This window comes from Pseudomonas sp. ANT_J28 (genome assembly GCF_008370005.1).
Classification (GTDB): Bacteria; Pseudomonadota; Gammaproteobacteria; order Pseudomonadales; family Pseudomonadaceae; genus Aquipseudomonas; species Aquipseudomonas frigoris.
This window is the reverse complement of sequence record NZ_VOBM01000028.1, coordinates 1-57,671: the sequence shown is the minus strand read 5'-3', so window position 1 is coordinate 57,671 and position 57,671 is coordinate 1. Positions and strand designations below refer to the sequence as shown.

The 57,671-nt window shown below is 57.1% G+C and carries 43 protein-coding genes and 4 pseudogenes (1 of these 47 running past the window's edge); 22 read left to right on the top strand and 25 right to left on the bottom strand.

Going from position 1 to position 57,671, the window contains the following annotated elements; translation table 11 throughout:
* From FQ187_RS19635 to FQ187_RS19615, 5 genes are all read right to left on the bottom strand, one after another.
* On the bottom strand, positions 1-100 hold the start of the coding sequence (locus FQ187_RS19635; protein WP_007933468.1) for a hypothetical protein. It extends 206 nt beyond the left edge of the window; only the first 100 of its 306 coding nucleotides appear in the window; it begins with the start codon at positions 98-100; the stop codon falls past the left edge of the window.
* 21 nt (positions 101-121) lie between these two features.
* Positions 122-922: an AfsA-related hotdog domain-containing protein gene (locus FQ187_RS19630; RefSeq protein WP_149630748.1), complete on the bottom strand. Its 801-nt coding sequence runs from the start codon at positions 920-922 to the stop codon at positions 122-124.
* A 10-nt stretch (positions 923-932) separates the two neighbouring features.
* Positions 933-1,691 (bottom strand): thioesterase II family protein, encoded by a 759-nt coding sequence (locus tag FQ187_RS19625; RefSeq protein ID WP_149630747.1) that lies wholly within the window; start codon positions 1,689-1,691, stop codon positions 933-935.
* 372 nt (positions 1,692-2,063) lie between these two features.
* A complete protein-coding gene (locus FQ187_RS19620; RefSeq protein WP_149630746.1) occupies positions 2,064-3,257 on the bottom strand; it encodes an MFS transporter in 1,194 nt (397 codons plus the stop codon).
* A 23-nt stretch (positions 3,258-3,280) separates the two neighbouring features.
* Positions 3,281-4,840 carry an MFS transporter gene (locus tag FQ187_RS19615; protein WP_149630745.1) on the bottom strand — a complete coding sequence of 520 codons (1,560 nt, stop codon included), beginning with the start codon at positions 4,838-4,840 and terminating at the stop codon, positions 3,281-3,283.
* Between the two features lie 143 nt (positions 4,841-4,983).
* Between FQ187_RS19615 and FQ187_RS19610 the strand changes: the two genes are divergently transcribed.
* The gene (locus FQ187_RS19610) at positions 4,984-5,907 is read left to right on the top strand and encodes a LysR family transcriptional regulator (protein ID WP_149630744.1); all 924 of its coding nucleotides are present in this window, start codon (positions 4,984-4,986) and stop codon (positions 5,905-5,907) included.
* 450 nt (positions 5,908-6,357) lie between these two features.
* Here FQ187_RS19610 and FQ187_RS19605 read toward each other — a convergent pair.
* Positions 6,358-7,173: pseudogene (locus FQ187_RS19605) on the bottom strand (IS3 family transposase); the annotation flags it as partial.
* 8 nt (positions 7,174-7,181) lie between these two features.
* Here FQ187_RS19605 and FQ187_RS19600 point away from each other — a divergent pair.
* Positions 7,182-8,046: pseudogene (locus FQ187_RS19600) on the top strand (tyrosine-type recombinase/integrase); the annotation flags it as partial.
* A gap of 223 nt (positions 8,047-8,269) precedes the next feature.
* Here the strand turns inward: FQ187_RS19600 and FQ187_RS19595 are convergent.
* Positions 8,270-8,539, bottom strand: a complete 270-nt coding sequence (locus FQ187_RS19595; protein WP_256667362.1) for an NUDIX domain-containing protein — start codon at positions 8,537-8,539, stop codon at positions 8,270-8,272.
* 98 nt (positions 8,540-8,637) lie between these two features.
* Entirely contained in the window at positions 8,638-9,507 is an 870-nt protein-coding gene (locus FQ187_RS19590; protein ID WP_149630743.1) for a LysR family transcriptional regulator, read from the bottom strand.
* Between the two features lie 143 nt (positions 9,508-9,650).
* Between FQ187_RS19590 and FQ187_RS19585 the strand changes: the two genes are divergently transcribed.
* From FQ187_RS19585 to rimJ, 7 genes are all read left to right on the top strand, one after another.
* Positions 9,651-10,628 (top strand): hypothetical protein, encoded by a 978-nt coding sequence (locus FQ187_RS19585; RefSeq protein WP_149630742.1) that lies wholly within the window; start codon positions 9,651-9,653, stop codon positions 10,626-10,628.
* Between the two features lie 150 nt (positions 10,629-10,778).
* Positions 10,779-11,546: a TSUP family transporter gene (locus tag FQ187_RS19580; protein ID WP_149630741.1), complete on the top strand. Its 768-nt coding sequence runs from the start codon at positions 10,779-10,781 to the stop codon at positions 11,544-11,546.
* A gap of 168 nt (positions 11,547-11,714) precedes the next feature.
* The gene (locus FQ187_RS19575; protein ID WP_149630740.1) at positions 11,715-13,121 is read left to right on the top strand and encodes a DUF2252 domain-containing protein; all 1,407 of its coding nucleotides are present in this window, start codon (positions 11,715-11,717) and stop codon (positions 13,119-13,121) included.
* Between the two features lie 252 nt (positions 13,122-13,373).
* A complete protein-coding gene (locus tag FQ187_RS19570; RefSeq protein ID WP_256667361.1) occupies positions 13,374-13,808 on the top strand; it encodes a hypothetical protein in 435 nt (144 codons plus the stop codon).
* Complete coding sequence (locus FQ187_RS19565) at positions 13,805-15,265, top strand: ATPase domain-containing protein (RefSeq protein ID WP_149630739.1); 1,461 nt, start codon at positions 13,805-13,807, stop codon at positions 15,263-15,265. Before FQ187_RS19570 ends, FQ187_RS19565 begins: the two co-directional genes overlap by 4 nt.
* Positions 15,266-15,274: 9 nt before the next feature.
* Complete coding sequence (locus tag FQ187_RS19560) at positions 15,275-16,297, top strand: HAMP domain-containing sensor histidine kinase (protein ID WP_149630738.1); 1,023 nt, start codon at positions 15,275-15,277, stop codon at positions 16,295-16,297.
* A 57-nt stretch (positions 16,298-16,354) separates the two neighbouring features.
* Positions 16,355-16,921, top strand: coding sequence for a ribosomal protein S5-alanine N-acetyltransferase (gene rimJ / locus FQ187_RS19555; protein WP_149630737.1), 567 nt, complete (start codon positions 16,355-16,357; stop codon positions 16,919-16,921).
* A gap of 12 nt (positions 16,922-16,933) precedes the next feature.
* Here rimJ and FQ187_RS19550 read toward each other — a convergent pair whose 3' ends face one another.
* The 3 genes from FQ187_RS19550 to FQ187_RS19540 all read right to left on the bottom strand — a co-directional run bounded on the left by FQ187_RS19550 (position 16,934) and on the right by FQ187_RS19540 (position 19,763).
* Complete coding sequence (locus tag FQ187_RS19550) at positions 16,934-17,806, bottom strand: metallophosphoesterase (RefSeq protein ID WP_256667367.1); 873 nt, start codon at positions 17,804-17,806, stop codon at positions 16,934-16,936.
* Between the two features lie 425 nt (positions 17,807-18,231).
* A complete protein-coding gene (locus FQ187_RS19545; RefSeq protein WP_149630736.1) occupies positions 18,232-19,065 on the bottom strand; it encodes a phosphatase PAP2 family protein in 834 nt (277 codons plus the stop codon).
* Between the two features lie 26 nt (positions 19,066-19,091).
* Positions 19,092-19,763: a histidine phosphatase family protein gene (locus tag FQ187_RS19540; protein ID WP_149630735.1), complete on the bottom strand. Its 672-nt coding sequence runs from the start codon at positions 19,761-19,763 to the stop codon at positions 19,092-19,094.
* 259 nt (positions 19,764-20,022) lie between these two features.
* Here FQ187_RS19540 and FQ187_RS19535 point away from each other — a divergent pair, with 259 nt between their 5' ends.
* From FQ187_RS19535 to FQ187_RS19510, 7 genes are all read left to right on the top strand, one after another.
* The gene (locus tag FQ187_RS19535) at positions 20,023-21,942 is read left to right on the top strand and encodes a methyl-accepting chemotaxis protein (protein WP_149630734.1); all 1,920 of its coding nucleotides are present in this window, start codon (positions 20,023-20,025) and stop codon (positions 21,940-21,942) included.
* Positions 21,943-22,177: 235 nt separating this feature from the next.
* Positions 22,178-25,096, top strand: a complete 2,919-nt coding sequence (locus FQ187_RS19530) for a Tc toxin subunit A (RefSeq protein ID WP_149630733.1) — start codon at positions 22,178-22,180, stop codon at positions 25,094-25,096.
* A 26-nt stretch (positions 25,097-25,122) separates the two neighbouring features.
* Positions 25,123-26,925 (top strand): neuraminidase-like domain-containing protein, encoded by a 1,803-nt coding sequence (locus FQ187_RS19525; RefSeq protein WP_149630732.1) that lies wholly within the window; start codon positions 25,123-25,125, stop codon positions 26,923-26,925.
* 35 nt (positions 26,926-26,960) lie between these two features.
* Positions 26,961-28,517 carry a toxin TcdB middle/N-terminal domain-containing protein gene (locus FQ187_RS19520; protein ID WP_149630731.1) on the top strand — a complete coding sequence of 519 codons (1,557 nt, stop codon included), beginning with the start codon at positions 26,961-26,963 and terminating at the stop codon, positions 28,515-28,517.
* Entirely contained in the window at positions 28,492-30,312 is a 1,821-nt protein-coding gene (locus tag FQ187_RS19515; RefSeq protein WP_149630730.1) for a toxin TcdB middle/C-terminal domain-containing protein, read from the top strand. The genes FQ187_RS19520 and FQ187_RS19515 overlap by 26 nt, the downstream gene beginning before the upstream one ends.
* Positions 30,309-31,715: a hypothetical protein gene (locus FQ187_RS30455; RefSeq protein ID WP_256667360.1), complete on the top strand. Its 1,407-nt coding sequence runs from the start codon at positions 30,309-30,311 to the stop codon at positions 31,713-31,715. The genes FQ187_RS19515 and FQ187_RS30455 overlap by 4 nt, the downstream gene beginning before the upstream one ends.
* 268 nt (positions 31,716-31,983) lie before the next feature.
* The gene (locus FQ187_RS19510; protein WP_256667366.1) at positions 31,984-33,162 is read left to right on the top strand and encodes an RHS repeat-associated core domain-containing protein; all 1,179 of its coding nucleotides are present in this window, start codon (positions 31,984-31,986) and stop codon (positions 33,160-33,162) included.
* Between the two features lie 3 nt (positions 33,163-33,165).
* Here FQ187_RS19510 and FQ187_RS19505 read toward each other — a convergent pair whose 3' ends face one another.
* The 8 genes and pseudogenes from FQ187_RS19505 to FQ187_RS30450 all read right to left on the bottom strand — a co-directional run.
* Positions 33,166-33,534, bottom strand: a complete 369-nt coding sequence (locus FQ187_RS19505; RefSeq protein ID WP_149630728.1) for a glyoxalase superfamily protein — start codon at positions 33,532-33,534, stop codon at positions 33,166-33,168.
* A gap of 120 nt (positions 33,535-33,654) precedes the next feature.
* Positions 33,655-35,112, bottom strand: coding sequence for an amidohydrolase family protein (locus FQ187_RS19500; protein WP_149630727.1), 1,458 nt, complete (start codon positions 35,110-35,112; stop codon positions 33,655-33,657).
* A 1-nt stretch (position 35,113) separates the two neighbouring features.
* A complete protein-coding gene (locus FQ187_RS19495) occupies positions 35,114-35,974 on the bottom strand; it encodes a MurR/RpiR family transcriptional regulator (protein WP_149630726.1) in 861 nt (286 codons plus the stop codon).
* Positions 35,975-35,989: 15 nt separating this feature from the next.
* A complete protein-coding gene (locus FQ187_RS19490) occupies positions 35,990-37,339 on the bottom strand; it encodes a GntP family permease (protein WP_111450494.1) in 1,350 nt (449 codons plus the stop codon).
* 203 nt (positions 37,340-37,542) lie between these two features.
* Positions 37,543-38,988, bottom strand: coding sequence for a SulP family inorganic anion transporter (locus FQ187_RS19485; protein WP_149630725.1), 1,446 nt, complete (start codon positions 38,986-38,988; stop codon positions 37,543-37,545).
* Between the two features lie 117 nt (positions 38,989-39,105).
* On the bottom strand, positions 39,106-39,999 hold the full coding sequence (locus FQ187_RS19480) for an NAD-dependent epimerase/dehydratase family protein (RefSeq protein ID WP_149630724.1): 894 nt from the start codon (positions 39,997-39,999) through the stop codon (positions 39,106-39,108).
* A 103-nt stretch (positions 40,000-40,102) separates the two neighbouring features.
* The gene (locus tag FQ187_RS19475; protein WP_149630723.1) at positions 40,103-41,014 is read right to left on the bottom strand and encodes a LysR family transcriptional regulator; all 912 of its coding nucleotides are present in this window, start codon (positions 41,012-41,014) and stop codon (positions 40,103-40,105) included.
* Positions 41,015-41,151: 137 nt separating this feature from the next.
* Positions 41,152-41,256: pseudogene (locus tag FQ187_RS30450) on the bottom strand (NADPH quinone reductase MdaB); the annotation flags it as partial.
* Positions 41,257-41,258: 2 nt separating this feature from the next.
* Here FQ187_RS30450 and FQ187_RS19465 point away from each other — a divergent pair.
* Positions 41,259-41,399: pseudogene (locus tag FQ187_RS19465) on the top strand (putative quinol monooxygenase); the annotation flags it as partial.
* Between the two features lies 1 nt (position 41,400).
* Here FQ187_RS19465 and FQ187_RS19460 read toward each other — a convergent pair.
* Positions 41,401-42,165: a sulfite exporter TauE/SafE family protein gene (locus tag FQ187_RS19460; RefSeq protein WP_149630722.1), complete on the bottom strand. Its 765-nt coding sequence runs from the start codon at positions 42,163-42,165 to the stop codon at positions 41,401-41,403.
* A gap of 94 nt (positions 42,166-42,259) precedes the next feature.
* Here FQ187_RS19460 and FQ187_RS19455 point away from each other — a divergent pair, with 94 nt between their 5' ends.
* The 4 genes from FQ187_RS19455 to FQ187_RS19440 all read left to right on the top strand — a co-directional run bounded on the left by FQ187_RS19455 (position 42,260) and on the right by FQ187_RS19440 (position 44,637).
* Positions 42,260-43,144, top strand: a complete 885-nt coding sequence (locus FQ187_RS19455) for a LysR substrate-binding domain-containing protein (RefSeq protein WP_149630721.1) — start codon at positions 42,260-42,262, stop codon at positions 43,142-43,144.
* 45 nt (positions 43,145-43,189) lie between these two features.
* Complete coding sequence (locus FQ187_RS19450) at positions 43,190-43,765, top strand: NAD(P)H-dependent oxidoreductase (protein WP_149630720.1); 576 nt, start codon at positions 43,190-43,192, stop codon at positions 43,763-43,765.
* Between the two features lie 47 nt (positions 43,766-43,812).
* Entirely contained in the window at positions 43,813-44,184 is a 372-nt protein-coding gene (locus tag FQ187_RS19445) for a MerR family transcriptional regulator (RefSeq protein WP_149630719.1), read from the top strand.
* A gap of 108 nt (positions 44,185-44,292) precedes the next feature.
* Positions 44,293-44,637 (top strand): cupin domain-containing protein, encoded by a 345-nt coding sequence (locus tag FQ187_RS19440; protein WP_007946320.1) that lies wholly within the window; start codon positions 44,293-44,295, stop codon positions 44,635-44,637.
* A gap of 47 nt (positions 44,638-44,684) precedes the next feature.
* Here FQ187_RS19440 and mmsB read toward each other — a convergent pair whose 3' ends face one another.
* Together mmsB and FQ187_RS19430 are read right to left on the bottom strand one after the other, a co-directional pair.
* Positions 44,685-45,572, bottom strand: coding sequence for a 3-hydroxyisobutyrate dehydrogenase (mmsB, locus tag FQ187_RS19435; protein WP_149630718.1), 888 nt, complete (start codon positions 45,570-45,572; stop codon positions 44,685-44,687).
* Between the two features lie 10 nt (positions 45,573-45,582).
* Positions 45,583-47,109: a CoA-acylating methylmalonate-semialdehyde dehydrogenase gene (locus FQ187_RS19430; RefSeq protein ID WP_149630717.1), complete on the bottom strand. Its 1,527-nt coding sequence runs from the start codon at positions 47,107-47,109 to the stop codon at positions 45,583-45,585.
* 163 nt (positions 47,110-47,272) lie between these two features.
* Here FQ187_RS19430 and FQ187_RS19425 point away from each other — a divergent pair, with 163 nt between their 5' ends.
* A complete protein-coding gene (locus FQ187_RS19425) occupies positions 47,273-48,220 on the top strand; it encodes a LysR family transcriptional regulator (RefSeq protein ID WP_149630716.1) in 948 nt (315 codons plus the stop codon).
* Between the two features lie 7 nt (positions 48,221-48,227).
* Here the strand turns inward: FQ187_RS19425 and recD are convergent, their stop codons facing one another.
* Genes recD through recC form a run of 3 tightly spaced genes read right to left on the bottom strand, consistent with a single transcriptional unit; the run spans position 48,228 to position 57,450 of the window.
* A complete protein-coding gene (gene recD, locus FQ187_RS19420; protein ID WP_149630715.1) occupies positions 48,228-50,318 on the bottom strand; it encodes an exodeoxyribonuclease V subunit alpha in 2,091 nt (696 codons plus the stop codon).
* A complete protein-coding gene (recB, locus tag FQ187_RS19415) occupies positions 50,315-54,001 on the bottom strand; it encodes an exodeoxyribonuclease V subunit beta (RefSeq protein WP_149630714.1) in 3,687 nt (1,228 codons plus the stop codon). Before recB ends, recD begins: the two co-directional genes overlap by 4 nt.
* On the bottom strand, positions 54,001-57,450 hold the full coding sequence (recC, locus tag FQ187_RS19410; RefSeq protein WP_149630713.1) for an exodeoxyribonuclease V subunit gamma: 3,450 nt from the start codon (positions 57,448-57,450) through the stop codon (positions 54,001-54,003). Before recC ends, recB begins: the two co-directional genes overlap by 1 nt.
* Positions 57,451-57,671: the final 221 nt, after the last annotated feature.

Sequence of the window (57,671 nt, the reverse complement as noted above, 5' to 3'; positions counted from 1 at the left end):
GGGCGGTGTTTTCGCCTTTTTCCAGGCTGATGGGCTGGGCGAGACTGTGGTTTTCATTTTCAATCGCGTTATAAATGATGCCGAGAATTTGCTCTTTCATAGGGATTCCTCTCAAAGTGGATCAGGCGAGACGCTTGACGAATTGGTGAAGAAGTTGCGCTTCCTTGAGTTGAAAGTAGCGCGAGTCGATCACCGATAGTTCAAAGCCGAGTACCACCAGGCACTGGCCTTGTTGCTTAAACTCAAGGCGGCAGCTAAAACGAAAATTCGAGGCACCAGAGCGGCGTAATTCAATGGGAATGCACAGAATTTCCGTGTGTATCGGCAACAGGAAGTCCATATAAGTAACGTCCATCTTGTTGGTGACAAAGTTGACTTTGCCTTTGGCTGCCGGTGTCACGTAATAGGCTTCTGCAACGGCGATGGTCATTTGGCGGGCGGCTTCGATGACCATCATTCCGGAAACGTGCTGGCCGGTCAGATGATCGCTTAGTTCGGCATTGGCATCATCTATCATCAGCGAGGCAGAGTAAGTACCGTTGCCGTTTTCGCAGGGCGCGGAGATGGCAATGTTATGGTTCTTCAACTTGTGAGTGGCTGTTGAAGAAGCACGAGGGCGGCGATCCACTGGAAGGATATTCAATGTCGGCGACAGGGCCGCCTTGAATCCATACAGGGTATTGAGTTGCTCGTCGGTAATGCCTTGGCCGACATGCAAGGTCAACTTTTCGCCCCTATCAAGTTGGGTCACCATTTCTTCTGCGGCAGTCACCGAAATAAACATATTGTCACTGCACTGACTTTTGATTCGATCCCCCACCACAATGTAATGCCTGGGCGATTCCTGCTGTTCTGCGTTGAGCGAGGAAAATCCAGAAAACGGGCACGAAGAAACGCTATTTGAAACACTGAGCTCTTCCATTTTTTCACCTTTATATGCGTGCTGATGTATCCAGGTATCGGGATGAAACAGGCAGGAGTGCTGCCGGGCTGACAGGCTCGGTAATCATTTTGGTGATGGCAGGAATATGCTGGGTGAGGAAAAAATGGTTTCCCTCAAAAAACTCCAGACGGACAAAATTGTGGCTATGCTCCTTCCAGGCAATAACATCCTGGACCGGTGCAAATGGGTCTTCACTGCCGCCCAGAACCATCATGGGAACGTCCAGCGGGTCACCGGGAACGTGGCGATACAAGGCGGCGGCCTGGAAGTCTTTGATAAGGGAAGGCAGCATGCGGTTCTTCGCCGCCGAGTGCTTGAACATGAAATCCGGAATGGCACCAAACTTGGAAACCGTTTGAATAAACACTTCTTCAGAATCGTCGAGTGTTACCTGCGCGCAATTAAAAATGCGCGGAGCACGACAGGCTGCAACCACCAGATTGATCAGTCGCGGGCCAAACTCATGTTGGCGACGAGCAACTTCGTAAGCAACGATGGCACCAAGGCTATAGCCAAAAATAATGACCTCGCGCGCCGCCAGGTTGTCGATAAGTGCAATGACTTCGTTCGCCATTGCGTCGACAGTACCTGGTGCCTGCGTCACATTCTTTTGATAGCTGCCTTTGTAAGTGACGCCCATCACGGGCATGTAAGTACCTACGGCACGCCGCAGTGTTTCAAAGGACAAACCGCTGCCCCCGGCGAAGGGTATGAAAACACACACTTTTTCAGAGTCGATGACAGTCATCGAAGACTCCTTGTTTGAGAGATTAAAAGAAGCCCAGGGAACTAACGAACGCCCTGACTTTTCTGCCAAGTTAGAGTCTGTCTGATTTTTCCGAAAAATCTGTTTGCTGCGGGCAATTGTATTTCAGAGTATTTCAAAGCGGTTGAGCGTTTTAGGCTCAACTGTCTGAACTATAAGTCCAAGATCCGATCATGCTAAATACGTCATTGCGCGAAAGGCCAATGAGTCGATAGAGACACGAGTGGGCGACTTGAACGAAGGGAGGAATCAGGAAGGGCGAGGATAGTTGTATTGGTGTGGCTAACCAATACAACTAGTCAGTGCAGGAAGGGAATAACAAGTTACGAATGTGGACGCTCAGTCATTCAATGGTTAAATGGCGGGAAGTTGTTTGGGGCGCGGTCTAAGAATCGCCAACAAGGCAACCATCGCCAATACGGCGCACAGCAATCCCAATAAGGCGCATCCGGTCCATCCGAAACGCTGCCAGAGATACCCTCCCATGGCACTACCGAACGCTCCACCACAAAAATTGCAGACCATATACACCGTGTTCAAACGGCTGCGACTTTCCGGCCTCAGGGAAAAAATACGCGTCTGGTTGGCCACCTGACCCAGTTGCAAGGCGAAGCTGAGCAGGTTGGCGCACGCCAGCAACACCATAAAGGTGTTGGCCCACGCGATCGACAAGGCGAAGCTCAGGCCACAGAGCAAGATAGAGGCGAGGCTGATAGCGACTGTGCCGAAACGTTCACACAGTTTACCGGCCGCAGGAGTCAGCAGGGTGGCGAGGGCGCCCCACAAGCTGAACAACCCGACATCGGCGGCGTTCATGCTGTAGGGCGGCGCCATCAGTTTAAAAGCGATTACCGACCAGAACGCACTGAACGCGGCAAAGACTGCTGCGCCCAGGACGCAGGACAGGCGAAGCAGCGGCTCATGCCAGAACAGATGCAACATCGAGCTCAATAATCTGCCGTAGGCAACGGACACCCCAGGCGTATGGCGCCGGGGCAGAATGCTCGGCAGCGCCAGTGCACACAGGACCATGGCAGAAGCCGCCACCCAATAGACCGACTGCCAGCCGAGGTGATCGGCCAACCATCCGGCAATGGCCCGGGACAGCAGGATTCCGGTGACCAACCCCGTTTGTACCCAGGCAATGACTCGACTGCGTTCGCCGGCAGTGGCCAGCCCGGCCAGGTAGGGGAGTAGCACCTGCGGGATACATGTGCCCATGCAGAGCAGGAAGCTGGCGCCTGCCAGGAATGAGAGCTGGGTGGCCTGGCTTGCCAGCAATAACAGGATGGAGGTCCACACCAGCAGTACGCGACAGAGTCGCAAGGGCGCCACTCTGTCGCCCAACGGGACGATCAGCAACATCCCCAAGGCATAGCCCATCTGCGATGCAGTGGCGATCCAGCTGGTTTGCCCGGCATCGGCGTGCAGGGCATCGGCGAAGACCGGCAGCAGTGCCTGGTTGAAGTAGACATTGGCCACCGACAAGCCGCACAGTAAGGCAATGCCCGCCAGAATCAGCGGCGTAAAGTGTGTGTTGGGCGACATCAGGCATGGCTCCAAAGCGGCTTTCAGGTATCCGATGAGAGACGGGCGACATCGGGCGTGGATTCGGCACCGACGCAGACTTCGCTTTGGCGTCCCAGGAATAGAAAGACCACGGCGGCAGTGAGCAGCGTGAACATCGCCAGCAGTTGCAACAAGGTGTTGAACCCGGCGGTATAGGCCGAGCGCAGTATCGTCAGTGGGATTTGGCTGGCGTCGGTGCTCGCGTGCTGGATATCGCCCATCACCAGGCGTTGCGCGATAGTTGAATAGTCAACGGCGGACAGTTTGACCAAGGTACTGATGCTCAGATGGTGTGCGACCAGAGCCGTCAGCACCGCAACAGTGATCGCCAGGGCGACACCCTCGCTGGCCACCCGCGTCGTGTTGAAAATACCGGCGGCCATCCCCGCCCGTTCCTTGGGGATCACGCTGATCGACAAACCATCCATCAAGCCCCAGGGCAGGCCTGTACCGATACCGGTCAGCAGCATGGCCGCGATGATCTGCGCGTGCATGCCGACCGGGATCGTACTCAGCCAGTAGAGCCCGGCCGCTGCGATCACGAAGCCGATTGCGCAGAGTACGCCCGCCGACAACCAGCGAGTTAGCGACGCGGCAATGATCGGGACAATCAGCATCGGGGCAGAGAGTGCCAACATCATCAGCCCCGCTTCAAAGGCACTGGCCCCTTCTACGCCGATAAACCTAAACGGCAGCAATACGATCAAGACGATGTAGCAATAGCAGGTGCCGATCGGCAGGATCTGTACACCGACAAAGCGCGGAAACAAAAATAGCCCCAGTTCCAGCATCGGATGTTTTGCCCGATTCTCAACAATGATAAACAGCAGCAAAAAGACCGCCGACGTTCCAAGCAGTACATGGATGACCGGCGAGCCCCAGCCTTGCTCAGGTGCCAGGATCACCGCCGTGGTAAACATGATCAGCAGGCCGGAAAACGTCAGCACGCCGGGCGTATCCAGTCGTTGTGCTTGCGGGTCGCGGCTTTCGCGCATTTTCGGCAGGGCAAATATCAAGGAAAGGATGGCGAGCAGGGCCGTGAAAAGGAAAATTGCGCGCCAGCCCAAGTACTCGATCAGCAACCCCGATAACAACGGACCGAAGGCCAGGCCAACCCCGAAAGTGGTGCCCAGAAGGCTGAAAGCACGAGTTCTGGCATGCCCATCAAATTCCTGCGCCAGTGCCGCCGAACCGCTGGCCAGGGCTGCCGCCGCGGCAATGCCTTGCACGCCACGCAACAGGTCCAGCCAGAAAATATCGGGGACCGCCGCCAACAGGATCGACACCAGTGCAAACAACGCCATGCCGCACATGAACAGTCGCTTGCGTCCGTAGAGGTCAGCGAGGGTGCCGGCGGCCATCAGCAGGCTGCCGAAGCTAAGCATGAAGGCATTGGTGATCCAGGCCAGTTCCGTGGGATGGGCATCAAAGGTTTGACCAATGAACGGCGTGGCCACTGCCCCGCCGGTAAAGCTCATGGGCAATACCAAGGCGGCGAGGCAAATTGCAGCCAATATGGAGTGCCGGCCATGGGCCGGCAGCGGTTCGGTAGCTGAGTTCATTAGGTGATTCCCTGCATATCTATGAAGTATCCGTGCTGTCCAGGCCGAGGCGCGCGATCGTTCGTACACTCTAGTTAGGATACAATCGAAGATAAACGGGCTTTTATTCCACTTATAGTGAACCAAAAGGATGTAATCGAGTTGTGGACAGTCTTAGTGGGGTGATCTCATTCGTAAAAACCGCCGAGGCGCTCAGTTTCATCAGCGCCGCCAGGGCGCTGGGGATTTCTGCCTCGGCCGTGGGCAAAAACGTCGCCAAACTTGAGGCTTCGCTGAATGTGCGGTTATTGCACCGCAGCACCCGCAAAGTCAGCCTGACTGCGGAGGGACAGTTGTTCTATGAACGCTGCCGCAAGATCCTCGACGATCTTCAAGATGCCCGGGCGATGCTTTCCCATGCCACACAGGAACCCCGTGGAAAGTTACGCGTCAGCTTGCCCACCATCGGTTATCGCTTTCTCTTGCCCCATATGGCGCGGTTCCGCAAAACCTATCCGGAGATTGAGCTGGAACTGGACTTCAACGACCAGTTGGTGGATGTGATCGATGAAGGCTTTGACGTAGTGATTCGCAGCGGCGGCCAGACCGACTCCAAGCTGATGGCCCGAAAATTGGGGCCTTTTAAGTTTGTCCTGTGCGCATCGCCTGACTATCTGCGGCGTAAGGGACGGCCCGTCACTATCAGTGACCTCGAGCATCACGAGTGCTTGCGTTACCGATTTGTCACGACGGGTAAAATAATGGACTGGAGTATGTCTTCGGCCCCCCAGTTCACGCAGTTGCGCCTGCCAACCGCTCTGACATTGAACAATATGGAAGCCATGCTGATGGCCGTGGTGGATGGGCACGGTATCGCATTTGTCCCGGACTTCCTGGCGCGCGAAGCTATCGCCCAGGGGCGCCTGGAAACGGTGCTCGACGGTCACAGCGAAGATCAAGGGCAGTTCTGGGCATTGTGGCCGTCCAGTCGCCATCTTTCACCGAAAATCCGCGTATTCGTGGACTTTGCCGCCGAGCATCTATTTGCCATTCCTTCCGTAGACAGCCCAGATGCAACGCGCTCATGAAGCACTGTCGCGACCGCGCCGTCCTTATAGGTTGCGGCGGCTGTGCCGGTAATCGCTGACCGTCCGCTGTGGCCAGTTCACTGCCAATCATAGTTACGAAGCGTGCTGGTCAGATCGAATGCAAACGGGTGGTCAAGTGGAGTGCAGTATTCCAATTGGTATTCCAACGAAAAATTAAAATCATTATTAATGTTATAAATCAATAAGTTACCTAGCCAATTCAAATTACCCCGGCCCACCACTTCATCATCTAAAGACGTCCACGGACGTCTTTTTTTGTGCCTAAAATCTAGTGAATACAGGGGTTTCAGCTCCATCGACGTCCACTAGCGTCCAGGACCAGCCTCCCCATCTGGCATTCCAAATGGCATTCCAAGCCTGGGAACCTTTCCTGAAGTCTCGTTGGCACAAGCGGCGTTTTTCAAGGTAGTTGTCGCGTCAACCGTTCAACTATGCCGCTCTTTTCTCGACCTGCTGTTCCCGGTCCGGGTTCAGCAGGACCGTACCTATAGGCTCCCAGTTTCGCGTCTGACCTGACCAGCGTTCCGGGCTTTGCTCCCGGGCTCGCTCGTACAGCTCATGCCGCCGGGCCAGGATCTGATGATCCAGTCCTCGATGCCGCTCAGCCGGCGTGACGAAGCGGATCTGGCTATGCCGATGCTCGTTGTTGTACCAGCGCATGAAGTCCCTCACCCAAGCACGTGCGGCGTCCAAACTGGCAAAGCCATCCACCGGCCATTGCGGGCAGTATTTCAGCGTTCTAAACAGCGACTCCGAGTATGGATTGTCGTTGCTCACTCGCGGTCGGCCACGGGACGGCGTGATGCCCAGCTCGTACATCTTGCTTAACAGCGTTATCGACTTCATCGGCGCTCGGTTGTCCGAGTGCAGTACCAGCAGCTCGTGTAAACACTGCTCGCCGATCACGCTACGTTGCAGCAGCGCCGCCACTTTTTCGCCGCTTTCTTCTTCGTAAACCTCCCAGCCCACCGCCTTGCGGCTGTAAATATCTTCGATCAAATACAGGTAGTAATACTTGCCACGTATCGGCGACGGCAGATACGTGATTTCCCACGACCACACCTGGTTGGGCGCTTGCGCGGCGTGCGTTGTCGGTGCGGCATAGCGCCGGGGTCGCCGGCTCCGGCCTCGATGCTGTTGCTGGCCCGTCGCACGCAGGACGCGATAAAACGTGGCCTCCGACGCCAGATAACGCTGTTGGTCAGCCAGGCGCGGCACGATCTGGCTCGGTGGCAAATGGGCGAACGGTGTTGCAAGCCAAACAGGCTGCGACCGAACACACATTCCAGAATGTGGCGACATCCTGGTACGAGCTGAAGAAAGATGCCGTAACGCCGGCCTTTGCTGAGGACATCTGGCGTTCGTTGACACTGCACGTCTTTCCAGATTTAGCCACCACACCGATTTCAGCCATCAGCGCACCACAAGTCATCGACCTTCTTCGAGCTTAGCGGGATTCGCTCCGTCTTCAAAAAACCGAAAAAGAAGAACATGGCGGCACTTCCTCCCGAAGAGCTGAAAGAACTCATGGTGGCAATTGCCAATGCCAGCATAAAAAGAACTACGCGCTGCCTTATCGAATGGCAGCTCAACACCATGACCCGACCAGCTGAAGCTGCCACCTCCCGCTGGGCTAATATCGACTTCGAAAAGAAGATCCGGACGATACCAGCGGAACGCATGAAGAAACGTCGGATACACATTGTTCCGCTCACGGAGCAGGCTTTGGCGCTGCTAGAAGGGATCAAGCCCTACAGCGGACACCGAGAGTACGTTTTCCCGGCAGACCGAGATCCTCGCACCCACTGCAACAGCCAGACCGCTAACATGGCGCTAAAGCGAATGGGCTTTGAAGGGCGCTTGGTAAGTCATGGCATGCGATCAATGGCTAGTACAGTCCTCAACGAACACGGCTGGGATCCGGAGCTGATCGAGGTAGCGCTTGCCCACGTCGATAAAGATGAGGTGCGCAGTGCTTATAACCGAGCGGATTACATCGAACGCAGACGCCCGATTATGGCCTGGTGGAGCAACCACATCCAGGAAGCTGCTACCGGCAACCTGTCTGTATCACCTATCAGAGAAAATCGAGATAAAAAAGTCGTTTCGATACGATGACCCAAGGGCGACTTCCGGCCGAGGCTGTGTAAAAACGTTTTTGAGCGCGACAGGTACTTAAAACCGGACGGGAAATCGCGCTTCTACGCGAGATCCACATCTGCTGACGTGCCGATAAATTTCAGATTTAACGTAGACGCGCAAACTTCAATTTTGGCCAAGTGTTTTTACACACTCTGGGCCAGAAGCAGTCGTTCGACAGTTGATCAAGGGTGCTTATCCATCAAGTGCCCAGGGGCTTCCAAGTCCTTGCATAAAAAGACCAGCGCTCGACGGAAAACTCATCGAGCGTTTGATGTGACCATTGTTCAGGCAGTGGTCCACCTGCCTGGCACAAATGAAACGACCAGAACTGGCCGTGATGACTGGACTCCCAACATCCTAGATCGTCTTCGATTGCAGCGGTGGTAATACTAGACTCTTCCGCCAGTTCACGCAGGCATGCCTGACCCGCTGTTTCTCCCTTTGCAATGGTTCCCTTCACCAGTTGCATCCCAAGCCTGAGGATGAATGGACAAAAGGATCCTGGGGTGCTGAGTAAAACAAAGAACTACTGAGCAGGCCTTGTCAGGGCCATTTTTAGAAACAGCATCACAGGTGTTTAAATTCTTCTTTCAGTAGCTCGGCAAACTTATCTTTTGCACGATGAAATTCAACGTTTTTGTTCGATATAAAATAATTTTGCACAGGCAGTAAATCTTCAAACGTATATTCACTTATACTTCCGATCCGCCCGAACTGTTCAAACAAACCTTTCGGAACTAACGACACGCCAGCCCCGGAACTTACGCAGCCAAGGATGGTGCCATAACTGGCTATGCTTGTTATGGGGATTGATACTTCATGCCTCTCCAGCCAACTTACCAACGTCTTCCTGTAAGGGCATCCTTCAGGCCACATGAATATATCGGTGCCACTCAAATCCTGCGGCTCATGTATCCGCCCCGCAGCCGGAGAGGCGATCAATACCAGCTCCTCCTTGTAAATCTCAATGCTCTCAAGATCCGGGTGCTCAGGCCTGACAGCGATGATTGCTCCATCCAGTTCATGGCTGACCACATCGTTTGATAATTGCGACCAATCCCCCGTACTAAACTGCAATTGCACAGAAGGATAGAGCTGATGGAACTTTGATAACAGCTTGGGCAACCTGCCTGTGGCGGATGACTCTATAGCGCCAATTTTCAAGTTTCCCGACGGCGCTGCGGCGGGATCGAGGGCTCTTTGTGATTCCTCACACAAAGACAAGATCTTGTTAACGTAGCCAAGAAACAACCGCCCGGAAGGGCTGATTACAAGCCCCCTGCCTTTCCTTATAAATAACGAGACCCCGAGTTCTCTTTCTAAATGCTTGATTCTGTTTGTGATGTTTGACGGAACACAGTGTAACAGTTCAGAGGCGCGGATAATGCTCCCTTGATCGGCCACTGTTTTGAACATCGCTAACTGAGACAACTCCATGTCATTGCTCACTAAAAGTGAATAGTGAGATCACTATAAGTCACTTGTAGCAAGTATTCAACTCGTTTAATTTGTAGATTCTGATTTCATTTAGTGCATTTCAACTAAACAATCCGGTCAGTCTTTATGGAAAAAGGCAAATCATGAACTCAGTATCGCCGCAAACTCGTTACGAGACGTTTAAGTACAAGTCCATGCAAGAGTTTGGTGAGATTTTTATTGAAGCTCTACCAAAACATATACGGAATTTAAAAATCCCCGGTCGGGTTATATTTAAAAATGACCGGAGGCAGCCTGTATTAGCGCATATCACGCAAATATCCGAACTTCAGGATGCGATGTTTGAGGTGCTTAATCATCCGATTACGCAAGAAGCTCAGTTCCATAGTGAAAACGCCTTTCGAGTTCTTCTGGAAAAACGAACGGTAGACTCGGCTGTTCTGATGTTTTTTTTTAATGGGTGGAATGAAACCCATAAAACTACCAGCTTGGTCTCGGCTAAAATTATCATGCGGCTATCAGCAGATGCGATCTCTGTGCCTGCCGAAAAATTAGTTGGCTATCACCACGTCATGGCGCATATGCATGAAGTCGCGAAGGATGATTTTGGGCTTGGCCATCCAGACCACGACGGTATGTACAGCTACATGACCGCAGCGTTTGGCGCCACGGCCTGGGTTGAAGATAAATATAAAATACGCGAATGTAACGAATTTTCAGAGTTTCTGTACAACACCGGCGTAGCAGAACATAAGGCGGCTTTGAAGTCAGCCGAGCATAACGACTCAATCATGGAGGCGATGATGGTTTCTATCGCTTCAGAGCTTTGGAATGGTCGGGAGTACAACTTCATTGCCCAACACATAGAGGACAAGTTACTTAACCTTAATCCTTCTCTGAGAACGAACGCTCAGAGTTTGCGTAACGCTAAAGGATATGTCATGGGACATTCTGGCGAAGTGGAAAACAAGCATGGCTTGCATGCTTTAGCCGCGGCACAAGCATTTGGTCTAACGGCCGATATAACTTTCAAGTTGGGGAGGCTTAAAGGGATTATGCTCAATTACAATGAAAGAGTAGGAAACGCTTTTGCGGCTATGCGCCAAGCCCTGACCTCATAGAGCCAGGTTCTATAGCCAGAGGAATATACCGATTATCTTTCTTCAAACGAGCCGTAGGCTAATCGGTATATCTCGAAAAACGTAGAACTAAAACCAAGAGGAATGTCATGGTTTTTTGTGGGAAATTTAAGTTCCAAAAGGATCCATTATATGTATTTTGAACAAGCTTTGATCGCGGTAGGTTTTTTTGCCTTTTGCGGCGGCTTGATAGATGCTGCAGTCGGCGGTGGCGGGCTTGTACAACTGCCGGCACTTTTACACGTCCTCCCTCAGCAAAGTCTGGCTACTGTTTTTGGGACTAATAAACTGGCTGTTTTGGCGGGCAATTTATCTTCCATATTCAGCTATTTAAAGCGAATAAAAATCATGTGGAGGTTAATGCTTCCCACCATGCTTTCCGCATTTGTATTTGCCTTTCTTGGTGCCTTCTCAGTATCTATCGTGCCAAAAAAGCTGATGGAGTTTGTTGTTTTTTTCATCCTGATAGCCATGGCCATTTATACTTTCACGGAAAAAAAATTAGGCTTGGTGGCTTCTAATAAACATTGCGGATCAAAGGATATTATATTAGGGGTTTTTTTTGGTGGCCTCATTGGTTTCTATGATGGTGTCTTTGGCCCTGGTAGCGGCAGCCTTCTGCTTTTTATATTTGTCAAATTTTTTGGCTTCGATTTTTTAAACGCATCAGCCTCTGCAAAACTGGTCAATTTGGGTACGTTTAGCGCAGCGCTTATGTTTTTTGTTCCGTCTGGCAACGTCTTATGGACTGTCGGCGGTGTAGTTGCTCTGTGCAATATGGCAGGTTCTCTCACCGGTGTTTTCTTGGCACTCCGTTACGGAAGTGGCTTTATCAGGATATTTTTCCTGGTTCTGCTTATATTTTTGATAGGCAGAATGGGGTTATCTCTATTTTCGTAGGGGATAAGCTCAAGCTTTAGTCCCTGCGGCCAGCCACTCGCTTCGAGTGATCTCCCATACTGCTATCAATACTCCCACCAGCATATACCCCGTCTCATCCATTCATAGGATGAAGACGCGAAGCCCTTCTACACTCAATCCGCATGCCTCTCCACAAAAAGAACCCACATGACCACCCTCAAAGACCGTTTGAAGCAAGGCAAGGACGCTCGCAAGAACTGCTCCCGCAGTTCGCAGGCGGCCACGGGGAAAGTAAATCGCGACCCGCTGCCGCTGATCAAAACGTCTAGTGAAGGCCGCATCAAGTCGCTGGTCGAGTTGCGCTACGGCCGCATGCTGGTCTCGCCGTTCACCTTCTATCGCGGCAACGCGCTGCTGCAAGCCCACGACTTGGCCGGAACAGCCAACATGGGGCTGGTATCGCCCATCTGCGGCGACAGTCATCTGATGAACTTCGGCGGTTTTGCAACGCCGGAACGCAATCTGCTGTTCAGCGTCAACGATTTCGACGAAGCCCATCCCGGCCCTTGGGAGTGGGACTTGAAACGGCTGGTGGCAAGTTTCGTGGTGGCAGCGCGCGACCTGCGCCATGGCGAAACGGTCGAAGAAACTGTCTGCCGCCAGGTGGTCGGCGCCTACCAACAGACCATGCTCGAGTGCGCCGAACAAAGCGCCATGGAAACCTGGTACGAGTCCATCACTTATAACGATCTGCGGCAACAGGCAAGCAAAGCGACCCTGGAGCATGTGGAGCGCGCCATCGAAAAAGCCGAACGTCGCACCCATGCTGAACTGCTGCCGAAGATCAGTGAACGTGACGCACATGGCCGACTGATCATTCGCGATGACCTACCGGAAATTTTCCACTTACACAACAACACCACGCTGCTGGATGCCGATGACGACTGGCTGCGCCTGTCGGACTGGCGGCCGCTTTACGACACGTTCATGCGCGACTATCCCGACACCCTGCAAGCCGACCGTCGCGAGCTGTTGTCGCGTTTTCATGCCCACGACATGGCGTTCAAAGTGGTCGGTGTGGGCAGCGTCGGGACTCGTTGCCTGGTGGCCCTGCTGACCGACGATCAGGAGTTCCCGCTGTTCCTGCAGTTCAAGGAGGCACGTCGTTCGGTGCTTGCCGATTATGTGAAGACTAAATTGCGGGTGCGGCATAACGGTCAGCGCGTGGTCGATGGCCAACGGTTGATGCAATCGGCCAGTGACCTGTTCCTCGGCTGGACCACCGGCCCCAGTGGTCGACACTTCTACGTGCGCCAGTTGCGCGACATGAAAGTCTCGGCTGAACTCGAGACGTTCGATGCGGACACCTTCGCCGCCTACGGACGCATTTGTGGCCGCGCCTTGGCCCGCGCCCACGCCAAATCGTCCGGGAACGCCGCACACATCAGCGGCTACATCGGCAAGAGCGATGCGCTGGCCGACGCGTTGCTCAAGTATGCGCAAAGCTACACCGAGCAGAATGAGCGCGACTTCGAACAATTCCAGCAGGCCTGCCGCAAGGGCCGTTTGCGGGCGCGCTCGGAAGCGGACTTTGCGGCGGATCATTTGCCGTAGGCGTGTCTCAGGGCGTGAAACGGCGGGCACTCATCGACATGAATTTTTCTTCACCCCACAACCTCTCACCAACGGGTACATTGCGCTCGCTCATTCAAGAAACTATGGTTTGCCCGCCCTCCCGCGGGCTTTTTTTTGCCTGCTGCTTTGTTTCATCGGGGTTCAGGCCCTCCCGCAATCCTCTGACGCAAATCACTCGCAACGCCCCATAGGGTGTACCATCAAGCCCTGTCCATCAGATATCAGTTAGCCATGTCCACGCTAAGCGAAGAGAGCCGCCAGATCGTAGCTTCTCTGGCGCACCGTGTTGGCCCCAACGCTGACATTGCAAGGATCGCCCAAGCGATCATTTCAACCTTGCGGGATATGGATATAGCCCTCACGCCCATAATCGGCCACCAAGGGGTTGCAGCGCTTTATCGCCGCAGCCTCCACCTGTGCGCCTCCACTCATCCGCGTCTGGCCCGCACCTATGACAGAGTGCCGTCCGGCATGGATCTGACTGCCCTAAAGTCCGTAATCGTTGAGCAAAGCGACGTCGATGCGCTGTTTTTCGGTGAAGTGTTGCTGACTACCTTTTACGAGCTGCTGACCACGCTCATCGGGCCCTCGCTCACCGAACGTTTGCTTCGTGACATGTGGGAACCTTCTTTGAGCGACACCCCTTCGCAGGAAATTTCGCCATGAGCACCAAAGTGACTATCAACCGTCTGGCCACCGGCGTGCCAGGACTGGACGAGGTGCTGGGCGGTGGATTGCCGGAGTTTTCGTTCAACCTGATCGCCGGCCCGCCTGGCTGTGGCAAAACCACCCTGGCGCATCAGATGATGTTCGCCCTGGCGACACCTGAGCGCCCGGCGCTGTTCTTTACCGTACTGGGCGAGCCGCCGCTGAAGATGCTGCGTTATCAGCAGCAATTCGATTTTTTCGACAGCGAAGCGATCAACCAGTCGATCCGCTACATCAACCTGGCTGACGACACCCTCGCCGGGAATCTGGACGAAGTGCTGCGGCGCATCGTCAGCGAGGTGGAGGCTCACTCTCCGTCACTGGTGTTCGTCGACTCGTTCCGGTCGGTGGTGCTGGCCAGCCAGACCCAGGACAACCCGAACAACAACCTGCCGCAGTTCGTTCAGCAACTGGGCATGTTGATGACCACCTGGCAGGCGACGACCTTCCTGATTGGCGAATACTTCACCGAAACCGACACCAACCCGATCTTCACCGTGGCCGATGGCCTGATCTGGCTGCGCCAGAGCGTTCAGCGCAACTCCATGGTGCGAAAGATGGAAATCATGAAGATGCGCGGCCAGCCGACGCTGCCAGGGCTGCACACCTTCCGCATCGCGACGTCGGGGATCAAGGTCTTTGCACCCGCAGCGACAAATCTGACCGAAGCACCTCTGGAATTCCCTATCAAACGCCTGAAAATGGGCGTGCCACAGCTCGACGAGATGCTTGGCGGCGGCCTGCCCCGTGGTTACTCCTTGCTGGTGGCCGGGCCGTCGGGCTCGGGCAAAAGTATTCTGGCGTCCACCTTCCTGGCCGAGGGCGCGCGCAATGGTGAAACCGGTGTGATCGCGGTGTTTGAACAACGGCCTAATCACTCCCAGAACGCCACCCTTTCGAGCCTGATCGAGAGCGGACAGGTCGGTCTGGTGGACAGCCGCGCCGCGGACCTGTCCATCGACGAAATCGTGCATTTGCTGTTGAGCGAAATCACCCGATTAAAAGCGACCCGCGTGGTCATCGATTCGCTGTCAGGTTTCGAACTGGCGCTCGCACCGACCTTCCGAGAAGACTTTCGCGAGTCGCTGTCGCGCATGGTCACTGCTTTGACGAGCGCCGGGGTCAGCGTGTTGATGACCTCGGAGCTGGAAGACCGCTACACCGACCTGCGCTTCAGCCCTTACGGCACGGCATTTCTCACCGACGCAATCATTGTTCAGCGCTACATCGAAGTGCAGAGCCGTTTGCTGCGCATCATGGCCGTGGTCAAGGTGCGGGCCAGCGCCCATTCCGATGAGTTGCGCCAGTACCACATCGACAATAACGGTTTGCAGATCGGCGAGATGTTACCGGAGCAGGAAGGTTTGCTCGGGGGTCGGCCAACCCAACGGTCCCTTGGAAACGACAATGCGTGAGTCAAGGTCATGAGCACGGCCGATAGCAAGAACGAAGAAGCGAAGGCCACTGCCGCTCGCGAACTTTTCCTGCTGGGCCAGAAAACTGTTGAGGCACGGGCGGTGCTGGCGGCGCTGCAAAAAGAATTGAGCGAAGCCAACACCCGGCTGGTCGATAGCCAGCAGGTCGAGCAACTGATCGAGGCCAATCAGCAATTGGTGCTGGCCATTTTGCTGGCGCAGTCCGATGCAGAAAAACCAAAACGCACGCAGGAAGAACAACGACTGTTCCTGGAAATGCGCGAAGCCAACGCGCAATTGGTCATCGCGGCCCTCAGCGCGCAAGACCTGCAAGCCTCAGCCGAACGAACCCTGGAACAACAACGCAACATCCTCACCCTGGTGGCCCACGAACTGCGCAACCCGCTGACGCCCATCAGCATGATCGCCGGCCGACTGGTGCGTGTGCCCAGCGAAGAGCTGCCGCGCATGCAGGCGTTGATCGAAAGCCAGGTGCAGCACATGTCGCGGCTGGTGGACGATTTGCTCGACGTCTCCCGCGCCAGCACCGGCAAGCTGCGCCTCGATTGCCGCATCGTGGACATGGTGCAGATCATCCATCAGGCCATCGACGTGTGCAGCCCGGTGATGACGGCTCACCATTTGCACTTCACCGCCGAGCTGCCCGAGTGCGCGTTGGCAGTGAATGGTGACCCAGTGCGCCTTACGCAGATTCTCGGCAACCTGCTGGGCAACGCGGCCAAGTACACACCGGAGGGAGGCGATGTCACGCTTTCGGTCACGACCAAGGACGACGTGCTGGAGATGAGCATTTGCGATGACGGCATCGGTATTTCCGCCCAGGCCCTGCCGTTTATCTTCGAGCCGTTTGTGCAGGACGTTCACGCCATCGGCTTCAACGGTGCAGGCCTTGGCATTGGCCTGACGGTGGTGCGCGAGCTGGTCGAAGCCCATGGCGGCACGGTGATCGGCATGAGCGACGGCGACGGCAAAGGCAGCACCTTTATCGTGACATTGCCGCTGGCGATTTGAGTTTTTCCGCTGGCCACGCAATGCTTGCGCGACGATCCCCGTGAACCGGAGCGCCCTATGCCGCTGTTGTCCCTGTCCTGTAAACGCTTGACGCTAGTGGTGCTCGACCCTGAACAGGCGGCGCTGGAAAGCGACTTCTACCGGCGCAACCTGAGGCATCTCGCCCGGTGGTCGCCGATTCGCCCCGTCGATTACCACAGCCCTGAACGCATCCGCCCGCGCCTTGAGGTGCAAGCCAGTGCTTTCCAGGCCGGTCTGGCGGTGCATTTCGCGCTCCTGGATCCGGACAACGGCCAGATGATCGGCGCCTGCAACTTCAGCGGCATCACTCGCGGGGCGTTTCAGGCCTGCTATCTCGGTTACCACATCGACGAAACCCATCAGGGCCAGGGCTTGATGCAGGAAGCACTGGAAGCGGGAATCGGCTATATGTTCGATGAGCAGAAACTGCACCGGATCATGGCCAATTACATCCCTGGCAATGAACGCAGTGCACGGTTGCTGGAGCGCCTGGGCTTTGAGCGCGAGGGCTATGCAAAGGCCTACCTGAGTATCGCCGGGCGCTGGCAGGATCATGTGCTGACAGCGTTGATCAACCCGGCGCCGAATGCAGGGTACCGCTAAGCGCTCATCGTGTTATTGCACGACCACCTTTTGCGCAACGTCGGGCAACAGGCAGCCTTTGGCCATCCACTGACAATCCCGGTCCCAACGATAACCGGTTTCCAGGTTGCCTCGATCGTCATAGTAGGTCAGCCGCAAGTGGCTGGGATTCAAATCAAGTTTGGCAAAACCGGCGTGTGCGGTGGCAAACGAGGTGTCCTGCGCTGCGGCGCCAACGGCGTAGAGTTTCTGGCCCCCGGCCCCGGAAACCACCCAGGCTGGCTCGGCGGCGCGTAGCAGCAGTTGCTGGTTGTGGTCGTGTCCGGCCAGGAACATGTCGACCTTGTTGCGTTCCAGTGCGGGCAACAACAGGTTGACCAGTTCACTGTCCTCACCATGCTGGCCATGATTGCGGACCGGGTGATGGGCCGCCGCAATGCGCCATACAGGTGCCGGTCCCGGTTGCTGGAAGGCTTGCTCAAGCATGTCGATCTGACGCTGAAAGGATTCCCGTGGCGCCGAGGTGTCGAGGAACACCATTCGCACCAACGGTCGACCATCGACGCTGCCAAAATCCTTGACGTAGAAGTTGCTCGACATCTGCCAGCGACCCGAGCCCTTGCGCTGCCGGCCATATTCGAGTTCGACCTGTTGCGACTTGGGATAATCGTGATTGCCCAGTACGGCGTAAAACGGCACATGACTCAGCCACTGGCCCCAATAGACGCGCTCGAATTTCATTTGCCAGGCAAGGTCGTGGGTACTGGTCAGCGGTTTGCCATAGAAGTTGTCGCCCAACAGCACGACCATGTCCAGCCGCCCGTCTCTGGCCGCGACTCGCTCCATGGCCTGCCCCACTCGCCACTGTTGCAGATCGCCGCTGCCCTGATCGCCCAAGGCGATCATCGACACGGTGGAAGGATCCAGACCACTCAACGGAACAAACGGCGCCGGCGGTGTAAATATCCAGTACCCGACTATCGCTGCGCCAATCAGTAGGATGACCGCGACGATGCTTAACCTGCGAACAGCTTTTCCGGGCACAAACCGTTTTGCAGCCGGCGATGGCATTGGGGGGCGTTTCAATCAAGGACTCACTTGGCATGGCCAGCCAGGCATTAAGGGAAAGCAAGGGTTGCTATTAATAGATCACACCAGTTGTTCACACTTTGTTAAGAGTTCGCCCCGTATACCTTTTTTAGCCCCTTGTATTTAAGTAGGAGCGAGCCTGCTCGCGAAGGCAATCTCCCGACTCCCCCCACAAGACAGACAACAAAAAACCCGCCCCCCCTCTTCAGGGTTGGCGGGTTTTGTCGTTCAAGTCTTTTGAATCAGCTAGCCGTCTGCGGCTGTGCAACGCTTTCAGGCCGCTCATGCGCTTGCAGCACCGGTTGCTCCAGCCGCGCTCGCCCATAGAACGCCAGTGCTGTCAGCAAACACGCCAGCCATATGAAGATCCCGGACCAGAAGGTGTGGGACATGTAGTGCCAGCCTTGCAGAACCCGCGTCGTGCCGTAGACGAAACCGAGCAGCAGCGAGCCGTACATCACCGCTTTGGAATAGCGCCAGCGGTAGCGACGTGCCACGAAGTACAACGCCAGCATGGTGAAGCCGCCCGAGGCATGTCCGCCCGGCCAGCAGCGACCTGCCCCAGCGACTTTCAGCAGATCAAAATTCTCATACCACTCCTTGTGCTCGATTTTCCCGCCGTACTGGGTCGTTTCGATCGGGCAGTACACGCTGGTGTGGCCCTTGAGGTAGTGGATCACACCGGTGCTGATGGAGAACGCGAACACCACGTAGAGGAAGTCCCGACGGTGCTTGCTGGCGAACCGAAGCACCGGCGCGACTTTGATTTTTTCCAGGAATGCGATGATTTTCGAATGCTTTTCCGCCTTCAGGCGCGGCCAGAGAAACGACAGCAAGGCGCCGATGATCGCTATCTCACCGGTCCAGTTCGGGATGATCCGCGCCCACTTATGGGTGATCTTTTCGAACAGATGAACATGATCCAGCGGAAACGTCTGCGTGACTGGATCATAAAAAAGATCACTGAACGCGATGTCGATTTTAGTCAGGTCGAACAGCAGGAAAACCACGGCCGCACAGGCCAGCGGAATGCCGAAGTTCACCCAGTAAAAGCGGTAGCGGGAAGAAGTCAGCATGGTGTGTCCTGATCCAGAAAGTGAATTCATTCGGCGATCACCGAGTGCCAATCCGAGGCTTCGATGACACCGAGCATCCGGGGTGCCTGAGGCGTTTCGGCCGAGATAAACAAAGAAGCGCCGTAGCCGAGGGTAGCGGTCGGCAATTTGAGGTCTTTCTCAAGTTGTGACATGCATTCGCTGTGGGTCACCAGAATCAGGTTTCGCCCGGCAACCTTGTGCGCCAGAGCGTCGCGCAGCATGGTGCCCTTGCAATTGATCAACCATTCGTCACCGACCCCGACTTTGTTGAACATGTAGCCGGCGGTCTGCGCTGTACGGAGGACGGGACTGTTGTAGATGTCGGTTTTGTTCAGGCCCAGTTGTTCGAACTGCGCACCAACACCCACCGCGACGCTGCGAGAGCGTTCGGTAATGCCATCGTTACCGTTCAGACAGGCGGCGCTGGAGTGATCGCAGCGTTCAACGTGACGCACCAGCACGATCACGTTGCCCTTGGCCCAATCGACCTTCAACGCCCGGGCGCCGACCACATTACCGTGGGCCAGGTCCGGTACAGCGGCAGGATGCAACAGCCAGACCGTCAGCGCAATCACCAACAGCGCCGAGGCGAACACGACAGCCGCATTACGATAAAGGGCCAAACGGCTCAGATCAATCGAGCGTTTTACCCCGAACAGACTCAGTCTCAATACCACATCAAACCGCCTCGCCGGCACGCATCACTTTCTTCGGTGCGGCGAGAGTAAAGAGGCTGGCGTCGGCAGTCGGTGAAACACATGTGAAAAAAAGCTTAAGACTGCACGCAAGTCTCGTTACACATCTGTCCTGCAAAAACCATTCAGCTCTCGTAATGGCTGCCGATACAGTCCTGCTACACACCTTGCTGGCGACCAAAAACAACAATCTTCCAGCCAACCGACGATCTAGAAGCACTACGTTCCTGGAGGACTTTTGATGAATAGCTGGTTCGGCAATATCAGCGTGAACATGAAGCTGGGCTTGGGGTTCGGCCTGGTCCTGGTCCTGACCTGCGTCCTCGCCCTGACCGGCTGGACGAGCCTGGGCGGATTGATTGACCGCAGCAACTGGATGAGCGACATCACCCAGCTTAATGCTGGCCTGACCAAGCTGCGTGTGGTTCGCCTGCAATACATGCTGACCAACGGCGACGAAACCGCCGCACAGAACGTCGAAACCACGCTCGAGGCGTTCTCCGCTCAGCAACAAGCGCTGCTGGTGAAATTCAAGAGCCCGGAAAACCTCAAGCTGCTCAAAGAGCAAGGCGCCGTCATCGACGCCTACAAGACGTCCCTGAACAAAATGCGCAGCGCCTACCGCACCGGCAATAGCGCGCGCGACGCCATGGGCGCCAATGCCGACACCGCCAACACGCTGATCAACGCCATCAACACCCGCGTGCAGCAAATGCCTCTGAGCGACCAACGCTTCGAACAATTCCAGGCCATCACGGCGGCCAAGGAAGCCTTCTTGCTGGCCCGCTACGAAGTGCGCGGCTACACCGCGACCACCAACGCCGAGACCGAGCAAAAAGCCGTCGGCCAACTGGACGTGGCCATCGCCAGCCTGAAACCCCTCAATGTGCATTTCGCCGACACTCAGCAAGACGCCCTGCGTCAGCTGGAAACCGCACTGACCAACTACCGCAGCGCCTTGCAGGCTTATAAAGCAGCGAACAGCGATGCGGTGCAGGCGCGCAAGGAAATGACCGACCAGGGCGCCGCCATCGTGACGCTGAGTGATCAGCTGTATCAGATCCAGCTCGACCGCCGTGACGTCGAAAGCGCCCAGGCTCGCACCCTGCAGCTGATCAGCACCTTGCTGGCGTTGCTGGTGGGCATCATTGCCGCCGTGATCATCACCCGTCAGATTACCGGCCCGCTGCGCGACACTTTGGCCGTGGTTGAGCGCATCGCCAGCGGCGACCTGTCCCAGGACGTCAAAGTGACTCGTCGCGACGAACTCGGCGTGTTGCAACAAGGCATCGCTCGCATGGGCGTGACCCTGCGCGATTTGATCAGCGGCATCCGCGACGGCGTCACCCAGATCGCCAGCGCCGCCGAAGAATTGTCGGCCGTGACCGAGCAAACCAGCGCCGGGGTGAACAGCCAAAAGATCGAAACCGATCAAGTGGCCACCGCCATGCACGAGATGACTGCCACCGTGCAGGAAGTCGCGCGCAACGCCGAAGAAGCCTCCCAGGCAGCGGCCGCTGCTGATGGCGAAGCCCGTGAAGGCGACAAGGTGGTGAACGAAGCCATCGCCCAGATCGAACGCCTGGCCACTGAAGTGGCGCGCTCCACCGAAGCCATGAGCGTGCTGCAACAGGAAAGCGACAAGATCGGCAGCGTCATGGACGTGATCAAGGCCGTGGCCGAACAGACCAACCTGCTGGCGCTCAACGCCGCTATCGAAGCCGCCCGTGCCGGTGAAGCCGGTCGTGGTTTTGCCGTGGTTGCCGACGAAGTCCGTGGCCTGGCTCAGCGCACGCAGAAATCCACCGAAGAAATCGAAGGCCTGGTGGCCGGTCTGCAGAACGGCACACAACAAGTGTCGGCGGTGATGAACAACAGCCGCGCCCTGACCGACAGCAGCGTCGCGCTGACTCGCAAGGCTGGCGTGTCACTGGAAAACATCACCCGCACGGTATCCAACATCCAGTCGATGAACCAGCAGATCGCCGCCGCCGCCGAGCAACAAAGCGCGGTGGCCGAAGAGATCAGCCGCAGCATCATCAACGTGCGCGACGTGTCCGAACAGACCGCCGCCGCCAGCGACGAAACCGCTGCGTCCAGTGTCGAACTGGCGCGGTTGGGAAATCAGTTGCAGATGATGGTCAGCCACTTCCGGGTGTAATCCCTCGCGCAACCGGACCCCGGCAGCCTGATGCTGCCGGGGGCACCCGGCCAACCCAACGCAAATATGCCGCTGGCCCCGGGCAAGACCGCAGCATTAAAACGGCCTACGATTCGTCAAGATTTTTCCCCGACCAAGCAGCGAGTTTTCCATTCACTCATAAAACGAACGGCTGACGGTACTTGCCGTCATGACGCAGTAATGTCGAGCTCCGCCTACGAGGAGTCTCATCGTCATGAACAACCTGTTTGCCTCGCAACTGGAAACCAGTGATTCGCCTGCAACGGATAAAGACAAACGACTGCTATTGGCAAACAGACGCCCTGATCTGGCGGATTTATGGATAGATCCAAGCAGCACGTTCGACCCGCAACCCATGCTCAAGATTATTAATGAGCTGTTGGATAAAAGTATTCAGAAGGCACTGGAGACCACCTCCGAGAATGACATATCGACATACAGCGTATTGGCAAATAGACGCTATCCCTTTGCGTTGCCCTATAACGTTTCCCACCATCAGTGCCTGCTGGGTCTCAGTGGTCATAAACCATCCCTGGGGGCCTTGAACTACCTCATCAGCACTCGACTGCCCATTAATGAGCACTTCGACAATCAATATGGTCAGGTGCTCTCATCTTCTCCCGCTGAAGCCCAAGAGTTATTGTCGGGCCTAAGCCCTCAACAACAAGCGCTACTGACCGAACCTGCGCAGGACGAGCAGCCGCAGACCGGAACAACGCTCACCACAGCGCAACAGAAGCGCAAAGATGACTATTGGACAAAGCTCTATGGCACATCCGAACCCGCCAGCCTGAGCAACATGACTAGTTTTATGAAGCGTACCGAATTGAATGCCCAGCAAATCGAAGCGCTGCTCTCACAAGGCAAACATGCTCCGCGCCATCCGAGTAATTACCCAGAGACAGGTACACCTCCCCACCCCTATGGTGCTCTTTATATAAACGGCCCTTTCACCACCTCCAACTTGGAAATTCTTAACGAGGCGGGCAAAAAAACAATTGCCCAGGCGACAGAGCAACGACTAATACGCCTGCAACGGATGATCCGCTTGCAACGTTGGTCGGGTATTTCTTTTGCTGAATTGGACGCGCTGATCATCAGCGCCTTTGAATCGCGAAGTTCGCGCAACGCGCTCATGCAGTTAGATACTCATACCGTGCGTACTTTGGGTGTTTATCGCTACCTGAACCGACAGTACTCGATCACCGCTGAAGAATTTGCAGCCTTGCTTTATCAGGTATCAACCGATACCAATAGTGATACTCCGGCCTTATTCGACCGCGTATTCAACCCCGCCCGATTGTTCGACACGCCACTGGCACTTGATGGTCGGACATTCTCCACCGACGATGCGACCTCTGCCTCTCACACCATACTGCAGCATTTGAGTGCGAGCCTTGGTCTGCCCATGACCGATGATTCGCTGTTATTGATAGTCAAGAATACGCAGCGACACCTTGGCTGTCTGAAATGCGACTTGAGCACCCTGTCATCAATTTACCGACAAGCGCGAATAGCCCAAATGTTTGGAGTTTCGGTCGCTGATTGCGCAGCGCTCGCACGTTTGATGGCAGGTGAAAGTACCTCTAAATGCCTGGCAATTGGACACGTCCGGGACAACCAGACAATTCGGATAAAAATCAGAAATTCCGACGAGTCACTTGAGCTCCTTGCACGTTTTCGCATGCCTGGCCAGACGGCTTCCACGGTCACCACGCGACTCATGTCTGGATCAACCCTGACAACCAGTACTTCGAAATTTGCCAACAGCGAAATGGCGGGATCACTTTTCATCCGTTTGCCGGGAACGGTGACTGATGAAGATATCGATGAGGATGATGTCCCCAGCATTGTAATCAAACAGTTGCCGACGGTAGCAGCCAATACGTCGATCTCTCTGGAGGGGTACCTGATAGAGCTGCCAGGCAGCAATCTTGATGCATTTATACAAAATAAAAATTTGTCGGCGATCGTGGCGCTGTCGCCACGCAAAGTAAGCCCGAACGCTCTTCCTGACACGAGTAACTACACCGATGTAACGCTGACGAACGCTCATCAGGAAATCAATGAACTCAACATTAGCGATGTCATTCTACAAATGGACTGGATCACGAAGTGGCTCAGCGAATCGGTGTACAACATCCCTACATTGCGATATCTACTGGCGCCCATCAGCGGCGATGATCATTCGTTTCGGGGCTTGCAGCAGTACCTGACAAAATTGAACAGCGACACCGTCAAGTGCGCGGTCACATCGGAAGAAATAGCAAAGCTGTCGCTTCCCAAATCAATCGAATGGCGCACTCTGATGGCAGCTGAACTGCTGGATGCGCAGGGCCTGATAAAAAATTTCGCACCCGCCATCGAAGACGATGTACCACTGCAACTGGACGCTGCGCTAGCACGCATACTCAATCCGTTACAGCTAGCCAAGGCAATTGACGACAGCTGCAAAAAAAAACTCAAAGACCTGCTGCTGACTGCCCATGAGCGGCAACTGCACCTGATCGAAAAGCTTTTGCAAGAAATCTGCATGCTCCCGATGAATTGCGCAAAGGCAGTGCTGTATTGGGCAAACACGTCTACCCACACAATCTTGACCGACGCTCTGAACAACACTCTACCAGCCCCGCTTGCCCAGACACTTGCACCCGTTATGCGCCACGCCGCAGCAGCCGTTCAACTGCATCTAAGCAACAGCGCCCTGCGCCAGTTCCTAAGCCATCCCGATTGGTTGGAACCTGCAAATACGCGGTTGGCAATGACCTTGGGCAACTTGTATTGGCTGGATCGCTTCAATCATTGCATGACCACCTATCACCATCCTGAAGAAGACTTGCTGAGTTACCTGCGCCTCGCCAATTCAGACTCTGCCAATGCGGCCACCATGAACGGTTTTCTGGCCAAACTGCTGAATGGGTCAGAAGCTGAAATCACCAACTTGACCGCGAAGCTGCCAGATCGCCATGCGCGCACGATGAAGGACCTGGATTGGGTCATGCGCTCCCTCACCGCCTGCACAGCCACGGGACTATCCGTCGCATCACTACTCGGCGCTACCGCCCTGAAAAACAACAGCCCAGCCAGCGCCTGGAAGTCTGTCGGTGAAGCCGTCATGGCCGCCAGTCATTGATCCCATTACATGCTCAAGGAATGAACATGTCCGCAACCATTGAAAAGCAACTTAACGAAACCCTGCGTGATACTCAGCTTGCCCTGTACCTGCACGAATTTGTGCCCCAAAACGAGACCTTGGTGAGACTTGGGATCGCAGAGCATTTACTGACCGCCAACGACCTGTACCAATACTGGTTGCTGGATGTCCTGGTCAGTCAGGACGTGCCCACTACCCCGGTAGCCTGTGCCATTGCAAGCCTGCAGCAATACATCAACAGTATTCTCGCCAATATGGAACCCGGTTATCACACCGCGGACATTCCGGCAGACCAGATCGAAACCTGGCGTACCGTGATGCATCACTACCCCACGTGGGCGGCAAATCAGCAGCTTCATTATTTCCCGGCGGTTTATCTGGACCCGACCCTTCGCCAGACCAGAACCGAAAGCTTCCAGAGTCTAGAAAATGACATCAACCAAAACCAACTTAGCGCTGAGTCTGTACAAACGGCAGTACTGGCTTATTTGGGCAGGCTCGAGGAAGTGGCCAACTTAAATACACTCAACGGCTATATAGACGGGGCAGATTTCGCCAACAGCGTTTATTACTTCATTGCCAAATCCCGCGCAGCGAACACCTATTACTGGCGATCTCTGAATATGGCAAAGCGCCCCAATACGCATGAGCCTCCAACTTCCGGCGCCCCTCAGGCCAAGTACGATGCGCCCGAGCCCCAGGCTTGGTCAGAGTGGCACCGTATCAATTTGCCCATCAACGAAAACACGATTGAACAAACCATCCGCCCGGTCATGTTTAACAATCGCTTATACGTCATATGGGCCGAATGCATCTTTCAAGACAACACTCATGCTGCCAGCCCAGCAGAACCCACCCGAAAATCCACGAACCCGCAATTTCGTTTAAACCTGTGTTACAAAAAATATGACGACAGCTGGAGCACTCCACAAACTTGCCAGCAAGTTTACGCTTCGCAGGAGTTCTTGCATGACCTGGCGTCAAGCGAAATCAACAAGTGCACTAACACCGTTGCCACGCAGAATGACAAGCATCTATTTCTCGCACTGTACGTTAAAGACAAGCCTTCTCAAGCTAACGGTAAAGCAAACAATTTTTTCTGGATGTCAGTGAGTATCGACAAAGACTTCAACACCATCGAAAAGGACGAAGATCCCATTGAAAAGAAAATCCGATCGCTTACCGAGAAATCGGGCAGTTCTACACGAGCACTGCAATACAAACTTCCTGATGAACAAAACCTCGAAACATTCAGACCTCCAATAATCAAAACTCGCCTCGATGAGCAATCAGGCAACATACAGTACGTTGACTTCTCATCGTCAACAATCAAACTCAGCGACGGGAAGAAGGGAAAGATTGAAGTTCCCAACCGCTCCGGGATTCGGCTGAACATCACGTTCACCCGACATTTGATCGATCGTGCCGAGACCAGCATGAACACATTGCTGAGCTGGGAGACTCAGCATCTTGAAGAACCGCCGCTGGAAAGTGGCGGTAAAACGGAAAAAATGAATTTCTACGGTGCCTATGGGCGGTACTTCGTGGAGTTGTTTGTGTACTTGCCATGGTTGATCGCCCACCGTTTCAACCAGTCATCTCAATACAACGAAGCCGAACGCTGGTTGCAATACCTGTTCGACCCGGGCCGTAAAAAAATCGCGGATGGCAATCCTGACTACTGGAACGCCGTGCCCTTGCTCAACGCCTCTTCAACCCCAGCGCCCGGCCAACTGAGCTATGCAATCCAGGGCCCCCAGGATCCTCATCAAATTGCCCTGAGCCACCCGGTACCGGTTTCACGCTAACGCCAGAAGGACGCCCCTTTAAACCCTTTGAGGCATTGAGCCAGCTCAATCACCAAGAGCAATTTCAGCTCATTGACCTAAGAGGAGAAGGACTGCCTGGCATTCTTCATCGAACGGATAAAAGTTGGCGATACAGCTCGCCTGTGCGCGACGAGAAAGGTGGCGATCACGTGACGTATGCACCGTGGAGCGAGCTGCTTCAGATCCCGATGTCAGACCACCGAAAACCCACACGACAGTATCTGGCCGACCTGAATGGGGACAGTCGTCCAGACTGGATCGTAGCTCACCCTGAGCTATGCGGTTTCTTCACACAGGATTCAAACGGAAACTGGTCCGGTTTCACACCTTTTGACGCGGTTCCCAACGAGTTTTTTCATCCTCAAGGACAGCTGGCAAACGTGATAAGGACTGGCCGTAACGATCTGATATTGATCGGCCCCCGCAGCGTGCGCCTGTATAGCAATCAGGAAACAGGCCAGTTTGGCGCCGCCACCGAAATGCCACGAGGCCGCGAAGAAGATGATTTACCACTGCCCGGTAACTTACCCGGTGAGCTGGTGGCTTTCAGCGATCTATTGGGCAGCGGTCAACAACACTTGGTTCGTATTCGACACAACGAAGTGAAATGCTGGCCCAATTTGGGTCACGGACGCTTTGGTAAGGGTCGCGTAATGGCTTCTCTGGACTTTTCCTACGAGCACTTCGATGCATCGCACATCCTGCTGGCCGACCTGGATGGCTCGGGTTCCGCAGACCTGATTTATCTACAACCCGATTGCGCAAGGATTTTCATGAACCGCGGCGGCAACGGTTTTGCGCCTGCCGTGGCTTTACCCTGGCCAGAAGGGCTACGCCATGACCGATTCTGCAAGGTCAGCGCAATCGATCTGCAGGGGCTTGGCTGTTCAAGTCTTGTGTTTACGGTCCCGGGGGATACTCGCCGTCACTGGCGCTGCGACTTTGTCGACACCAAGCCTTACTTGCTCGATTCCAGCAACAACAACATGGGGGCTGCCTGCAGCGTCAGTTATCGCAGCTCTGCCCAGGAATGGCTGGATGAAAAGAAGCAGTTGCTCGAAGACAATAAACCGGTGATTTCTCATCTACCATTTCCACTGTTTCTGGTAACGAATCAGAGCCAGAACGATGAAATTACCGGTAATAAACTGACCCAACACTTCAAATATCGTCGTGGTGTGTACGACAGTGTCGAGCGAGAGTTCCGGGGTTTCGGGCTGCTCATCCAAACCGATAACCCTACCGCCGGCCTTGATGCACAAGCCAGCCTGCATAACCCACCCATCCTGACAAAGACCTGGTTCCATACTGGCCAGCTCATAGACCCACTCAACCTTGATTACGACCAAAGTGACAAGGCAGCCATCGCGCTCAAAAAAACAATCCTGTCATTGGACAAAAACTCGATGCCGCCCGACGTGGCGGCCGGTATGGCGAATAACCGACAACGCGAGTTCGCTCAAGCACTGAGCGGGCGGACATTAAGAGTCGAAACGTTCGGCCTCGACAAAAAAAACGAAAAACAAAAAGCCCCCCTTTTCGGTTGTGCATCATCGATATCGGCTTGTTGAACTCCAGAGTATGGGTATGTATCAACCCTATTCGATCGTGCAGCCGTTGGTAGCGGAATCTATCCGCTATCAGTATGAGCGCATCCCTGAAGATCCTCGCTGTAGCCACACAATCAACCTTGAATGGGACGAGTATGGTCACCTCACCCACGGCGTAGAGATCAGCTACGCGCGGCGCAAAATACCTGCTGACACCCCGCCGTACACAAATGCCTGGCAGAACACATGGTGGAACGATAGCCATGACGAGGAGCAACAGTATTACTACGTGAGCGAAACCAAGGCTCAATTCATTCATGTCATTACCGATGATGCACGACGTCTGGGCTTGCCCTTTTTGCAGAGAACCAATGCGTTAAAGCTGCCGAAGGCGCCATTTACCGGCGGGTTATCACCTGGAGCCATCGACCATGAACAGTTGCTTGAACTGAGCGCCTCGCAATCCTGGAAAACCATGCAGGTCATGACAGGTCTGTCGACACAGCGTTACCGAAAACCTGATGCAAACAGCAATTACGATGAGGGCGAGGCCAGCATTGAAGGTTTAATTGCGTTCCAGGAAACCGCCGAATTCAATGACGTCGCCCTGGCTGCCTATGACGTACTTAAAGCAACGACACCGTCTTTTGATATGACCCGGCAATTGCAAAGCAGTGGCTACCAAAAAATGCCCATCGCTTTACCAACTGACCACGACTGGGATGAACGGAATCAACTGTGGTCCGCTCGTCGCGGTTTTATTACATACGATAATCTGGCAGGTTTTTACCGGCCATTGACTGTCAGGAAAAGCCAAAAACAGGGCCTGACAACCCTCACCTCAGATCCCTATTGCTGCTTAACCGCAACAATAAAACTACCCGACCAATGCACTACTCACCTGTCCAGAATTGACTATCGAACACTTCAGCCAACACGGTTGACCGACCCCAACGCGAACATACACGAAACTCAGTACAGCGCTCTAGGACAGGTACATGCCTTCACCTGGCACAAGGACGGCAGTTCGGGCTTCAGACCCTTGGACACTTATCAGCGCAACGCCGATGACCGTCCTGACATCGCCATTAATGATCCTGGCGCTGCACTCAAGGATATCGCGAGCACTTTTTACTACGACTCGCTGAGTTGGATGGGCAGAGTTCCCGACACTGCGGACAACCAGACCTGGCACAAAGATGCCGTAAAAAAAGGTGATTTGCTGCCCACCGGACACATACGCGCAAGCACCCGTGCTCGCCTTGCCAGATTGAGCCCCCAAACGCCCTACGAGCAAACGCTTCAAACGGCGATCGCCAGCGCGCAGCGTGAACCGGTTCACTGCGTGACGATGCAGGCGGACAGGCTCTATTCAGATAGCGAAAAGCAGATAAGGATCACCACCGTGTGCTGGGACGGCTTTGGCCGACAGCTGCAAAAAAAACAACGAGTGGACCCGGGTAAAGCCCTGGACATCAATGAAGACGGCACGTTGAAACTTGAAAACGACACAGTGCAAGAACGTGAAGTTAACTTTCGATGGCGTGTCAGCGAACGAATCGAATACGACAACAAAGGCTTGGTCATTCGAACTTATCGCCCCTATTTCAGCGGACGCCACCGCTACGTCAAGGATGACGCCCTGCGCAAATCAGGGCTGTGCGACAAGCACTTCTACGATCCGATGGGCCGCCTGCTTCGTGTCATCAATGCCAAGGGCGACGAGCGTTGGTATACCTATCATCCCTGGTATTCAACGACCGAGGACGAGAACGATACCCAGCCAGATACTGTGACTCAGGGAGGTGTTCAATGAGCACGTCTATTCATCGCCATACGCCCACGTTGAACGTCGTCGACGGTCGTGGTGTTCAAGTCCGCGAAGTGACCTACCTATGTAATGAATCCATCACCCGGCCCCAGGCACGCATCACTCGTCATTTGCATGACATCAATGGACAGGTGCTCGAGCAACGCTCGCATGCCAATGACAGAAATACGCCAGACCTCATGCAGATCAATAGCTTGTCGGGTGTTCTGTTAAAGACCTCAAGTATCGATGCAGGGTGGCAGCTGACGCTGTGTGGCGAAGCCGGCCAAGCGCTGCAGAGCTGGGACTCTCGCGGCAGCCATTGGCAAACAGAGTATGACGACCAGATACGTCCACAAGTGATTTACGAACAGCCCAGCGGCCAAGCCCGCCAGGCCATCCAGCGCTTTACCTACGCGGGCAACTCCAGTGCCCATGCGCGAAACAACCAGTGTGGACGCCTGACTCGCCATGATGATCAGGCAGGAAAGCGTTTGGTCTCTGTGTATGACCTGACAGGGCGAGTGCTGGAAGAGACGCGAGAGTTTGTGAAAGAACATCAGGGCGTGAGCTGGCCGCAAGCGCCCGATGACCGCGACAAGCTGCTTGAAGCCAAGAGCGCTTACACCACCACCTGGCGGTACGCACCAACGGGCGAAAACCTGGAACAGAAAGACGCAAAAGGAAATGTGCAACGTTTCTGGTTCGATGTCGCCGGCCAGCTCAAAAAAGTCACGTTGCAACTCAAGGGCAGCGCCGAGCAAAAACTGATCCTTGATGAGGTTATATACAACGCTCAAGGGCAGATCGAATCGCAAACCATGAACGGCAAGATCGTCAGCGAGGCAGTTTACACACCCGAAAATGGTCGCGTGACTCAGCGCACGATTTCGCGCGAGCAAGGCAGGGTTCTGCAAAAAATCCGCTATGCCTATGATGCTGTCGGCAATGTAGTGAGCATCCACGACCACACCAAACCGATCCAACACAACGCCAACCAACGTATCGAGCCGATCAGCACCTATGTCTACGATAGCCTTTATCAACTGATCAAGGCTTCGGGTCGTGAAGAGCAGGGAGCAAGCAGAGGTGCCCCGCTTCCCGATTGGTCGGCAAGGCCGGGAGACCGAAGCCGACTGCTCAACTTCACTGAGCACTACACCTACGATGATCGCGCCAATCTGGTCAAACTGCAGCACCGCCGCGAAGGCAACAACTACACCCGCGAAATGCATGTCGCCACTGACAGCAATCACGCATTGCCATGGACATCAGGCGATGTCGCCACCCGACATTGCAGAAGGTTTCGACAGCAACGGCAACTTGCAGTGGCTGCAGACAGGTCAACCCCTGCAATGGAACGCGAGCAACCAATTACAAAGCGTGATACTGATCGAACGCGACACTGAGGCCGCGGACACCGAAACCTATCTTTACGACGGCAACGGTCAGCGTGCCCGCAAACGACAGACGAAAAAAGTGCGCACCCTCACCAATGTTCGAGACGTGAGCTATCTGCCGGGGCTGGAAATCCGCGTCACCGACGCTCAAGAACTGGAGGTCATCACCCTTCAGGCTGGAGGCTGTTCGGTACACTGCCTCCATTGGAGCCGAGGCATCCCCCCGAAAATCACTAACGACGCTTTGCGTCACAACTTCATCGACCATTTGGGCTCAATGTCCCTGGAGCTGAACGCCGACGGCGAACTGACCAGCGAGGAGAGCTACTACCCCTTTGGTGGTACGGCGTGGAGGGCCGCGCGTAACGAGCTCGAGGCGAAATACAGAACCATCCGCTACTCAGGCAAAGAGCGCGACGCCAGCGGCCTTTATTATTATGGCCGACGCTATTACGCACCGTGGTTGCAGCGCTGGATCAGCCCCGACCCGGCGGGGGCCATGGATGGGTTGAATATGTATCAGTTCGTCGGCAACAACCCGGTCTCTCATCAAGATTACTTGGGTCTGATGAAGTACGAAATCGAACCCTACAGTGCCGGCGTCACTGGAGCTGTACCGCCAAGTGTTCACCAGCTTGCCAATCACAACAATTACAACCCGAACGGAATGACGTTCACAGCAGACATACCAGATACCCATAGGCATCAGCTGGCCTACGACCTTAACTGGACAACGCGGAGTCTGCTCTACACGGGAGCAGGCAACCAGATAGGGGACATACTTAACAGCGGTGAGATATCTTCTATGCTGACGGGTCATCTAAGAGCAAACCTGCGCCCAGGTGCTTCAAGCCAACTGGTGGCAGAACATGCCGTCGCAGCCAGTGCCGGACTGTGCGATGAGTTTGCAGCGGTCAGCTCACATTTGGCCGCCTCGTCATTGCGCGGATTCGGAACACCTGTCTTTATCGCACAAATACCCGGGCATACCTTTACCTTGCTCGGTGATAAGGCGGTGCAGGACCCGATAGTCGTCGACCCCTGGGTGTCTTATCCGATCCCGGATAAACTTTCGACCAGCCGCTACAACCACCCGAACTTGATTCAACACAACACATCGGCGGCCATGCCCCAAGACCCGAGATTTCACATATCAGTTGCCAACGTCGCAGCCCACGGGCCTCTGTACACCGGACCACTGCAACTATTGCCCAGGCCTCTGGATCAAGACATTCAACATGATCTCAACAGCAGCGGTGTAAGCAGCTGGATCTGGAATCAAATTTCATCACAACAGCACTCCAATGACGTTTGGGGTGTGACAAATAATGGCTTCATCAACTTCGCAGATGTTCCCCCGAACGATTGGTACAGGCTGGATGCCAGCGCGTTACTTCCTGATATCTATGCCATCACTCACCTGCAACAGCATCCTGCCCCATACAAAAGGCTATGAAACTCATACGCTAATCGTATTGGTGAACAGCAACCGATTGCCGAACGGATCAGTCACGGTCATGTCCTGGCTTCCCCAGGGCATGGCCTGGATTTGTGGATGGGCAAATTTGTAAGTCTTGGCCAGCAATTGCTGCTGGAACACTTCCAGTTCATCGGTCTCGATGCGCAACGCCGAGCCCGGTGTGCTGTCGCCGTGGTGTTCGGACAAATGCAGCACGCAATCGCCCCGGGACACTTGCAGGTACAACGGAAAGTTGGGCTCGAAACGATGCTGCCAGTCGATCTTGAATCCCAGGAAATCGACGTAGAACTCCACGGCCTTGATTTCATCGAAAATCCGCAGGATCGGGGTGGTTTTGCCGAAGCTCATGGAGTTGCTCCCAGACTGATAAGGCCCAGAGTGTAGCTGGGCGAGATGTCAGCGCTTCGGCTTGGCGGTGGCTTTCTTTAGTCTCAATGTGCCATCACTGTGACGCAGCACTCGGAATGTTTACTGGAAACCGTCACGCAAGTCCCCTTGCCGCGCCAGAAACCGCCCTTCCCTTCTGCCGTTCGCCTGCCCGTCGCTGTAACTCAAGACACCGTTGACCCAAACCCCATCGATACCTTCCGCCGCTCGTTGCGGATCATTGAAATCCGCCACATCGCGAATCGTCACAGGATCAAACAACACCAGATCCGCCCAATGTCCTTCACAGATTTCGCCACGCTCCTTCAAGCCAAATCGCGCCGCCGACAACCCGGTCATCTTGTGCACGGCGGTGTGCAGCGGAAACAGCCCCACATCGCGACTGAAATGTCCGAGCACGCGGGGGAATGCTCCCCACAAGCGCGGATGCGGGAACGGGTCTTCCGGTAGCCCGTCAGAGCCGACCATCGACAGCGGATGTGCAAGGATTCTTCGTACGTCGGCCTCGTCCATTCCGTAATACACCGCGCCAGCCGGTTGCAGGCGTCGAGCGGCATCAAGCAGCGGCAAGCCCCACTCGGCGGCGATGTCCATCAGGTCACGGCCGCCCTCTTCAGGGTGCGGTGTGGACCAGGTAATGGTGATGCGATGGGCGTCGGTGACTTGCTTGAGGTCCAGCGTCGAGGAACTCGCCGCGTAGGGATAACAGTCGCAGCCCACCGGGTGGGTTTTCGCCGCGTGTTCGAGGGCCGCCAACAGTTGCGGACTACGCCCCCAGTTACCGGCGCCGGCACATTTGAGGTGGGAAATGATCACCGGGGATTTCGCATGACGACCGATCTGGAATGCTTCGTCCATGGCCTCCAGCACCGGCTCGAATTCGCTGCGCAAATGGGTGGTATAAACCGCGCCGAACGCGGTCAGCTCTTCGGTCAATTGCATCACTTCATCGGTGGAAGCCGAGAACGCGTTGGCATAGGCAAGCCCCGTGGACAAGCCCAACGCACCGGCCTCAAGACTCTCGCGTAGTTGGTCGCGCATCGCGGTGATTTCATCGGGTGTGGCGGTTCGAAACAGGTCGTCGAGGTGGTTGCTGCGCAGCGCCGTGTGACCGACCAGTGCGGCCACGTTCAGCGTAGTGTTCGCCGCTTCGACGGCTGCGCGGTAGTCGCTGAACCTCGGATAAACGAACGCTGCTGCGGTGCCGAGCAGGTTCATCGGGTCGGGCGGATCGCCGCGCAAACTCACCGGCGACGCGCTGATCCCGCAGTTGCCGACAATCACTGTGGTCACGCCCTGGCTGAGCTTGGGCAGCATCTGCGGCTGGCGGATCACCACGGTGTCGTCGTGGGTATGCACGTCGATGAAACCTGGCGCCAATACGCGGCCGGCGGCGTCGATTTCTTCGGTGGCGCTGGCATCGTGCAAGTCGCCGATACGCTCGATGCGGCCGTTCAGAATCGCCACGTCGGCGGGATATCCCGGCGCGTTGCTGCCGTCGATAATCAGGGCGTTGCGGATCAGCGTGTCGTACATCATGTCAGTCTCCCAGCGGCAAGTGATCGTCGCCGCCGCGGTAATCGTCGAGGGCGAGCTTGATCCGCCGCAGACGCTCTTGATTGTCTTCAGGATTGGCCAGCGCCAGCTCGGTGGCGAGCACGTCGATGGCCAGCAACATGCCGTAGCGCGCCGCCGTGGGTTTATAGATGAACGAGGTCTCGACGCCTTGCAGCGGCAGCAGCACATCAGCCAATTGCGCCAGCGACGAGTCAGCCCGAGTGATGGCGAGAATTCGTGCGCCGTAGCTGCGCGCCAGCTCGACGGCCTCGAGCAGTTCGGGGGTGATGCCGGTCAGTGAACAGGCAATGACTGCGCGCTCGGCATCGAGGCTGGCGGCAGTGACGCGCATCATCACCGGGTCGTGGCACACCGCAATCGGGTAGCCAAATCGCACCAGCCGCACTTGCAATTCGTCACTGCACAAGGTCGAGCAGCCGCCCATTCCGAAGGCGTGAATCATCCGCGCCTTGCCCAGCAGCTTCACCGCATCGGCGAAACGTGATTCGTCGAAGGCCGACAGATGCTGGCGCAAGGTCGACTCGATATCGCTAACGATCTGCCCATAAAACGCCGACTGCTCGGGCGTGCCCGCCGGGTCCAAAAAGCGACTGCCGACACCGCTGGCCTGAGCCAGTTGCAGGCGCAGGTCACGCAAGTCGCGACAGCCAACGGTGCGGGCAAAACGCGACAGTGTGGCGGTGCTGACTTCCGCTCTCAGCGCCAGTTCATCGAGACTGGCGGCGGAGGCAAATCCTACGTCGTCGAGCATCAGTCGAGCGATGCGTCCTTCGCCCGCGCTGAAGGAATCCTGACGGGCGCGGATCTGGTAGAGGATGTCCATGGTGGGCGGCTCCGGCTAAAGCAGATAAGAAAGGCCCACGGTCAGACCGAAGGCGACCACCGAGATAATGGTTTCGAGCACTGTCCAGGTCTTGAAGGTCTGGGCGACGGTCATGTTGAAGTATTCCTTGATCAACCAGAAACCGCCGTCATTGACGTGGGAAAAGATAACCGACCCCGCGCCCGTCGCCAGCACCAACAGCTCTGGATGGGGATAACCCAGACCAATGGCCACCGGCGCGACGATGCCCGACGCGGTGGTCATGGCCACGGTGGCAGAACCGGTGGCGATGCGCATCAACGCCGCAAAAAGCCAGCCCATCAACAGCGGCGACAGGTGGAATACCTGGGCCAGGCTGACGATCTGGTCGGTGACGCCAGCGTCCACCAGAATCCGGTTCAAGCCACCGCCCGCGCCGACCAGCAAAGTGATGCTGGCAGTCGGTGCCAGGCATTCGTTGGTGAATTTGAGGATCGATTCGCGGTTGAAGCCTTGGGCCAGGCCAAGCGTCCAGAAGCTCAGCAAAGTCGCCAGCAGCAAGGCAATGACCGAATTGCCGATGAACAACAGAAACTGATTGAAACCGCTGCCCGGCGTGGAAATCAGATTGGCCCAGCCGCCGATCAGCATCAGCACCACCGGCAGCAGAATGGTCGCCATGGTGATGCCGAAACCCGGCAGGCTGTCGCGCGGTTCACGCTCAAGGAACTGACGCTCCAGCGGGTTATCTTCCGGCAGTTGAATGCGCGGCACGATGAACTTGGCGTACAGCGGACCGGCGATAATCGCGGTGGGAATCCCGATCAGGATCGCGTAAAGCAAGGTCTGCCCCACCGAGGCCTGATAGGCCTGCACCGCCAGCATCGCCGCCGGGTGCGGCGGCACCAGCGCATGAACCACCGAGAGCCCGGCGACCATCGGCAAACCAACCATCAGAATCGACACGCCCACGCGCCGCGCCACGGTAAAAGCAATCGGCACCAGCAGCACAAAACCGACTTCGAAGAACAGCGGCAGTCCTACAAGGAAAGCGATGCAAACCATCGCCCAGTGCGCATTTTTCTCACCGAAGCGGTCGATCAACGTTCGCGCCATCTGCTCGGCGCCCCCGGACTCGGCCATCATTTTGCCGAGCATCGTGCCCAGCGCGACCACCAACGCGATATGCCCCAGTGTCTTGCCGACACCCGCCTCGTACGCCCCCACCACGCCCGACGGTGGCATCCCCGCCAGCAGCGCCAGGCCGATGGACACCAAGGTGATGACGATGAACGGATTGAGCCGGTAACGGGCGATCAGAACGATCAGCGCGATGATGGCGATGGCGGCGTAAACCAGCAGCCAATAGCCGAAGGACGGTGTCATGCGGTACTCCTCGAAAGGGTCACGTCGAATGGGGCGTGAAACTCATAAAACATTTCGAGGTGTGATTTTCAAACGAGGTGAAAGTAATTTTCGTGGAGGGATAAGGGTTGTCGCGCTGAGGTATGGGCGGTCGCCGGTTATGAAAATCAAGGGGAGTTATTTACATGATCGTTCCCACACGGGGGAACGATCAGTTGTCAGTCTCAGTCGTGATTCACGCGGGCGCGCTTGAGCAGTTTCTTGCAGCGTTCGGACAAGTGCAGCACGCGCAGGTGCTTGCCGGCCTTGGCGTAGCGCTCGCGTAAGGTCTTGAGCGCGGCGATGGCCGAGTAGTCGACGAAGCTCAAGTGGCGACAGTCGATCGTCACCACGGACGGGTCATTGGCAGGATCGAATTGGTTGAGAAAAGGCGCAGTCGAGGCGAAGAACAGCGTTCCATGCAGTTGATAGAGCTTACTGCCGTCGGCTTCGATATGAGCGTCGGCATAGAGCTCGCGGGCCTGCTGCCAGGCAAAGTTGAGCGCCGCAATGATGATCCCGCAGAGCACTGCAGTGGCCAGATCGGTGAACACCGTAATGACCGTTACCGCGATGATCACCAACACGTCGTTCAGCGGCACCTTGTTCACCACCCGTAACGAAGCCCAGGCAAACGTCTGCTGCGACACCACGAACATCACCCCGACCAATGCAGCCAGCGGGATACGCTCGATCAGCGGCGAGAGGAAGAGGATGAACAGCAAAATCATCACCCCCGCCACCACACCGGACAGCCGACCACGACCGCCGGAACTGAGGTTGATCACCGTCTGGCCGATCATCGCGCAGCCACCCATGCCGCCAAACACACCGGAAACCATGTTGGCCGCCCCCAGCGCCACGCACTCACGATCCGGGTAGCCACGGCTCTCGGTGATCTCGTCGGTGAGGTTCAGAGTCAGCAGGGTTTCCAGCAAGCCGACCAACGCCATCAATATTGCGTAGGGAGCAATGATGCGCAGGGTTTCCAGGCTCCAAGGGATGTCTGGCAGCGCAAAGTTCGGCAAGCCACCGGCGATGTGCGCCATGTCGCCCAAGGTGCGGATCGGCAGATCGAGCAGATAAACCGCCAAACCAACGCCCAGAATCGCCACCAGCGCTGGCGGCACGGCGCGCGTCAAACGCGGCAGCAAGTAAACGATGGCCATCGTCACGGCAACCAGCCCTGCCATCAGGTACAGCGGCGTGCCGCTGAGCCAGACGTCACCGCTCTTGAAGTGTTCCAGCTGCGCCAAGGCAATGATGATCGCCAGACCGTTGACGAAGCCGAGCATCACCGGGTGCGGCACCATGCGCACCAGCTTGCCCAGTTTCAGCAACCCGAACGCCAGCATGATCAGCCCACCCAGCAGCACGGTCGCCAGCAAATACTGCACACCGTGCTGCACCACCAAAGCGACAATCACCACGGCCATCGATCCAGCAGCGCCAGACACCATGCCCGGCCGGCCACCGAAAAGCGCGGTCAAGGTGCAAATGATGAAAGCGCCGTAAAGCCCCATCAATGGATTGAGGTGCGCAACCAGCGCGAAGGCGATGCATTCGGGTAGCAGGGCGAAAGACGTGGTGAGTCCGGCCAGGACATCGGCGCGCAGACGTTTGGGTTTCATGGCTGACCTAAAATACAGGCGGGAAAAGAGGGGGCGGATGTTACGGAATTGAGGGCGGCCCGGCCAGTTGTTGGGCTGCTGAAAACGCCTTCGCGAGCGACGCGGTCTACAGCGAACTCAAACCATCTCGTCACGAATCCATTCAATCACCGATGTCCGCTTCGGCGCCCAGCCCAGCAACTCACGCGCATGTTTACCGCGAACCCGGCTGTTGGAGCCCAGGCCATAGTTGGCCATTTCATAACCCCACTCGGCTTCGGCCTCTTTGAGCGGCCAGTCTTTTGGCTCACCCAGATTCAGCGCCAGGGCAATCGCAGTGGTCATGTCGATGAACGACGCTTCACCGCTTTCGACGAAGTAGAAGGTGCCCGGCACATTTTTGGTCAGCGCCAGCAGGTACAGGGAAACCACGTCTTCGATGTGCACGTTGGACCAGATGTTCTGGCCTGTACCGACATGCCGGACCACACCACTTTTACGCGCCTGTTTCAGCAAACGCGGTAGCTGCACGCTGTCACGATTCACTCCCAGGCTGTGGCCATAGATCAGGGTGTTGCAGATCACTGCCGAGTTCACCCCGTCCTTCGCTGCGGCGAGGATCAGGTTGTCGATGGCCACGCGAGCAGCCTTGTCGACGCTAGGTGCCGGCAGGTTGTCTTCGTAATAGATAACGCCGCTGGATTTGCCGCCCGACGCATCGCCAACAATGCTCGAGCCGCTGGTGTGCAGGAACACTTTGTTGGAACCGCGAAGTGTATCGAGCAACGCTTCTACCGCGCCGCGATGGTCGCTGCTGGCGGCGTTGATCACGGCATCGGCAGCGCGGGCCTGTTCGGCCAGTAGTGCGCTGTCGTCAAGCGTGCCAATCACTGGGGTGATACCCAGAGCGATCAGTTCATTGGCTTGTTCGGTGCTGCGCACCAGACCGGTGACCTTGTGGCCGGCGCGGACCAGACCGGTGGCGATGGAGCCGCCGATGAAACCCGCGGCGCCGGTAATGAATACATTCATGGAGAAACTCCCTGCGTTAATAAGTGATGCAGCCAGTATCGAGTACCGATGCTTGTGGAAACAGACAGCGTTGCCCAATTCACTCTTGCGCAGGGGTCACGAATCAGCCCTTGAAATCCGCATTCGCATAAGCCGCCAATTTGCCCTGGATGAAGTCCAGAAAGCACTGAATCCGTAGGGCAAGTTGCGAGTTACGGTAGTACACCGCATTGATCGGCTGGCGATAGCCGCTGTTGAAATCCGCCAACAGCACCTGCAAACGGCCGGCGCGAATGTCGTCGATGGTCATGAAATGCGACAGACAGGCAATGCCCTGACCTTCCAGCACCAAGTGCCTGATCGTCTCGCCGCTGGACGCGCTGATTGAAGCCTGAATCGGCCAGCGATCACCATGCACGTAGCGCAACGGCCATTGGTTGAGGCCTTCGTTCTGGGTAAAGCCCAGCAGCGTGTGCCCGGACAAATCCGCCACTTCAACCGGTACACCGTGTTTTTCCAGATAGGCCGGGCTGGCAACGATGTGCAGCGGGCTGCACCCCAACGAGCGGGCATGCAACGTCGAGTCGGCGAGCGTGCCGATGCGGATGGCGATGTCGGTGCTTTGCTCGAGCAAATCGATGATCAAATCGTTGCTGTTGAGTTCCAGTTGGATGTCCGGATAGAGCCGGCGGAATTCGTCGATGTACGGCACGATGGCGTGCAGCATGAACGGCGATGCCGCATTGATCCGCAGACGCCCGGACGGCGTTTGCTGGCGTGAGGTCAGGCGTTCTTCGAGCTCGTCCATCTGATCGAGGATCAGCTTGGCGTGCTCGAAGAAGTACTTGCCCTCTTCGGTCAGGTCCATGCGCCGCGTGGTGCGGTTGATCAGCGTGGTATCGAGTTTCGCCTCCAGCCGCGACAGCGTACGGCTGACCGCTGAAGGCGTTTGCCCGACCTGTTCGGCCGCAGCGGAAATCGATCCGCATTCAATCACGCAGACGAAAATCTGCAACTCATCGGACCTGGCTTTCACGGATGCCCCTCATTCAAAACTGGCTTGATAGTAGCTGGATGCGGGGCAAAATGAACCTTACACCGGCAGGCTGAACACCTCGGTCAAATGCTGCTCATAGCGCGCGACATCGGCTTCGACCATGGGGCGCTTCATCACGGCATCTGATAAATGATCATGTCGACCCAGAGGAATTTGGCAACTTCCTCGGCGACGTCGTAACCCTCGTCGATGAAGGTGGCTTTCACGTCCACGCCGCCGCGAGCACGCCAAGACCCGCCCGGAAAAAACCGACGCCTTTGAAGCGTTTTTCAGCGCTTATGTGCAAGCGAGCCGCGCCGACCCCGGTTGCATCGAGTACCACATGCTGCGCGACAAACAGGACCCGACGCTGTTTATCTTCTACGCTACCCGCTGATCAGCAAATGGCCGCCGAGCACGCCCAGGCCGATGAAGAACACTCGTTTGAACAGCACGGTGCTGATCCGCTGGCGCAGCCATTGCCCCAGCAACATGCCGAGCACAGCCGGGATCAGCGCCAGCAATGACGCACTTAACTCACCACCGCCCAGTGCGCCACGCCACAACAGGCCGGCGGCCAGGGCCAGGGTCGAGACGGTGAAGGACAAGCCCAGCGCCTGCACCAGTTCATCCTTGCTCAAGCCCAACGCTTGCAGATAAGGCACGGCCGGAATCACGAAGACGCCGGTGGCCGAGGTGATGACGCCCGTCAACATGCCGCAAAGCGGACCGAGCCAACGCTCGGTGTGACGGCCAACACGTAAGGTCGGCAGCAACAATCCGCTCAACGCATAGAGCAACAGCGCCGCGCCCAATCCCCGCACGACCCAATGACCACCGGCCATGCCGATCCACAACGTGCCGGCCCCGGTGCCGATGAAGATCGCCAGCAACATCGGCCACAACCGATTGATCAACCCTCGCAGATGCCCACCGAATGCCAATTGCCAGACATTTGTGAGCGTCGCGGGGATGATCAACAGCGCGGCAGCCTGCGACGGCGCCATAGCCAGACCGAGTAAACCCATCGCGATGGTCGGCAGTCCGAGGCCGATCACACCCTTGATCATGCCGGCCAGCAGAAAGGTCGCGATGACCATCAAGGAAAGGGCTAGGCCGAGGTTTTGATAGAACGCGGCGAGAGTATTCATGGCGCTATCGTGGGCCTGGATTGGCCGCTTGAAAATCTAACATATACTGAGGCAGCCTCTTGTTTTGATAGAGGCTTGATCTTCGGGACACACCATGCACTTCGACCTGACCGACCTTCGCCTCTACCTGAACATCCTCGACAGCGGCAACATCACCGCCGGCGCGGCTCGCAGTCATCTGTCCCTGGCGGCGGCGAGTGCGCGCATCCGCGCCATGGAAGCTTCATTGGGGGTCGAGTTTCTGGAACGTGGTCGCCGCGGTGTCAGCCCCTCCCCGGCCGGCAAGGCCCTGGCGCAACACGCTCGCGTCCTGCTGCAACAGGCCGAACGCATGCAGCAGGATCTGGCCGAATACGCCAACGGCGTCAAAGGCCAGGTGCGGCTGCTGTGTAACACCACAGCGATGACCGAGTACCTGCCGGAGTTGCTCGCGGACTTTCTTCGCGGCCACCCCAACCTCGACATCGATCTGCAAGAACTGCCGAGTGCACGCATCACCCACGCCTTGCGCCAGGGTGCGGCAGACCTGGGCATCGTCTCTGATGCCGTGGAAACCGATGACCTGCAGACCCGCCCGTTTCGCGACGATCCGCTGGTGCTGATCATGCCCCGCGATCATCCGTTGGCACACGCAGGTGTCGTGAGCTTCAACGATACCTTGCACCACGACTATGTCGGTCTGAACGCCAACAGCGCGTTGGCGGTGTACCTGGAAGAACAGGCGCTGCACACCGGGTCACGCCTGCAAATCCGCATCCGCGCCGACGGTTTCGAGGGTGTGATGCGCATGGTCGCTCGAGGGGCCGGGCTGGCGATCGTGCCCCTCGCGGCGGTTGAGCGCTGGCGTGGTGAACAATCCTTCAAGAGCTTCGCCCTGCAAGAACCTTGGGCCACACGCAAACTGTTGCTCTGCGCTCGGGATTTCAGCGCATTGCCCGGTTATGCCAAAGCCCTGCTGCACGCCTTGACTCTCCCCTGAGGGGCAGACTTTACCCTTGAGTTTTCATCTTCAAGGACAGAGACGATGGGCAAACGAATTCTGGTGATTCTGGGTCATCCGGCGAGCAACAGTTTCTGCGGCGCTCTCGCCGAACGTTACGCACAGTCGGCGGTGCGCGCCGGGCATGAGGTGCGCCAGTTGTTTCTGGGCGCAATGGACTTTGACCCGGTGCTGCGTGAAGGTTATCAACAGGTCCAACCACTGGAAGCCGACTTGCGCCGCGCCCAGGCGGACATTGTGTGGGCCGAGCACCTGACGCTGGTGTATCCGATCTGGTGGGGCGGAATTCCGGCGTTGCTCAAGGGCTTTTTCGATCGAGTGTTCCTGCCGGGTTTCGCGTTCAAATACCGCGAAGGCAAAGCCTTTCCCGACAAACTCCTGCACGGCCGCAGCGCGCATTTGCTGGTGACCATGGACACGCCACCCTGGTATTACCGTTGGGTCTATCGCATGCCTGGACTGCATCAGGTACGCAAAACTACGCTCGCGTTCTGCGGCATCGAGCCACAACGCACGCTCACGTTCGGCCCGCTTCTCGGTTCCAGCGCCGACCAGCGTGAAACCTGGTTGCTGCAGGCACAGGCTATCGCCAGCCGCTGAGTCTGCCGATAATGCACCGGGCCTTACCACGGTAAAAAGGACTTTCCATGTACATCGGCCAAGCCGCGCAACGCTCCGGAACCACGATCAAGAGCATCCGCCATTACGAGTCGATCGGCCTGCTGCCTGCCGCTCAGCGGTTGGGAAAATACCGCGTCTACGACCAGCAAAGCGTTGACCTGCTGATCTTCATCAAGTGCGCGCAGCAGCTGGGTTTCAGGCTCAAGGAATTGCAGTCGATCTTCGCCGGACATCAAGGGCCGCAAATGCCGTGGGAACTGGCCCATCAGGTCATCGCCGCCAAGAAGCAGGAAATCAGCGAACGGATCGCTGCGCTGTCGCAGCAGCATTCGCAATTGGTCGAGTTCGAAGCCAGCCTCGAACGGAGCCGGTTCGATTGCCCGCTGAACAGTCTTTGAGGGCAATGCGCGTTTCTGGACAGCTCAATGTCGAGCACAGACAACTGACCGGTGGACGGGCGCTATAGGGTGCGACTTCAGTTCTTGAATCCACTGCCTGGAGTCGACATGACCGCACCTATTACCGTTCTTCGCGATACCCACCCACTGCCGGTACTCGACGCCTGCAAATGGGAAAAACTCGAAGGCGACCCGCACACCGTCAACCTCAACGCCTACACCAGCGAAGACGGCAGCAAAATCATGGGCACCTGGATCTGCACGCCGGGCAAATGGTATGTGGAATACGTGAAGTGGGAATACTGCGATTTCCGCGAGGGGTACTGCATCATCACCCCAGAGGGAAAGGAGCCGATCCATCTGCGCGCCGGTGACATTTTCGTCATTGAGCCGGGCATGAAAGGCACGTGGGAAGTGGTTGAAACCGTGCGTAAGTATTTCGTGTTTGCCTGATGCAAAAAAACCGGGAACCCGCCCGACGCGGGTTCCCGGAAAACCCCTTACTGGGGTTTGCGATAGCTGTTGATGATCGCCGAGAAGTCTTTGCCACCATCCCCACGCTGGCTCATCGCCTGATACAACTGCTGGGCCACCGCGCCGAGCACCACCGGCTGGTGCGCCTGACGCGCCGCTTCCGTGGCCAGCCCCAGATCCTTGAGCATCAGTTCGGCACCGAAACCGCCGGTATAACCGCGCGAGGCCGGCGCCGTTTCGACGATACCCGGCCACGGGTTGTACATCTCCGAACTCCAGCAACGGCCAGTGGAACTGTTGATGATCCCGGCCAGCACTGTTGTGTCGATGCCGAGCGCATCGCCCAGCGCCATGGCTTCGCTGACACCGACCATGGAGATCGCCAACAGCAGGTTGTTGCAGATCTTGGCAATTTGCCCGGTGCCGACTTCACCGCAATGGACGATGTTGCGGCCCATCTGCGCCAGCACTGGTTGCAGGGTGGCGAACAGCTCAGGGGTAGCGCCGACCATAAAGGTCAGGGTCCCGGCCGCCGCACCGCCAGTACCGCCCGACACAGGCGCATCCGCCATGGCCACGCCTTGCTTGGCCGCCGCCGCGGCAACATCACGCGCCGTCTGCGGATCGATGGTGCTGCAATCCACTGCCGGCACGCCCTTGGCGATACCCGCCAGTACGCCGTCTTCACCCAGCCACACGCTGCGCACATGCACAGCGGCTGGCAGCATGGTGACCACCAATTCTGCGCCTTGAGCGGCTTCACGCGCCGAAGCGCTGATGCTGCCGCCCAGTTGCTCCAGCTCTGCCAGAACAGTTTTGTTCAGATCGACCAGCCGCAGTGCATGGCCGGCCTTGATCAGGTTGCGCGCCATCGGCGCGCCCATGTTGCCGAGACCGATAAAAGCGATTTTCATGTCCGGCTCCTTAACGCAAGTTGATGGTGGTGTTCACACCGTCGTTGACGCTGTCGTCATCGAACCAGCGACTGGTGACAGTCTTGGTCTGAGTGTAGAACTGCACCACTTGCTTGCCATACGGACCGAGGTCGCCGAGCTTGGACCCGCGCGAACCGGTGAAGCTGAAGAACGGGACCGGCACCGGAATCGGGATGTTGATGCCAACCTGGCCGACGTCGATTTCAGTCTGGAATTTACGCGCCGCCGCACCGCTCTGGGTGAACAGGCCCGTGCCGTTGCCGAACGGGTTGGCGTTGACCAGTGCGATGGCCTCGTCGAGGGTATCGACTTCCAGCACCACCAGTACCGGACCGAAGATTTCCTGGGTGTAGATCTGCATCTCGGGTTTCACGCCTGAGAACAGGGTCGGGCCGACAAAGTTGCCTTTTTCGAAACCAGGAACGGTAACGTCGCGACCATCCAGCTCAAGCTTGGCGCCTTCCTTGATGCCGCTTTCGATCAGATCGAGAATCCGCGCCTTGGCACGTTTGGAAATCACCGGCCCCACATCAGTTCCCGGCTCACTGCCGGCATTCACTTTGAGTTTCTGCGCCAGTGCTTTCAGGTCTGGCAGCCATTGCTTGGCCGCGCCCACCAGCACCACCACGGACGTGGCCATGCAGCGTTGCCCGGCGGCGCCGAAACCAGCACCCACCAGTGCATTGAGCGCTTGTACGCGATTGGCATCCGGCAGCACCACGGCATGGTTCTTCGCGCCCATCATCGATTGCACGCGCTTGCCGTGTTTACCGGCCAGGTCGTAGACGTGAGTGCCGACGGCGGTCGAACCGACAAAGGAAACAGCCTTGATGTCTTTATGTGTGCAAAGCGCGTCCACCACATCCTTGCCGCCATGAACGACGTTAAGCACGCCCGCCGGAACACCAGCCTCGATCGCCAGTTCCACCAGCAGCATGGTCGACATCGGGTCCTGTTCGGACGGCTTGAGCACGAAGGTATTGCCGCAGGCGATGGCCATCGGGAACATCCACAGCGGAATCATCGCCGGGAAGTTGAACGGGGTGATGCCGGCGCAAACGCCGATTGGTTGACGCAGGGTGTAGGTATCGACGCCGCCAGCAACGTTCTCGGCGAACTCGCCCATTTGCAGGCTGCCGATGGAGCAGGCGTGCTCGACCACTTCCAGGCCGCGGAAGATATCGCCTTCAGCGTCGGCGATGGTTTTGCCTTGTTCGTTGCTGAGCACCACGGCGATGCGCTTGGAGTGTTCGCGAATCAACGCCTGGAGCTTGAGCATGATGCGCATCCGCGCGCCGATCGGCGTCAGCTTCCAGGTCTGGAAGGCGCGATGGGCGGCGCTGATGGCGGCGTCGACTTCAGAAGCCGTGGCAAACGGAACCTTGGCCAGCACTTGCTGGGTCGCCGGGTTGACGATGTCGTGCCACTCGGTGGTCTGGGACTCGACCCACTCGCCGTCGATCAACAGCTTTACCGTTTGGACAGTGGTTTCGTTTGGCGTGAGCGATGCGTTCATGTTGGGTCTCCGGGACGTTGTTCTTATTTAGAGAGCTATCTGGGGAGCCAAGGCGAGAATGTCGCCTTGAGATGAGACGTGTGTCGCGAATTGGTTGTCGGACTGTTTTTGGAGTATAGATGTGCAAACTTCTAATAAGAACGCACATAAAAGCCGGTCCATCATGCAAAAAAACATCACGTCCTTAGGCTCGTTGAACTGGGATGACCTCAAGTTTTTCCTTGAAGTCGCCCGCACCCGCAAGGCCAGCACTGCGGCCAAGCGCCTTGCGGTCGACTACACCACCGTGTCGAGGCGCATCAGCTCGCTGGAAGCGGCATTGGGCACGTTGCTGTTCGAGAAATCCCGGACCAGCGGTTTTGTCCTGACCGCCGAAGGCCAGCGGTTGCTCGGTTACGCCGAGTCGATCGAAAGCACGCTGCACATGGCCTGCGAGCAGGTTTCGGGCTCTGGCGTGGCGTTGTCCGGGCATGTGCGCATGGGCTGCACCGAAGGCTTCGGCAGCTTTTTCATCACTCCGCAGCTGAGCCATTTCGTCGACGCCTACCCGGCGATCTCGGTGGACATCCTGCCGCTGCCGCACTTCATCAGTTTGTCCAAGCGCGAGGCGGACATCGTCATCGCCCTGGAGCGCCCGGAGCATGGCCCGTACGTCTGCTGCAAACTCTGCGACTACAAATTACAGCTCTACGCAACTCAGGATTATCTGGATAAGCACCCACCGATCCGCCGCCCGGCAGACTTGGTTAAACATTCATTCATTAGTTATGTCGACGATCTGGCGTTCAGTTCGGAGCTGTTGTACCTGGCAAATGTGTTGCCCGGCGCCAGTGCCAACCTGCGCAGCACCAGTGTGATTGCGCAATTCGTGGCCGCACAGCAAGGGCGGTCGCTGGCGATTCTGCCGTGCTTCCTGGCAGCCCAGGATCCGCGATTGCTGCCGGTGTTGCCGGAAGAGATCAACATCACTCGGCAGTTCTGGATGTACTGTCGCGAAGACCTGCGCAAGCTCAAGCGGATTACCCTGTTGTGGGATTACATCCGCGCGGTCACTGAGCAGAATCAGGGGCTGTTGATGGGTGAAAGTCGCGAGATGCTGTTCGCGGATTAGTCGGTGCTCACTCATCCAGTTCCAGCATCAACCCGCTCAAGCGCTTGACCTTTCGCCGCACCGCCTCTTCGAATACGCCGGAGCGAGGTTCGATCAGGGTGAACCAGTTTTTGGCCCGGGTAATCCCGGTATAGATCAACTCCTTGGTGAGCACTGGGTTCAGGGCATCCGGCAAAATCAACGCTGTATGGGCAAATTCCGAGCCCTGGGATTTGTGCACCGTCATTGCGTATACGGTTTCGACATCATTGAGACGGCTTGGCAGAACAAACCGTACGCCGCCCTGACCATCATTACGTGGGAACGCCACACGCAACACCTGCTTCCCAACCTCTGGCCCCTCACGTTCCGGCAGCTTGAGGGCAATGCCGATGTCGCCGTTCATCAAACCCAGACCATAGTCGTTGCGGGTCATCAGCACTGGCCGACCTTCGTACCACTGCTGGTCGCTGTCGATCAGCCGAGCCTTGAGCAGCGCGGCGGTCACGCGCTGATTCAAACCTTCAACGCCCCACGGTCCTTTGCGTACGGCGCACAACAATTGGAAGGCGTCGAAGGCTTGCAGTACCTGGCGAGCCCAATCGGTCCAGCAGGGATCATCAAGCGTGCTGTCGAGCGGTGGCCGCAGGCTGCGCAAGAGACTCAGGTAATGGCGATAACCCTGCGGTCCATCGCCATGCCCCTCAAGCAGCAAGCGTTCCAACGCCCGGTCCTGCTCCCCCTTGAGGGACAGGGAAAACACGTCGTCATGGCTTCGCACTGCCAACAACTTGCGGGCTTCCTCGGGTTGCTGCTGGTTGACCCAACGAGCCAGTTGGCCGATTCCGCTGCCCTCGCCGAACCGGCGTGAATGACGCAGCATCACAACTTGCTGGGCCAGCGGATGAGTCCCTTGGGTGGCTTCCTGCAAACCGCTGGCATCCAGGCTTTCACCACTGACAGCTTCCAGCCACCGGCGAGTCTGTGGGCTGTACCAACCGGCCTCGGCGTCGCGGCACAGGTCGCCCAGCACGGCGCCGGCCTCCACCGATGCCAGTTGATCCTTGTCACCGAGCAGCACCAGACGGGCGTGGGCCGGCAACGCGTCGAGCAGGTTGGCCATCATCTCCAGATCAATCATTGAGGCTTCGTCCACCACCAACACATCCAGCGGCAAGCGATTACCGGCGTGATGACGGAAGTGTCGAGTACCGGGGCGACTGCCGAGCAGACGGTGCACGGTGGTGACGTCTGACGGGATCTTCACTCGTACGGCTTCCTCGACCTCCAGAGTCCTGACCTGCTGACTGATGGACTCCGTCAGTCGGGCAGCAGCCTTGCCGGTGGGTGCCGCGAGACGGATGCGCAACGGCTTGCCAGCCTCGACTGCCGGCGCCTGGAGCAACGCCAGCAAACGCACGACCGTCGTCGTCTTGCCGGTCCCCGGGCCACCGGTAACGATGCTGAATGCGCTGCGGGTAGCGAGGGCACAGGCGAGTTTCTGCCAGTCAATGACTTCGCCGGGCTTGGCTGGGCCGAACAAGCTGGTGAGGCGCTGGGACAAATCATCCGGTGTGGTTTCGTGTTCGACCAGGCGTTGGCGCAGCGAGGTGTCGATACGCCGTTCGTAGGCCCAGTAGCGCCGCAAATACAGGCGTTTGCCCGATAACACCAATGGCCGATGCTGCGCCGCCTCCCGGCCGTCGACCGCCAATGCGACCAGACTGCTGGAGGCCAGCACCTTGCACCAATGAGCACCGTCCAGCGCCTCAAGCAATTGCGACGGCAACAACATCGCGCCACTTTGCGCATCACCTTCCGGTGGCAGCGACAGGGCGAAGTCCGGCTCCTTGAGCGTCTCGAACACATCCAGGCACACATGACCGTGGCCCAGTTGATGGCTGGCCAACGCAGCGGCCAGCAGCACCAGTGGATCATCGCCGGGAGCGAGCTCATGAAGAAAAGCGACGAAGGCTTTGTCCAGCGCTCGCAGCCAGCCGCGCTCAACCCAGCGCGTCAGCAGCAACAGCAAGTCATCGGCGCGACTCAGCGGCGCCAGATCGGCCAGGCTTTCGGCGGTCAAGGAAGTGGGCAGCAAATCAGCGAAAGTGCGACTCATAGCAAAACTCCCTGTTCCCAGGCGGGTTCGGCCTTGGGTTCTGGCTTGCCCTGGAACAGCCGGTCCAGACGCTCGATCAGCTCTCTTGGAGGACGGGCGAAATACACGCCCTGGCTGGACGCGCGCGTACCGCGCAGGAACAGGTACAGCGCACCACCGACATGCCGGTCGTAATCGTAATCGGCAAGTCGCGCCTTGAGCTGGCGATGCAGGGCCAACAGGTACAGCACGTATTGCAGGTCGTAACGGTTGTCGAGAATCGACTGTTCCATGGCCTGCTCGGTGTAGGCCGCGTCATCGACGCCCAGCCAGTTGGATTTGTAGTCGGCGACGTAGTAGCGGCCGTCGTGCTCGAACGTCAGGTCGATGAAGCCTTTGAACATGCCATTGAGCAACACCGGCTCGGCAGCCACCCGGACCACGCCGTTGTGGGTGTATTGGCGTACCAGTTCATCGAGCTTGAGCACATCGACTTTATGACTGGCGAACCAGAATTCCATCTCGACACGGTATTGGGTGAGCTGCTCGAATACCACGGGGGCCTGCCCACCGCCGATATGCAGCGGGGACGTGAGCAGGTGTTGCAGCCAGTCGCTCAGGGCGGTTATCCAGCCCTCCCAGCCACGGCGGTTGCAGCGACGGGCAATGGCGTCTTCCACCGCTTGCGGCGTGGCGACAAAACCTTCATCACCGGCCCATTCAAGCAAGCCATGGAGAAAGGTGCCGGGGTTCGGGCCACGAGGAAATCGATGGATATCAGCACCACCGGCCACCACTTCTCGTGGAGCTTGGGGATCAAGGCGTTCGTCGTCGAAGAGTTTTTGCGCTTGCGGGCTCTCCGGCGCTTCATCAGTACCCACGCTCATGCTGTCGCCAATGCGCAGGGCACTGTAGGAAGCAATCCACCAGTTTTCGCTGGCCTTGCGTTTGGGTATCAACGGAGCAAGCAACGTCGCATCGTTGTGCGGCGGATGGTAGTGCTCGACGGTCGCCTCAGGTATTTCACCGTAGCTCAGCGCAGGACAGTCCTGCTGCAGGTCTTCCAGCCAACGCTTCAAGCCTGCCGACTCAGCCAATGGTGCTCCGCCGCCCAGCAGGTAACCCAATGCTGACAGGTGCAGCACCGAGCTGTTGTTGTTACCGCGTTTGAGATCAGTCACTCCAAGCCAGCACGCGTGTTGCGCCCGGGTCAGGGCCACGTAAAGCAAGCGCAGATCCTCGGCAAGACGCTCATCATCCGCCTGAACTATCAACTCGGCTGTGGGCCTCAAGGTCACTTGAGCCTTGCCGCTTTCGTCGTGGTAATGCAGCGGCAGGCGGCTGCCATCCACCGGCTTCGCCGAGCAAATGAACGGCAGGAACACCAAGGGATACTCAAGCCCCTTGGACTTGTGAATGGTCACGACTTTGACCAGTTGTTCGTCGCTCTCCAGACGCAGTATCTGCTCTTCGCCGGCCTGACCGGACAACGCCAGATGCTCGGACAAATGACGGATCAGCGCTTGCTCACCATCGAGTTCGGCGGCCGCCTGTTGCAGCAACTCGGACAGGTGCAGCAAATTGGTCAGCACCCGCTCGCCGTCACTGCGCGTGATCAATGTCTGTGGCAGCTGGAAGTCATGCAGCAATCGCCGCAGCATGGGCAACACGCCCTGCTTGCGCCAGAGCTCGCGATAATGGCGGAACTGCATGACCCGCGCTTCCCACGCCAGTTCATCCTGATTCAGCCGCTCCAGTTCAGCCAGCGACAGGTTCAGCGTGATGCAGGCCAACGCGGCTCGAAGCGGACGCTCGACATCCGGCTCGGCACAAGCCTTGAGCCAGGTCAGCAGATCGTGGGCCTCTTGGGCGGCAAACACCGAGTCCTTGTCCGATAGATAGACGCTGCGCACGCCCCGGGCGGAGAGTTCGCCACGCACAGCCTGGGCTTCTTTACCGTCGCGGACCAGGATCGCGATATCCGCTGGCAGCAGCCCTCTGAAGTCCTTGCCGTCCTGTATGAAACCCGCCCGGCCTTCTTGGCCGCCATTGAGCAATGCGGTGATTTTACTGGCGCAGGCGGCGGCGAATTGTTGTCGGTACACCGCGCCGGACAGCGCCTGATCGGCGGACAGGTGCCAGATGTTCAGGGCGGGCACGACCAGGCCGTCGATGTGCAGAACTTCTTTGCGCCCTTGGGATTCGACGGGCAGGAACGGTACCGGGTTCTCACCGTTCTTTTCACGAAACAGGAACGCGCCTCGCCCGGACTTGCGAGACTCTGCACGCTCGAACACATGGTTCACGGCATTGACCATGCCATGGCTGGAACGGAAATTGGTGCCCAGGGTATGCAATCGGCCAGCGGTGGCCTGACGAGCGCGCAAGTAGGTGTAGATGTCGGCACCGCGGAACGCGTAGATCGCTTGCTTGGGGTCGCCGATCAGGAACAGACCGCATTCGGGATTGTTGTCTTCGATGCGATAGATGCTCTCGAAAATTCGGTACTGCACCGGGTCGGTGTCCTGGAATTCATCGATCAGCGCCACCGGAAACTGTTCGCGAATCAGGGTCGCCAGCCGCTCACCGCCATCGGACTGCAACGCGGCATCGAGGCGCAGCAGCATGTCATCGAAGCCCATCTCCGCACGACGACGCTTTTCTTCCTCGAACCGTGTACCGACCCACTGGGCGGCGTGTTGCAGCACGGCGGCATCAGGAGTCGGCAAACCATCGAGACTGGCCTTGAGGCCGGGCATGGCGTCCAGCCCGGGATGACTGGGTACTTCGCCCTTCCAGGCTTCAGCCATGCCATCGGGTGTCAGGCGCGTGAATCCGGTGCCGATATCCAGTTGCTCAAGGGATTCGTCTTCAGCCCAGGCCCTGATCTTTTCGAACCAGGGTTGGAAATAGCGCGCCTGCATCTTGCGACCGTCGACGCTCTTGCTCGCAACACCCTGGTGACAGATGGCAAGCAATTCGTCCGCCCACTGGCGCCAGGGCATCTTGAGTTCGAGCAAGGCTGCCCGTCGCTCTTGCAGACACTCCGTGATCAGCTCGGCAGGCTCTTTACCTTCAACACTATCTCGCTCACTGGCGAACAAACCACGCACTCGCGGCAACAATGCTGCCGGTCCGCCCCAATTGCCGCGCACCCAGCTCAGCGCATCGCCTTGCATCGGGTAGCAAAACAGGCGCCAGTAATCGCGCAGGACTTCGCCCAGCAAATCGCTGTGATCGGTTTCCAGGGTTTGTGTAAACAGGCTGCCACTGTCGAACGCGTGTTCGCGCAACATGCGCTGACACCAACTGTGGATAGTTGAAACTGCTGCCTCGTCCATCCACTGCGCCGCGATGTCCAGTCGGTTCGCGCACCTGGACCACTGCTCGGGAAGGTACTCCTCACGAAGCTGCGCGATAAGGGTATCGGGCGCCGGTGTTTCATCGCGAAAAAATCGCGCTGCTTCAGCAAGACGCGTGCGGATACGTTCGCGCAATTCTTTGGTCGCGGCATCGGTGAACGTCACAACGAGGATTTGCGGCGGCAACAGTTCACGTCCGAAGCCGCTCGACTCTGCGCCGTGGCCAAGGACCAGGCGCAGATAAAGCGCGGAAATGGTGAAGGTCTTGCCGGTCCCGGCGCTCGCTTCGATCAGTTGGCTGCCGCGCAGGGGAAACGCCAAGGCCAGAGGTTTTGTGGTCATCAGCGCGCCTCCTCGCTGTTCAATGAACGCCAAGGCGCTTCAAGCAGCGGCCGGTACAGTGCGTTGCACCAATCCGGGAACGTTTCGTCTGCGGTAAGCGTGTCGAAGTCGGCGAACTGCCGTGCGAGTGCCGGGCTTTCGCGACGCTCGCCGTCGGTAGTCAGGCCATCGCCTTCATAGGCCTTGCGGGCTGCGCCCTGGGCTTTGACCGGATCAGTTTGACCAAGCCATGCGAAGCCGGTCTTCACCGCAATCGGCAGCGGTTGACGCATGCCGGTTTGCCAAGCCATTAACAGGTCGCCCAGAATCCGCAAGGCTGCACCCTCCTCCATCGGACCGAGCAGCAGACTGTCGTCACTGGCCACCAACGCGGTGGTCATCGCCATACCACTTGCGCAGGCAACCAGATGATTGACCCATGGCCGTGTCAGGCGATGCCATTTGCGAGACTTGATTGGGCCGATGCTGTTGGGGATTGTAGTGACTGATAGCAAACCTCCGTCCGCGCGTTGATGCAGGCCGCTGAGCCAACCTTCCAGGCGCAGACCCTGCAACTCCAGATGCACCGGCAGAGCGTTGGTGAGCGGCGTTGGCCATAACGCCAAAAGCTGTTGGTAACGCTGCAACAGATCCGGCAACGGTTCGATCAACTCTCGCTGAAGGCATTCGCCGAATCCGGCCATAGGCAGAAGCCCACTGTTTTGCAGACGTTTTGCCTGTGCTTCCAGTATCTGGTCAGTGCTATCCAAATGTCCTAGTGCCGCTTCGAGCAAGCTGTCGCTGAGGCTGTAACGTTGCAACGCGTCGAGTACAAATGGCTCTTCATCAGCCAAGGGCACTTCAGCCGCTTCGAAGTACACCTTCAGTCGTTGACTGAAGAAATGCCGCACAGGATTACGCAGAAAGTCCTGCAGTTGGCCGAGACTCAACGGCTCCTCCTGAACGTAGGGATCAAGGACCTCGATATCAGTCGACGGCTCGCTGGTTTGATGCAGCACCTGCCATTCATTTGCGTAGCTGAACAAATCATCGCCTGCATGGAAGTAGCGGGCGCTGAACGGTTGCAGTAGATGCTCCTGAGTGATGGCCTCAAGCAGATCTTCGTCGACATCATGCAGTCGCCAACCGCTGGCCAGATGATCTCGCAATTGGCCAATCAGTACTGACGCAGGGCGTTCACTGTTATCGCGGATGCTGCGACCGACCCAGCTGATATAGAGTTGATCGCGTGCCGACAACAGGGCTTCCAACAGCAGATAGCGGTCATCTTCGCGTCGGGAGCGATCGCCAGGGCGGTAATCACTGCCCATGAGGTCGAAGTCCAGTGGCGGTTGTGCACGCGGGTAGTCCCCGTCATTCATGCCCAGCAGACAGACCAGTTTGAACGGGATCGCTCGCATGGGCATCAAGGTGCAGAAGTTAACCGCACCGGCCAGAAAACGCTGGGACAGGCGGCCTTGGTCAAGACCGGCGAGCCAGGCTTCACGGACCACGGTCAACGGCAGTTCATCATGCAAGCCAACTGACTCGCACGTCTCAAGCCAGGTTTCACGCAACTCTTCGAGTTGGGCCAACACGTAGTCGTCATGTTCGTTACTGGCCAGGAAAAACAACTGAACCAGTGCGTGCAATCGAAAGCCCCATTGTTTGGGAGCTGCGGGTAGAGAGAGCTCCTGGTGGGCAATCTCCAATGCGTCCAGCAGCGCGACCAAAGGCCCAATGAGCTCTGCATCCAGACCTCCGATCTCGTCGTAGGGTTCGATACCCTCGCAAGCACTGGCACTGCCCACGGCATAACCGAGCAGCATCCGTCGCAGGCCGAAACGCCAACTGTTTTGCTCCAGCTCCTGCGGCAGACCGAGACCCGCGCGCTGCTCGGCATTCATGCCCCAGCGGATGCCTGCGCCTTCGATCCAACGGTGCAGGGTCGGCAGATCACGCTCCTCTACACCGAAGCGAGCGCGTAGTGCAGGAACGTCCAGCAAATCGAGGATCTCGCTCACGGGGAAACGACTGTCGGGCAGTTTGAGCAGATGTTCGATAGCAATCAGTAACGGGTCACGACCACGTTGGCCTTGATCTGCGAGCGTGAAGGGAATGAAACGCAGGTCGTGGCGTTCAAGCTGAGCAAATACCGCTCGAATATGCGGTGCGTAGCTGTCGATGTCCGGGACCATCACGATCACATCGCGAGGCCTTAATTCCGGATCAGCACTGAAGCGTGCAAGCAACTGGTCGTGAAGGATCTCCACTTCGCGCTGGGCGCTATGGGCAATGTGAAAACGGATCGACGCGTCCTTTGCCGGATCGACAGCTGGCCAGCGCTCGCGAGTCTCGTTCAAGGGACGCAATTCAAGAATGTCGTCCTGCAATTGATTGAGCATGTTCTGCGGCTGGCTGTCGCTGAACAGGTCGATACGACCATCGCGGAATGCCGAGCGATAGCTGTTGGGATCGTCGTAGCTGTCGAGCAGATTGATATAGTCCCGCCCCTGCTTGCCCCACGCCGCCAGTAGTGGATGGGCATGCTGGTGAAGGGTTTGCGGGTCGAGCACAACCGGCATTCCACTCTTGCGAGCCTGACGCTTGTATTGATGCCGCAACAGGTCTTTATCGGCGACGATGTCTGCCCAATGGTGACGACACGGGTTGTGCACGCAGAGCAGAACCTGGCTAAAGCGGGCCAGCCCCGCCAGTGCTTCCAGGGCTTGTGCGGGCAGTGAAGAAATCCCGAAAACGATCACCCGTGAAGGCAATCCGCTGGGGGCTACGACGAGGCTGTTGATGCGCTCGATAAACCGTTGATGGACGCCGGCTCGGCTTTGCGCCATGCCTTGTTCACCCACATCCAGCAACAGCGCACGCCACAACTCTGCCTGCCAGCAGTTAGCCGGGGTCAGAGGTTTGGATTCGCCTCTGCCAGTTCGTAATTGATGGCGACCTTCTGCCCAGTCTTCAAGCCAGTCGGCACGATACACCTGGTATTGGTCAAACAAATCCGCCAGCCGCTCGGCCAACTGATAGCGTTTGCGTAAATCGGTGTCATGGGTCAGGAAGCGCTGCAGCGGTTCGAAGTGCGGTTCATTGATCAACTGCGGAAGCAGACGCATCAGACGCCAGGTCAAGGGAGCTTTATCAAGCAGGGATTTGACCGGGATTTCGTCACGTCCAAGCACCATGCGATAGAGCTGCCACATGAAGCTACCTGGTAACTGCACGTCGATGGCTGCTGCGATTCCGCAGCCGCCCATGTCCTCGTCTTCAGGGTCTTCCGCCAGTGCCAGCTTCAGCCATTGGGCGATGCCGTTGCTCTGTACCAGGGCAATTTCATTTTCCAAGGGAGCCAGCGGGTAACGCCGCATCCAGCTGACCACCAGGCTGCGCAACTCGTCCAGGCGGTTGCCGTGAACCACCATAAAACCAGCACTGAGGGACGTCGCGTCCGGCATAAAGGCTTCCTTGGAGAAATACAAAAGCTAGGGCCGAACCTTAGCATTGTCGGGAGACTGTGACAGCCGGGAGCCGTCCGGTATTGCTGTACGAACTTTCCTGCGGACAAAACAAAACCCCTACCTGCATACGCAGATAGGGGTTTCGGAATTTAATCTTGACGATGACCTACTCTCACATGGGGAAACCCCACACTACCATCGGCGATGCATCGTTTCAC

Bases quoted from the DNA above. Each gene is read 5' to 3' on its own strand.
- FQ187_RS19565 (WP_149630739.1), top strand. From the start codon at position 13,805: ATGAGCACCAAAGTGACTATCAACCGTCTGGCCACCGGCGTGCCAGGA.
- FQ187_RS19525 (WP_149630732.1), top strand. From the start codon at position 25,123: ATGTCCGCAACCATTGAAAAGCAACTTAACGAAACCCTGCGTGATACT.
- FQ187_RS19495 (WP_149630726.1), bottom strand. From the start codon at position 35,974: ATGGACATCCTCTACCAGATCCGCGCCCGTCAGGATTCCTTCAGCGCG.
- FQ187_RS19505 (WP_149630728.1), bottom strand. From the start codon at position 33,534: ATGAGCTTCGGCAAAACCACCCCGATCCTGCGGATTTTCGATGAAATC.
- FQ187_RS19560 (WP_149630738.1), top strand. From the start codon at position 15,275: ATGAGCACGGCCGATAGCAAGAACGAAGAAGCGAAGGCCACTGCCGCT.
- FQ187_RS19460 (WP_149630722.1), bottom strand. From the start codon at position 42,165: ATGAATACTCTCGCCGCGTTCTATCAAAACCTCGGCCTAGCCCTTTCC.
- FQ187_RS19585 (WP_149630742.1), top strand. From the start codon at position 9,651: ATGAACTCAGTATCGCCGCAAACTCGTTACGAGACGTTTAAGTACAAG.
- FQ187_RS19575 (WP_149630740.1), top strand. From the start codon at position 11,715: ATGACCACCCTCAAAGACCGTTTGAAGCAAGGCAAGGACGCTCGCAAG.
- rimJ (WP_149630737.1), top strand. From the start codon at position 16,355: ATGCCGCTGTTGTCCCTGTCCTGTAAACGCTTGACGCTAGTGGTGCTC.
- FQ187_RS19430 (WP_149630717.1), bottom strand. From the start codon at position 47,109: ATGAACGCATCGCTCACGCCAAACGAAACCACTGTCCAAACGGTAAAG.
- FQ187_RS19480 (WP_149630724.1), bottom strand. From the start codon at position 39,999: ATGAATGTATTCATTACCGGCGCCGCGGGTTTCATCGGCGGCTCCATC.
- recB (WP_149630714.1), bottom strand. From the start codon at position 54,001: ATGACCACAAAACCTCTGGCCTTGGCGTTTCCCCTGCGCGGCAGCCAA.
- recD (WP_149630715.1), bottom strand. From the start codon at position 50,318: ATGAGTCGCACTTTCGCTGATTTGCTGCCCACTTCCTTGACCGCCGAA.
- FQ187_RS19510 (WP_256667366.1), top strand. From the start codon at position 31,984: ATGTCCCTGGAGCTGAACGCCGACGGCGAACTGACCAGCGAGGAGAGC.
- FQ187_RS19625 (WP_149630747.1), bottom strand. From the start codon at position 1,691: ATGACTGTCATCGACTCTGAAAAAGTGTGTGTTTTCATACCCTTCGCC.
- FQ187_RS19490 (WP_111450494.1), bottom strand. From the start codon at position 37,339: ATGACACCGTCCTTCGGCTATTGGCTGCTGGTTTACGCCGCCATCGCC.
- FQ187_RS19620 (WP_149630746.1), bottom strand. From the start codon at position 3,257: ATGTCGCCCAACACACACTTTACGCCGCTGATTCTGGCGGGCATTGCC.
- FQ187_RS19485 (WP_149630725.1), bottom strand. From the start codon at position 38,988: ATGAAACCCAAACGTCTGCGCGCCGATGTCCTGGCCGGACTCACCACG.
- FQ187_RS30455 (WP_256667360.1), top strand. From the start codon at position 30,309: ATGAGCACGTCTATTCATCGCCATACGCCCACGTTGAACGTCGTCGAC.
- FQ187_RS19570 (WP_256667361.1), top strand. From the start codon at position 13,374: ATGTCCACGCTAAGCGAAGAGAGCCGCCAGATCGTAGCTTCTCTGGCG.
- FQ187_RS19455 (WP_149630721.1), top strand. From the start codon at position 42,260: ATGCACTTCGACCTGACCGACCTTCGCCTCTACCTGAACATCCTCGAC.
- recC (WP_149630713.1), bottom strand. From the start codon at position 57,450: ATGCCGGACGCGACGTCCCTCAGTGCTGGTTTTATGGTGGTTCACGGC.
- FQ187_RS19630 (WP_149630748.1), bottom strand. From the start codon at position 922: ATGGAAGAGCTCAGTGTTTCAAATAGCGTTTCTTCGTGCCCGTTTTCT.
- FQ187_RS19550 (WP_256667367.1), bottom strand. From the start codon at position 17,806: ATGATCGCCTTGGGCGATCAGGGCAGCGGCGATCTGCAACAGTGGCGA.
- FQ187_RS19425 (WP_149630716.1), top strand. From the start codon at position 47,273: ATGCAAAAAAACATCACGTCCTTAGGCTCGTTGAACTGGGATGACCTC.
- FQ187_RS19615 (WP_149630745.1), bottom strand. From the start codon at position 4,840: ATGAACTCAGCTACCGAACCGCTGCCGGCCCATGGCCGGCACTCCATA.
- FQ187_RS19580 (WP_149630741.1), top strand. From the start codon at position 10,779: ATGTATTTTGAACAAGCTTTGATCGCGGTAGGTTTTTTTGCCTTTTGC.
- FQ187_RS19590 (WP_149630743.1), bottom strand. From the start codon at position 9,507: ATGGAGTTGTCTCAGTTAGCGATGTTCAAAACAGTGGCCGATCAAGGG.
- FQ187_RS19450 (WP_149630720.1), top strand. From the start codon at position 43,190: ATGGGCAAACGAATTCTGGTGATTCTGGGTCATCCGGCGAGCAACAGT.
- FQ187_RS19440 (WP_007946320.1), top strand. From the start codon at position 44,293: ATGACCGCACCTATTACCGTTCTTCGCGATACCCACCCACTGCCGGTA.
- FQ187_RS19595 (WP_256667362.1), bottom strand. From the start codon at position 8,539: ATGCAACTGGTGAAGGGAACCATTGCAAAGGGAGAAACAGCGGGTCAG.
- FQ187_RS19545 (WP_149630736.1), bottom strand. From the start codon at position 19,065: ATGCTGACTTCTTCCCGCTACCGCTTTTACTGGGTGAACTTCGGCATT.
- FQ187_RS19500 (WP_149630727.1), bottom strand. From the start codon at position 35,112: ATGATGTACGACACGCTGATCCGCAACGCCCTGATTATCGACGGCAGC.
- FQ187_RS19535 (WP_149630734.1), top strand. From the start codon at position 20,023: ATGAATAGCTGGTTCGGCAATATCAGCGTGAACATGAAGCTGGGCTTG.
- mmsB (WP_149630718.1), bottom strand. From the start codon at position 45,572: ATGAAAATCGCTTTTATCGGTCTCGGCAACATGGGCGCGCCGATGGCG.
- FQ187_RS19530 (WP_149630733.1), top strand. From the start codon at position 22,178: ATGAACAACCTGTTTGCCTCGCAACTGGAAACCAGTGATTCGCCTGCA.
- FQ187_RS19445 (WP_149630719.1), top strand. From the start codon at position 43,813: ATGTACATCGGCCAAGCCGCGCAACGCTCCGGAACCACGATCAAGAGC.